Origin of the sequence: Mesorhizobium sp. B2-6-4, assembly GCF_006441495.1 — a bacterium.
Taxonomy (GTDB): Bacteria; Pseudomonadota; Alphaproteobacteria; order Rhizobiales; family Rhizobiaceae; genus Mesorhizobium.
The window spans coordinates 1-57,522 of record NZ_VFUE01000018.1 but is presented as its reverse complement, the minus strand read 5'-3'; the positions used below and the strand labels follow the sequence as shown (position 1 = coordinate 57,522).

At 64.3% G+C, this 57,522-nt stretch carries 49 protein-coding genes (1 of these 49 only partly in view); 22 read left to right on the top strand and 27 right to left on the bottom strand.

What is annotated here, in order from left to right; translation table 11 throughout:
* From FJ426_RS23165 to FJ426_RS23150, 4 genes are all read right to left on the bottom strand, one after another.
* On the bottom strand, positions 1–129 hold the 5' end (the start) of the coding sequence (locus FJ426_RS23165) for a FadR/GntR family transcriptional regulator (protein WP_140518248.1). Its footprint begins 648 nt before the window's first position; only the first 129 of its 777 coding nucleotides appear in the window; it begins with the start codon at positions 127–129; the stop codon falls past the left edge of the window.
* Positions 130–137: 8 nt separating this feature from the next.
* On the bottom strand, positions 138–1,418 hold the full coding sequence (locus FJ426_RS23160; protein WP_140560745.1) for a TRAP transporter large permease: 1,281 nt from the start codon (positions 1,416–1,418) through the stop codon (positions 138–140).
* Positions 1,419–1,970, bottom strand: coding sequence for a TRAP transporter small permease (locus tag FJ426_RS23155; RefSeq protein ID WP_140560817.1), 552 nt, complete (start codon positions 1,968–1,970; stop codon positions 1,419–1,421).
* Positions 1,971–2,049: 79 nt separating this feature from the next.
* Positions 2,050–3,027 (bottom strand): TRAP transporter substrate-binding protein, encoded by a 978-nt coding sequence (locus FJ426_RS23150; protein WP_140560744.1) that lies wholly within the window; start codon positions 3,025–3,027, stop codon positions 2,050–2,052.
* A 307-nt stretch (positions 3,028–3,334) separates the two neighbouring features.
* Between FJ426_RS23150 and FJ426_RS23145 the strand changes: the two genes are divergently transcribed.
* On the top strand, positions 3,335–4,825 hold the full coding sequence (locus tag FJ426_RS23145; protein ID WP_140560743.1) for a mannitol dehydrogenase family protein: 1,491 nt from the start codon (positions 3,335–3,337) through the stop codon (positions 4,823–4,825).
* 53 nt (positions 4,826–4,878) lie between these two features.
* Here FJ426_RS23145 and FJ426_RS23140 read toward each other — a convergent pair whose 3' ends face one another.
* The 7 genes from FJ426_RS23140 to FJ426_RS23110 form a co-directional block, all read right to left on the bottom strand.
* Positions 4,879–5,286 carry a F0F1 ATP synthase subunit epsilon gene (locus FJ426_RS23140; protein WP_140492977.1) on the bottom strand — a complete coding sequence of 136 codons (408 nt, stop codon included), beginning with the start codon at positions 5,284–5,286 and terminating at the stop codon, positions 4,879–4,881.
* Between the two features lie 114 nt (positions 5,287–5,400).
* Positions 5,401–6,987 carry a F0F1 ATP synthase subunit beta gene (atpD, locus tag FJ426_RS23135; protein ID WP_181169578.1) on the bottom strand — a complete coding sequence of 529 codons (1,587 nt, stop codon included), beginning with the start codon at positions 6,985–6,987 and terminating at the stop codon, positions 5,401–5,403.
* Between the two features lie 70 nt (positions 6,988–7,057).
* Entirely contained in the window at positions 7,058–7,942 is an 885-nt protein-coding gene (locus tag FJ426_RS23130) for a F0F1 ATP synthase subunit gamma (protein ID WP_140492974.1), read from the bottom strand.
* 46 nt (positions 7,943–7,988) lie between these two features.
* A complete protein-coding gene (gene atpA / locus FJ426_RS23125; RefSeq protein WP_140492971.1) occupies positions 7,989–9,518 on the bottom strand; it encodes a F0F1 ATP synthase subunit alpha in 1,530 nt (509 codons plus the stop codon).
* The gene (locus FJ426_RS23120; protein WP_140492968.1) at positions 9,518–10,078 is read right to left on the bottom strand and encodes a F0F1 ATP synthase subunit delta; all 561 of its coding nucleotides are present in this window, start codon (positions 10,076–10,078) and stop codon (positions 9,518–9,520) included. Before FJ426_RS23120 ends, atpA begins: the two co-directional genes overlap by 1 nt.
* 235 nt (positions 10,079–10,313) lie before the next feature.
* On the bottom strand, positions 10,314–10,709 hold the full coding sequence (locus tag FJ426_RS23115) for a DUF4345 family protein (RefSeq protein ID WP_140518245.1): 396 nt from the start codon (positions 10,707–10,709) through the stop codon (positions 10,314–10,316).
* 95 nt (positions 10,710–10,804) lie between these two features.
* The gene (locus FJ426_RS23110) at positions 10,805–11,500 is read right to left on the bottom strand and encodes an aspartate/glutamate racemase family protein (protein ID WP_140560742.1); all 696 of its coding nucleotides are present in this window, start codon (positions 11,498–11,500) and stop codon (positions 10,805–10,807) included.
* Positions 11,501–11,562: 62 nt separating this feature from the next.
* Between FJ426_RS23110 and FJ426_RS23105 the strand changes: the two genes are divergently transcribed.
* Entirely contained in the window at positions 11,563–11,769 is a 207-nt protein-coding gene (locus FJ426_RS23105) for a type II toxin-antitoxin system prevent-host-death family antitoxin (RefSeq protein ID WP_140492958.1), read from the top strand.
* Positions 11,770–11,775: 6 nt separating this feature from the next.
* Here FJ426_RS23105 and FJ426_RS23100 read toward each other — a convergent pair whose 3' ends face one another.
* Complete coding sequence (locus tag FJ426_RS23100) at positions 11,776–13,959, bottom strand: primosomal protein N' (RefSeq protein ID WP_140560741.1); 2,184 nt, start codon at positions 13,957–13,959, stop codon at positions 11,776–11,778.
* 90 nt (positions 13,960–14,049) lie between these two features.
* Between FJ426_RS23100 and fsa the strand changes: the two genes are divergently transcribed.
* On the top strand, positions 14,050–14,706 hold the full coding sequence (fsa, locus tag FJ426_RS23095) for a fructose-6-phosphate aldolase (RefSeq protein WP_140518241.1): 657 nt from the start codon (positions 14,050–14,052) through the stop codon (positions 14,704–14,706).
* A gap of 73 nt (positions 14,707–14,779) precedes the next feature.
* Here the strand turns inward: fsa and FJ426_RS23090 are convergent, their stop codons facing one another.
* From FJ426_RS23090 to leuS, 3 genes are all read right to left on the bottom strand, one after another.
* Complete coding sequence (locus tag FJ426_RS23090) at positions 14,780–17,341, bottom strand: DNA translocase FtsK (protein WP_140560740.1); 2,562 nt, start codon at positions 17,339–17,341, stop codon at positions 14,780–14,782.
* A 263-nt stretch (positions 17,342–17,604) separates the two neighbouring features.
* Positions 17,605–18,183: an LPS assembly lipoprotein LptE gene (lptE, locus tag FJ426_RS23085; protein ID WP_140518239.1), complete on the bottom strand. Its 579-nt coding sequence runs from the start codon at positions 18,181–18,183 to the stop codon at positions 17,605–17,607.
* Positions 18,170–20,794, bottom strand: coding sequence for a leucine--tRNA ligase (gene leuS / locus FJ426_RS23080; RefSeq protein ID WP_140560739.1), 2,625 nt, complete (start codon positions 20,792–20,794; stop codon positions 18,170–18,172). Before leuS ends, lptE begins: the two co-directional genes overlap by 14 nt.
* A gap of 153 nt (positions 20,795–20,947) precedes the next feature.
* On the opposite strand from leuS, the gene FJ426_RS23075 reads away from it, so the two are divergent.
* The 3 genes from FJ426_RS23075 to FJ426_RS23065 all read left to right on the top strand — a co-directional run bounded on the left by FJ426_RS23075 (position 20,948) and on the right by FJ426_RS23065 (position 23,132).
* Entirely contained in the window at positions 20,948–21,610 is a 663-nt protein-coding gene (locus tag FJ426_RS23075) for a YggS family pyridoxal phosphate-dependent enzyme (protein WP_140560738.1), read from the top strand.
* Positions 21,611–21,710: 100 nt separating this feature from the next.
* On the top strand, positions 21,711–21,965 hold the full coding sequence (locus tag FJ426_RS23070; RefSeq protein ID WP_140492937.1) for a type II toxin-antitoxin system Phd/YefM family antitoxin: 255 nt from the start codon (positions 21,711–21,713) through the stop codon (positions 21,963–21,965).
* 117 nt (positions 21,966–22,082) lie between these two features.
* The gene (locus FJ426_RS23065; RefSeq protein WP_140492934.1) at positions 22,083–23,132 is read left to right on the top strand and encodes an aldo/keto reductase; all 1,050 of its coding nucleotides are present in this window, start codon (positions 22,083–22,085) and stop codon (positions 23,130–23,132) included.
* 154 nt (positions 23,133–23,286) lie between these two features.
* On the opposite strand, the gene FJ426_RS23060 is transcribed toward FJ426_RS23065, so the two are convergent.
* Positions 23,287–24,192 (bottom strand): LysR family transcriptional regulator, encoded by a 906-nt coding sequence (locus FJ426_RS23060; RefSeq protein ID WP_140492931.1) that lies wholly within the window; start codon positions 24,190–24,192, stop codon positions 23,287–23,289.
* Between the two features lie 124 nt (positions 24,193–24,316).
* Here FJ426_RS23060 and FJ426_RS23055 point away from each other — a divergent pair, with 124 nt between their 5' ends.
* A complete protein-coding gene (locus FJ426_RS23055) occupies positions 24,317–25,498 on the top strand; it encodes an MFS transporter (RefSeq protein WP_140560737.1) in 1,182 nt (393 codons plus the stop codon).
* A gap of 58 nt (positions 25,499–25,556) precedes the next feature.
* Positions 25,557–26,591, top strand: coding sequence for an aldo/keto reductase (locus tag FJ426_RS23050; protein ID WP_140560736.1), 1,035 nt, complete (start codon positions 25,557–25,559; stop codon positions 26,589–26,591).
* Positions 26,592–26,824: 233 nt separating this feature from the next.
* On the opposite strand, the gene FJ426_RS23040 is transcribed toward FJ426_RS23050, so the two are convergent.
* The gene (locus tag FJ426_RS23040) at positions 26,825–27,097 is read right to left on the bottom strand and encodes an usg protein (protein ID WP_140492921.1); all 273 of its coding nucleotides are present in this window, start codon (positions 27,095–27,097) and stop codon (positions 26,825–26,827) included.
* Positions 27,098–27,401: 304 nt separating this feature from the next.
* Between FJ426_RS23040 and acs the strand changes: the two genes are divergently transcribed.
* Positions 27,402–29,357 (top strand): acetate--CoA ligase, encoded by a 1,956-nt coding sequence (gene acs, locus FJ426_RS23035; protein ID WP_140560735.1) that lies wholly within the window; start codon positions 27,402–27,404, stop codon positions 29,355–29,357.
* Between the two features lie 8 nt (positions 29,358–29,365).
* Positions 29,366–30,106: an MOSC domain-containing protein gene (locus tag FJ426_RS23030; RefSeq protein ID WP_140492915.1), complete on the top strand. Its 741-nt coding sequence runs from the start codon at positions 29,366–29,368 to the stop codon at positions 30,104–30,106.
* A gap of 1 nt (position 30,107) precedes the next feature.
* Here the strand turns inward: FJ426_RS23030 and FJ426_RS23025 are convergent, their stop codons facing one another.
* The 3 genes from FJ426_RS23025 to FJ426_RS23015 all read right to left on the bottom strand — a co-directional run bounded on the left by FJ426_RS23025 (position 30,108) and on the right by FJ426_RS23015 (position 34,371).
* Entirely contained in the window at positions 30,108–31,370 is a 1,263-nt protein-coding gene (locus tag FJ426_RS23025) for a cyclopropane-fatty-acyl-phospholipid synthase family protein (protein WP_140825529.1), read from the bottom strand.
* A gap of 365 nt (positions 31,371–31,735) precedes the next feature.
* A complete protein-coding gene (locus tag FJ426_RS23020; RefSeq protein WP_140560733.1) occupies positions 31,736–33,214 on the bottom strand; it encodes a TadE/TadG family type IV pilus assembly protein in 1,479 nt (492 codons plus the stop codon).
* Positions 33,215–33,501: 287 nt separating this feature from the next.
* Positions 33,502–34,371, bottom strand: coding sequence for a transglutaminase family protein (locus FJ426_RS23015; protein ID WP_140524987.1), 870 nt, complete (start codon positions 34,369–34,371; stop codon positions 33,502–33,504).
* 181 nt (positions 34,372–34,552) lie between these two features.
* Here FJ426_RS23015 and FJ426_RS23010 point away from each other — a divergent pair, with 181 nt between their 5' ends.
* Positions 34,553–35,227, top strand: a complete 675-nt coding sequence (locus FJ426_RS23010) for an HAD-IA family hydrolase (protein WP_140492904.1) — start codon at positions 34,553–34,555, stop codon at positions 35,225–35,227.
* Between the two features lie 60 nt (positions 35,228–35,287).
* On the opposite strand, the gene FJ426_RS23005 is transcribed toward FJ426_RS23010, so the two are convergent.
* A complete protein-coding gene (locus tag FJ426_RS23005; RefSeq protein WP_140518225.1) occupies positions 35,288–35,506 on the bottom strand; it encodes a DUF1674 domain-containing protein in 219 nt (72 codons plus the stop codon).
* Positions 35,507–35,624: 118 nt separating this feature from the next.
* On the opposite strand from FJ426_RS23005, the gene htpX reads away from it, so the two are divergent.
* The 4 genes from htpX to purH all read left to right on the top strand — a co-directional run bounded on the left by htpX (position 35,625) and on the right by purH (position 41,698).
* Positions 35,625–36,638, top strand: coding sequence for a zinc metalloprotease HtpX (gene htpX, locus FJ426_RS23000; RefSeq protein WP_140560732.1), 1,014 nt, complete (start codon positions 35,625–35,627; stop codon positions 36,636–36,638).
* Positions 36,635–38,017, top strand: a complete 1,383-nt coding sequence (locus FJ426_RS22995; protein ID WP_246672620.1) for an RsmB/NOP family class I SAM-dependent RNA methyltransferase — start codon at positions 36,635–36,637, stop codon at positions 38,015–38,017. The genes htpX and FJ426_RS22995 overlap by 4 nt, the downstream gene beginning before the upstream one ends.
* A gap of 249 nt (positions 38,018–38,266) precedes the next feature.
* The gene (locus tag FJ426_RS22990; RefSeq protein WP_140518222.1) at positions 38,267–39,991 is read left to right on the top strand and encodes a heparinase II/III family protein; all 1,725 of its coding nucleotides are present in this window, start codon (positions 38,267–38,269) and stop codon (positions 39,989–39,991) included.
* A gap of 90 nt (positions 39,992–40,081) precedes the next feature.
* Complete coding sequence (gene purH / locus FJ426_RS22985) at positions 40,082–41,698, top strand: bifunctional phosphoribosylaminoimidazolecarboxamide formyltransferase/IMP cyclohydrolase (RefSeq protein WP_140560730.1); 1,617 nt, start codon at positions 40,082–40,084, stop codon at positions 41,696–41,698.
* Positions 41,699–41,738: 40 nt separating this feature from the next.
* On the opposite strand, the gene FJ426_RS22980 is transcribed toward purH, so the two are convergent.
* Positions 41,739–43,115, bottom strand: a complete 1,377-nt coding sequence (locus FJ426_RS22980; RefSeq protein ID WP_140560729.1) for an MFS transporter — start codon at positions 43,113–43,115, stop codon at positions 41,739–41,741.
* 279 nt (positions 43,116–43,394) lie between these two features.
* Positions 43,395–48,227 (bottom strand): NAD-glutamate dehydrogenase, encoded by a 4,833-nt coding sequence (locus FJ426_RS22975; protein ID WP_140560728.1) that lies wholly within the window; start codon positions 48,225–48,227, stop codon positions 43,395–43,397.
* Positions 48,228–48,362: 135 nt separating this feature from the next.
* Between FJ426_RS22975 and FJ426_RS22970 the strand changes: the two genes are divergently transcribed.
* Positions 48,363–48,926, top strand: a complete 564-nt coding sequence (locus FJ426_RS22970; RefSeq protein ID WP_140560727.1) for a peroxidase-related enzyme — start codon at positions 48,363–48,365, stop codon at positions 48,924–48,926.
* Positions 48,927–49,055: 129 nt separating this feature from the next.
* Complete coding sequence (locus FJ426_RS22965; protein ID WP_140518064.1) at positions 49,056–49,379, top strand: YciI family protein; 324 nt, start codon at positions 49,056–49,058, stop codon at positions 49,377–49,379.
* 3 nt (positions 49,380–49,382) lie between these two features.
* Here the strand turns inward: FJ426_RS22965 and FJ426_RS22960 are convergent, their stop codons facing one another.
* Positions 49,383–49,997, bottom strand: coding sequence for a LysE family translocator (locus FJ426_RS22960; RefSeq protein WP_140560816.1), 615 nt, complete (start codon positions 49,995–49,997; stop codon positions 49,383–49,385).
* A gap of 397 nt (positions 49,998–50,394) precedes the next feature.
* Here FJ426_RS22960 and FJ426_RS22955 point away from each other — a divergent pair, with 397 nt between their 5' ends.
* Positions 50,395–51,021, top strand: coding sequence for a DUF1062 domain-containing protein (locus FJ426_RS22955; protein ID WP_140560726.1), 627 nt, complete (start codon positions 50,395–50,397; stop codon positions 51,019–51,021).
* Between the two features lie 61 nt (positions 51,022–51,082).
* Here FJ426_RS22955 and typA read toward each other — a convergent pair whose 3' ends face one another.
* Positions 51,083–52,912 (bottom strand): translational GTPase TypA, encoded by a 1,830-nt coding sequence (typA, locus tag FJ426_RS22950; RefSeq protein WP_140492867.1) that lies wholly within the window; start codon positions 52,910–52,912, stop codon positions 51,083–51,085.
* Positions 52,913–53,111: 199 nt separating this feature from the next.
* Here typA and FJ426_RS22945 point away from each other — a divergent pair, with 199 nt between their 5' ends.
* The gene (locus tag FJ426_RS22945) at positions 53,112–53,393 is read left to right on the top strand and encodes a hypothetical protein (RefSeq protein WP_140554862.1); all 282 of its coding nucleotides are present in this window, start codon (positions 53,112–53,114) and stop codon (positions 53,391–53,393) included.
* 83 nt (positions 53,394–53,476) lie between these two features.
* On the opposite strand, the gene FJ426_RS22940 is transcribed toward FJ426_RS22945, so the two are convergent.
* Positions 53,477–54,760 (bottom strand): MFS transporter, encoded by a 1,284-nt coding sequence (locus FJ426_RS22940; RefSeq protein WP_140880322.1) that lies wholly within the window; start codon positions 54,758–54,760, stop codon positions 53,477–53,479.
* A 74-nt stretch (positions 54,761–54,834) separates the two neighbouring features.
* Here FJ426_RS22940 and FJ426_RS22935 point away from each other — a divergent pair, with 74 nt between their 5' ends.
* The gene (locus FJ426_RS22935; RefSeq protein ID WP_140524978.1) at positions 54,835–55,452 is read left to right on the top strand and encodes a TetR/AcrR family transcriptional regulator; all 618 of its coding nucleotides are present in this window, start codon (positions 54,835–54,837) and stop codon (positions 55,450–55,452) included.
* Between the two features lie 44 nt (positions 55,453–55,496).
* Positions 55,497–56,090, top strand: coding sequence for a hypothetical protein (locus FJ426_RS22930; protein ID WP_140492855.1), 594 nt, complete (start codon positions 55,497–55,499; stop codon positions 56,088–56,090).
* Positions 56,091–56,205: 115 nt separating this feature from the next.
* Here the strand turns inward: FJ426_RS22930 and FJ426_RS22925 are convergent, their stop codons facing one another.
* On the bottom strand, positions 56,206–56,373 hold the full coding sequence (locus FJ426_RS22925; protein ID WP_140492852.1) for a hypothetical protein: 168 nt from the start codon (positions 56,371–56,373) through the stop codon (positions 56,206–56,208).
* 308 nt (positions 56,374–56,681) lie between these two features.
* On the opposite strand from FJ426_RS22925, the gene FJ426_RS22920 reads away from it, so the two are divergent.
* Positions 56,682–57,522, top strand: an 841-nt coding sequence (locus tag FJ426_RS22920; protein ID WP_140825528.1) for an SMP-30/gluconolactonase/LRE family protein, incomplete at its 3' end; no start/stop codon positions are given.

The following is a 57,522-nucleotide window of genomic DNA, read 5'->3' as shown; positions in this document are numbered from 1 at the left end:
CTCGGTCGGCAGTTTGTGGCCGGGCAGGATCTCGCCTGCCTGAAGCTGCCTGCGAATTGCCGCGACGACGGTCTCCGACAGTTTGGGTTTTCTCTCGACCCTGAGGTCGGTTGCGCTATCCAATGCCATGTCGTCCTCTATTTGAACACGCTCGGCAACCAGAGCGAGATGGCCGGAATATACGTCACCAGCCCGAGAACCACGATACCGGCGCCATAGAACGGCCAGATCGAGCGCATCGCTTCCCAGACCGTGATCTTGCCGACGGCGCAGGCGACGAACTGCACCGTGCCGACCGGCGGCGTGTTCAGCCCGATGCCGAGATTGAGAATGGTGATGACGCCGAAATGCACAGGATCCACGCCATAATGCGTGACAAGCGGCAGGAAGATCGGCGTGCAGATGATGATCATCGGCCCCATGTCCATGAAGGTGCCGAGCACCAGCATCAGGACATTGAGCAGCAGCAGCACGACCAGCGGGTCGGTGGAGATCGCATTCATGCCGGCGATCAGCAGCACCGGTACTTTGAGATAGGCCATCAGCCAGCTGAAAGAAGCCGCCGTACCGATGATCAACAGCACCATGGAAGTGGTGCGCACGGCGCCCTTGGTGGCGTGGACGAAATCGCTCCAGCCCATCGAACGATAAACGAGGACGGTAACAAGCAAGGCGTAGAGAATGGCGATGCACGAACTCTCCGTCGCTGTGAAGATTCCGGAGCGGACGCCGCCGAAGATGATGCCGATCAGGAGCAGTCCGGGAATAGCGATGAGCGCCAGCTGCCCGACGCGCGAAAAACCGGGGAAGGCCTCGACCGGATAGCCGCGGCTGCGGGCGACGAAATAGGCGGTGACCATCAGCGAGGCGGCGAACAAAAGGCCCGGTAGTATGCCGGCGGTGAACAGGTCGGCGATCGAAATCTTGCCGCCCCCGGCGATCGAATAGATGATCATGTTCTGCGATGGCGGCAAAAGCAGCGCGATCAGCGCCGCCATCGAGGTGACGTTGACGGCATAGTCGGCGCCATAGCCGCGTGCCTTCATCTGCGGGATCATCAGCCCGCCGACGGCCGCGGCCTCGGCCACGGCCGAGCCGGAAATGCCGCCGAACAGCGTGCCGGCGATGATGTTGACCTGGCCGAGACCGCCTCGGACATGGCCGACCAGGGAGCCGGCAAAGGAAACGATGCGCTGCGCGATGCCGCCGCGCACCATCAGATCGCCGGCATAGATGAAGAACGGGATCGCCATCAGGGAGAACGCGCTCATGCCCGACTTCATTTGCTGGAACACGACCAGGGGCGGCAGGCCGAGATAGAGCACGGTGGCGAAGGAGGCCGCACCGAGGCAGAACGCGATCGGCGTGCCGCCGAACATCAGCAGCGTGAAGACGCCGAACAGGATCCAGAGCTCCATCTAGGCCTCCTGCACCGCCGGCATCTCCGGCACGTCCTCGAGATTGATGTCCTTGTCGATATCGACGCCCGACCAGCGCAGCGCGATGCGCTCGGCCGAGAACAGGCAGATCAGCACGCCGCCGGCGACCAGCGGCAGATAGTCGAAGCCGCCCGGCAGCTCGAGCGCCGGGATGATGGTGTGCCAGGTCAGGCCGACAAGCTTGCAGCCGTACCAGACCATGCCGAATCCGAAGCCGAGCGCGATCAGGTCCGACAGCGTGCGCAACGCTCCCTTGCTGCCTTTCGGCAGGACATAAAGCAGCACGTCGAACCCCATATGGTAGTTCTCCCGCACGCCGACGGCGGCGCCGAGGAAGATGAACCAGTTCATCAGCATGATGGCGCTGGTTTCGGTCCAGCTCGGCGACGAATTGAGCACGAAGCGGAAGAAGACCTGATAGGCGACGAGCGCGGTCATGGCGACCAAGCCGATGCCGGCCAGGTAGAGTGCCCCGTCGCAGATCCTCGAAAGCACGACGCTGAACCGTGGCGGCGCCGCGCTGCTTGTCATTGTCGCCATCTGATCCTCCCGATCGCCGGCCGGTCACGAAGGCGCGGGACGGCGTGCATTGCCCGCCCCGCGGCCGACTTCACTTGGTTGCCTGGACGCGGGCGGCGAGGTCCTTCAGCGCCGGCGTCGACAGGTATTTGTCGTAGACCGGCTTCATCGCGTCGATCAGCGGCTGCTTGTCGATCTCGCTGACCTTGACGCCTGCCTTTTCGACGATGTCGCGGGATTTCTTCTCCTGCGCGTCCCACAGTTCGCGCATCTTGACGACGCTGTCCTTGGCCGCCTGGCGCACGATCGTCTGGTCTTCCGGCGAGAGCTTGTCCCAGCTCGCCTTCGCCATCACCAGCACTTCCGGAACGATCTGGTGCTGGTCGAGCGTGTAGTGCTTGGCGACCTCATAGTGCTTGGCGGATTCGAAGCTCGGCCAGTTGTTTTCCGCGCCGTCGATGACGCCGGTCTCAAGTGCCGAATAGACTTCGCCATAAGCCATTGGCGTGGCGTTGGCGCCCAGTGCGTTGACCATGTCGACGAACACGTCCGACTGGATGACGCGGAATTTCATGCCCTTCAGGTCGGCGATCGAGGCGATGTCCTTCTTGGTGTTGTAGAAGGAGCGCGCGCCGGAATCGTAGAATGCCAGACCGACCAGGTCATGTGCCTCGAAGGCTTTCAGTATGTCGTCGCCGATCGGCCCGTCCATGACATGACGCATATGTTCGACCGAGCGGAATATGTAGGGCAGCGACGGCACCGCGGTTTCCGGCACGATGCCGTTGAACGGCCCCATCGAGACACGGTTGAGGTCGATGACGCCGGTCTGGGTCTGCTCGATCGTGTCCTTCTCCTCGCCGAGCTGCGCCGAATGATAGACCTCGACCGAATAGCGGCCATCGGTGCGCTGCTTGATCAGCTCGCCCATGTATTTTACCGCCTCGACCGTCGGATAGCCGTCGGGGTGCGTGTCGGCCGACCGCAGCACGGTTTGCGCGTTGGCGATGCCGATCAGCAGCGAGCCGAACGCGAATGTAGCCGCCGTCAATTTCGAAAAATGCAACATGACTTCCTCCCTTTTCAAAAATCAAGGCGCCGACTCAGAGCCGGTGCGGGCGAGCGAGCGTGGACGCACGTCGGCGCGAAACAGCAAATCCGCATCGGTCAGTGCCACGGTGATCCTCCCAAGAGGCGCTATCGGTAGGGTCGCAAGGAAATAATGTCAACATACAAAAAATGGATTGTTGTATGATGACTTTGGATCGGCAACCGGCCATTGTGTGGGACGGCAGTGGATGTTACGCCGCTGCCGTTTCTCCTTCGCCGACCTTACGGGGCGGCTCCCAAAGGCCAATCGGGGACTTCGCACAGCAATGAACAGGCGTCTTTCGAAGGATACGATCACGACGTTGCCGGCGAGGATCGCCGTGCCGCGTTTTGATCGCGCATCGGTCACGCAAGGCATCGTGCATCTGGGGGTCGGCGCCTTTCATCGCGCCCACCAGGCAGCCTATGTCGACGATTGCCTGGCTGCCGGAGAAACGGATTGGGGCATCGTCGGCGTGTCGCTGCGCAGTGCCGAGACGCGCGATGCGCTGGCGCCGCAGGACGGGCTCTACACGCTGGCGATCCGCAGCGGGGGCGAGGAAAGTCTTCATGTCATCGGCTCCATCGGCGCGATGCTGGTGGCGCCGGAAGATCCCGCCGCCGTGCTGGCCGCGCTGACCGATCCGCGCACCCGCATCGTGACGCTGACCATCACCGAGAAAGCCTATCTGCGGGCCGCCGGCGGCGGGCTCGACGCAGCCCACCCTGATATCGCCCACGATCTGGCGAACCCGCATCTGCCGAAGACCGCGCACGGTTTTCTGGCCGAGGCGCTTGCACGCCGTCGCGCGACCGGCTTTCAGCCCTTCACCGTGCTCTGCTGCGACAACCTGCCTGCCAACGGGGCGACCTTGCACAGGCTGCTGGTGGAATTCGCCACGCTGCGCGATGCCAGCCTCGGTGAGAAGGGCGCTACCAGGCTTGCCGGCCATATCGCCGACGAGGTCGCGTTTCCCTCGAGCATGGTCGATCGCATCGTGCCGGCCACGACCGATGCCGACCGGGCGCGGATCGCTCTCGAGCTCGGCGTCGACGACGCCTGGCCGGTCATGACCGAGCCGTTCCGCCAGTGGGTGGTCGAGGACAATTTTCCGGCAGGCCGCCCGGCCTGGGAAAAGTTCGGCGTCACCATGGTCGGGGATGTCAGGCCCTTCGAGGACATGAAGCTGAGACTGCTCAATGGAGCGCATTCGGCCATTGCCTATCTCGGCCTGCTCAGCGGACACGCCACCGTCGACCGCGCCTTCGCCGATCCGGCGATCAGGCGCTTTGTCGATACGCTGTGGGCCGAGGCAATCCCGACGCTGCCCACCGATGCCGGGCTGGATACCGCGAGCTATACGGCAGAGCTTGCCCAGCGTTTCTCCAACACAGCACTTGCCCACCGCACCGCGCAGATCGCCAATGACGGCAGCCAGAAACTGCCGCAGCGCATCATGGCCTCCGCGATCGAGCGCCTCCATTCAGGCGCCGCGCCCGGACATCTCATGCTGGCGGTTGCCGCCTGGATCGCCGCCTGCGAAGCGCGCGGCAAATCCTTGCCCGACGGCCATTTTACCGATCCGCTTGACATGCCGATGACGGCGATCATTGACCGGAATCTGCCCGCTGCCGAAACCGTCGCGGCAGTGTTCGATCTCGCCGGCTTCGCGACCGGGGCGCCTGAGCGGCCAGGATTGATGGACCTTGCGGCCGTCCATCTCGAGCAGTTGCGCTGTGGCGGACCGGCTCAGGCCTTCGCGGCATTGGGCATTTAAAAACAAAAAAGCGAGGCAAGGCCCCGCTTTTCAGTCGACTACTGGTGCCAGCCTCAAGCCGGCAGGATGGCGCCTTCCAGCGTGGTGAGCTGGCTGAGGAATTGTTCGGCCTTCGTGCGCGACCGGTCGTCCTTGGCGTCGGCGGCGTCTTCCCTGGCTTCCTGGATGCGGCGCGCGAGATCGGCGCGGTCGACATCCTTCACCGCGACAGCCGATTCCGCCAGCAGCGTGCAGCCGGCCGGAACGATGTCGGCGAAACCGCCGAAGACGACGTAACGCTCTTCACCGCCCGATGCAGCCTTCACCGTGACGACGCCCGGCTTGATGGTTGTCATGACCGGTGCGTGATGCGCCATCACGGTCATCTCGCCTTCCGCACCCGGAATGACGACTGCCTCGACCTCTGCGGAAACCAGCAGGCGCTCCGGCGAGACCAGTTCGAACTTGAAAGCTTCTGCCATGTCGATTTAGCGAGTAGGGAATAGTGAGTAGGGAAGTAGGGAGAAAGGGCAATTGCCCCCGGTCACCTGCCTGCCATTCACTACTGACTACTGACTACTCCCTATTTCCCTTGATTAAGCCGCTTCAGCCGCGAGGCGCTGTGCCTTCTCGACCGCTTCCTCGATGCCGCCGACCATGTAGAAGGCGGCTTCCGGCAGGTGGTCGTAGTCACCGTTGCAGAGGCCCTTGAAGCCCTTGATGGTGTCGGCGAGGTCGACCAGCTTGCCCGGCGCGCCGGTGAACACTTCGGCGACGAAGAAGGGTTGCGACAGGAAGCGCTCGATCTTGCGGGCGCGAGCCACCGTCTGCTTGTCCTCTTCCGACAACTCGTCCATGCCCAGGATGGCGATGATGTCCTGCAGCGACTTGTAGCGCTGGAGGATCGACTGCACCTGGCGCGCGACCCCATAATGCTCTTCACCGACCACCAGCGGGTCGAGCATGCGCGAGGTCGAGTCCAGCGGATCGACGGCCGGATAGATGCCCTTTTCGGCGATCGAGCGGTTGAGCGTCGTCGTCGCGTCGAGGTGGGCGAACGAGGTCGCCGGCGCCGGGTCGGTCAAGTCGTCGGCCGGCACGTAGATAGCCTGCACCGAGGTGATCGAGCCCTTGGTGGTGGTGGTGATGCGTTCCTGCAGGGCACCCATGTCCGTGGCGAGCGTGGGCTGGTAGCCCACGGCCGACGGGATACGGCCGAGCAGCGCCGACACTTCCGAACCAGCCTGCGTGAAGCGGAAGATGTTGTCGACGAAGAACAGCACGTCCTGGCCCTGGTCGCGGAAATATTCGGCGACCGTCAGGCCGGTCAGGCCGACGCGGGCACGCGCGCCCGGCGGCTCGTTCATCTGGCCATAGACCAACGCCGCCTTGGAGCCTTCGCCGCCGCCCTTCTTGTTGACGCCAGATTCGATGAACTCGTGATAGAGGTCATTGCCCTCGCGGGTGCGCTCGCCGACGCCGGCGAACACCGAATAGCCGCCATGCGCCTTGGCGATGTTGTTGATCAGTTCCTGGATCAGCACCGTCTTGCCGACGCCGGCGCCGCCGAACAGGCCGATCTTGCCGCCCTTGGCGTAGGGCGCGAGCAGGTCGAGCACCTTGATGCCGGTGATCAGGATCTGTGCTTCCGTCGACTGTTCGATATAGGCCGGGGCCGGCTGGTGGATCGAGCGCAACTCGACCGCGTCGACCGGGCCTGCTTCGTCGACCGGCTCGCCGATGACGTTGATGATGCGGCCGAGCATGCCCGGACCGACCGGCACGGCGATCGGGCCGCCGGTGTCGCGCACTTCCTGGCCGCGCACCAGGCCTTCGGTGGAATCCATGGCGATGCAGCGCACGGTGTTTTCACCCAGATGCTGGGCAACTTCGAGAACCAGGCGGTTGCCGACATTGGTGGTCTCGAGCGCATTCAGGATCGGCGGCAGGTGATCGCCGAACTGCACGTCGACCACGGCGCCGATGACCTGCCGGACCTTGCCGACGATGCCGGTGGCTTTGCTGGCCACGGCCGGGGTTTTTACCGCGGCGGCCCTGGTCGGCGCTGCCGCTTTCTTGGCCGGAGCCGCCTTAGCTGCTGCGGCCGGAGCCTTTGCCGGTGCCGCCTTGGCCGGGGCTGCTGCCTTGGGAGCCGCCGTCTTGGGGGTCGCTGCTTTCGCCATCGTCTTTACCCTTTTCGTCCTTTGTTTCTCGCGCGGTCGGATCGAGGTCGTTGACCCCGGGAAACCGTGCCTAGAGCGCCTCGGCGCCCGAAATGATTTCGATCAGTTCCTTGGTGATCTGCGCCTGGCGCTGGCGGTTGTAGGTGATCGACAGCTTGTTGATCATCTCGCCGGCGTTGCGCGTGGCGTTGTCCATCGCACTCATCTTGGCGCCCATTTCGCCAGCCGCGTTTTCGAGCAGCGCGCGGAAAATCTGCACCGCGATGTTGCGCGGAATGAGCTCGGACAGGATTTCACCCGGCTCGGGTTCGTATTCGTAGACGGCGCTGGCGCCGTCAGCAGCCTCGGCCGGAGCGGACGAAGCAGCGGCCGGAATGATCTGCTGCGCGGTCGGAACCTGGCTGATCACCGACTTGAACTGCGAATAGAACAGCGTGCAGATGTCGAAGCCGCCCTCATTGAACAGGTGGATGACCTTGCGGGCGATCGTGTCGGCATTGACGAAGCCGAGCGTCTTGACCTCGCGCAGGTCGATCCGGTCGAGGATCATCGACGCATAGTCGCGGCGCAGGATATCGAAACCCTTCTTGCCGACGCAGATGATCTTGACCTGCTTGCCGTCGGCCAGGAGCCTGCGGATGTGGTCGCGGGCAAGACGGGCGATCTGAGAATTGAAGCCGCCGCACAGGCCGCGCTCGGCCGTGCAGACAACGAGCAGGTGCACGTCGTCCTTTCCGGTGCCGGTCATCAGCGCCGGGGCATCGCCACCGCCGCCGATCGCCTGGGTGATGTTGGCCAGCACGGAACCCATGCGCTCCGAATAGGGGCGCGCCGCTTCCGCGGCCTCCTGTGCACGGCGCAGCTTCGCCGCGGCGACCATCTGCATCGCCTTGGTGATCTTCTGCGTCGCCTTGACCGAGGCGATACGGTTACGAAGGTCTTTTAATGAAGGCATGCTTCAAACCTGATCCCGTCTTGTCTCATCCGGACTGGCGCTTCGCTCAGGCGAAGGTCTTGGCGAAAGCGTCGATCTCGGCCTTCAGCTTGCCGCGCAGATCGTCCGACAGCGCCTTTTCCTTGCGGATGGCGTCGAGGACGTCCTTGCCGGCCGAACGCATGTGGCTGAGCAGACCATGCTCGAACTTGCCGACCTGGTTGACCGGCAGCTTGTCGAGATAGCCGTTGACGCCGGCGAAGATCACCGCGACCTGCTCTTCCGTCTTCAGCGGCGAGAACTGCGGCTGCTTCAGGAGCTCGGTCAGGCGCGAACCGCGGTTGAGCAGGCGCTGCGTGGCGGCATCGAGATCCGAGCCGAACTGCGCGAAGGCCGCCATTTCGCGGTACTGCGCGAGCTCGCCCTTGATCGAGCCGGCGACCTGCTTCATCGCCTTGATCTGCGCCGAGGAGCCGACGCGCGACACCGACAGGCCGACATTGACGGCTGGACGGATGCCCTGGAAGAACAGGTTGGTTTCGAGGAAGATCTGGCCGTCGGTGATCGAGATCACGTTGGTCGGGATATAGGCCGACACGTCGTTGGCCTGGGTTTCGATGACCGGCAGCGCCGTCAGCGAACCGTTGCCCATGTCGTCATTGAGCTTGGCGGCGCGCTCGAGCAGGCGCGAGTGCAGGTAGAAGACGTCGCCCGGATAGGCTTCGCGGCCCGGCGGGCGGCGCAAGAGCAGCGACATCTGGCGATAGGCGACGGCCTGCTTCGACAGATCGTCGTAGCTGATCAGCGCATGCATGCCGTTGTCGCGGAAATACTCGCCCATGGTGCAGCCGGCGAACGGCGCCAGGAACTGCATCGGCGCCGGATCGGAAGCGGTGGCGGCGACGATGATCGAATATTCGAGCGCGCCGCGCTCTTCCAGCACCTTGACGAACTGCGCCACGGTCGAGCGCTTCTGGCCGACGGCGACGTAGACGCAGTAGAGCTTTTCCTTCTCGGGGCCGTTGTCGTGCACCGACTTCTGGTTGAGCATCGTGTCGAGGATGATGGCGGTCTTGCCGGTCTGGCGATCGCCGATGACCAGCTCGCGCTGGCCGCGGCCGACCGGGATCAGCGCGTCGATGGCCTTGAGGCCCGTCGACATCGGCTCATGCACCGACTTGCGCGGAATGATGCCGGGCGCCTTGACGTCGACGCGCTTGCGTTCGGTCGCCTTGATCGGGCCCTTGCCGTCGATCGGGTTGCCGAGCGCGTCGACGACGCGGCCGAGCAGGCCGGGACCGACCGGAACGTCGACGATCGCGCCGGTGCGCTTGACGGTGTCGCCTTCCTTGATGTCGCGGTCGGCGCCGAAAATGACGACGCCGACATTGTCGGCTTCGAGATTGAGCGCCATGCCGCGGATGCCGCCGGGGAATTCGACCATCTCGCCGGCCTGGACATTGTCGAGGCCGTAGACGCGGGCGATACCGTCACCGACGGACAGCACCTGTCCAACTTCGGAGACCTCGGCCTCCTTGCCGAAATTCTTGATCTGGTCTTTCAGAATTGCGGAAATTTCCGCGGCGCGGATGTCCATCAGCCGACCTCTTTCAGTGCAAGCTTGAGCGAATTGAGTTTGGTTTTGAGCGACGTATCGATCTGGCGCGAGCCCATCCTGACCACCAGACCGCCGAGCAGCGACGGATCGACGGTGACGGAGATGGAAACGTCCTTGCCGGCAACGCTCTTCAGCGCCGCCTTGAGTTCAGTCTGCTGGGCAGCGCTCAATTGGTGAGCCGACGTTACCTCGGCGGTCGTCTCGCCACGATGTTCGGCGGCGATCTGGCGGAATGCCCTGATCATGCCGGGCACGGCGAACAGCCGGCGGTTCTTGGCGACGACGCGCAGGAAATTGCCGGTCAGGCCGGTGATCCCGGCCTTGTCGGCGATCGCCGCGATGGCCTTGGCCTGGTCCTCGCTGGAGAACACCGGGCTGTTGATCAGCCGGGTCAAGTCGGCGCTGCCCGCGAGCATCGCCTCGAAACTGTTGAGGTCGGCTTCGACCTTGGCGACGGAATTCGCCTGCGATGCCAGTTCGAACAGCGAACCCGCATAGCGTTCTGCGACACCTGAGATTGGCGATGACGATTGGGCCACGGACCGTCTTTTCTCTTGTCTGACAGGCCGCAGATTGTTGGCGCGAGCGAAAACTCTGGCTAAATCTTTGACCTTACTGCATTTTTTCAAGCACGGAGGCGCGGCTTCCGCTATCCCCGGCCGAAAGTCGATTGCCGTCTAGCACAGGCCTTTTAAGACCGCAATGCGTCGTTCCGCATGGTTTTCAGGCACTATTGTCGCATCCGGGGACGAAGTCCCTGGATTGTCTGTGGATTCAGGGCAGGAAGCCGAAGGCAAAGGCAAGCGGCAACGCCGCCAGCGCCAGTTCCACGACGATGGAAACCCAGTTGAAGGGCGTGTTGGCGCCATCCGACATCATCGACAGCAACCGGCCGAAGGCGGTGAACAGCCAGGAGAAGCCGAGCGCCATGTAGATCAGCGGCTGCGCCAGCAGGATGCAGCACAGGCCGACGCCGAGATAGAAGCCCGACATGCGGCCGCGCCCTTCGGCGATCGCCGCCGCCTTCTCCGGCTTGACCTGCAAGCGCAGAATGCGGAAGGCAAGCCCCGGCGCCAGGAAAAGCACCAGGCCGAGCAGCACCGTGACGACGGCGCTCGACCAGGCCAGCCATTCGCCCTGGCTCACCGGCCATGGAAACGCAAAATCCATAATGTCCCCTCGTAAATGCCGCTCTGAAATCGCGGGCATTCTAGCGGAGGAAAAGCCGCGCGCCAGATGGCGGCCGGCACTTTAGGCCAAACGCATCAGGAGAGCGCGAAGGCGACCGCCGCTTCAGCATGGATGCGCGTCGTGTCGAAGACCGGAATGTCGAAATCCTGCTGGCCGATCAACATCGTGATTTCGGTGCAGCCCATGATCACGCTGTCGACATTTTCATCGCGCCGCAGGCGGTTGATCTCAGCGATATAGGCGGTTTTCGATGGCTCGGTGACGATGCCCTGGCAGAGCTCGTCATAGATGATGCGATGGACCATGTCGCGTCCTGCCTGGTCCGGCACGATCGGCTGCAATCCATATGTGTCGGCAAGTCGGCGCTTGTAGAAATCCTGCTCCATGGTGAACCGCGTTGCCAGCAGCGCCGGGCGCCGCATGCCGGCCGCCTTGACCGCGGCTGCGGTTGCGTCGGCGATGTGGGTCAGCGGGATCGACACCGAGGCCTGCACCTGGTCGGCGAGCTTGTGCATGGTGTTGGTGCACAAAAGCAGGCCTTCCGCGCCGGCTGACTCGAGCTTGCGCGCGGCATCGACCAGAAGCGCGCCGGCGCCTTCCCAGTCCCCGTGATGCTGCAGCTCGGCGATCTCGGCGAAGTCGAAGGACCACAGCAGCAATTTCGCCGAATGCAGCCCGCCGAGACGCTGCCTCACCAGATCGTTGAGCAGGCGATAATAGATCGCCGTCGATTCCCAGCTCATGCCGCCCAGAAGGCCAAGGGTTTTCAAAACGGTTTCCTTTCCTTGCAGCGACTTATGATACAGTCCAAGGCGATGTTGAGGGCTACTCGATGAAAACAAAATCCAGCAGCAAAGCACGCAGCGAACTGTGCGCCGTGGTCGCTGAAGCCAGCAAAGGCAGCCCGACAACAATCACCAAGCGGGGACGCCCCGTGGCCATAGTGATATCGATCGAGGACGCCCGTCGACTCTATCCTGAAGAGTTTAGGCAACGTCCCGAACTGAAGGACACGACCAGCAATCCGCGCGAACGCTGAGCGACCTTACAAAAAGCTCTGCGGATCGATGTCGACCTGCACCCGGACCGAGCCGCGCTGCTTCGGCCCGTTGGCGAGCATGGTCCGGATAAACCTTTGCATGTCGGCGCGGCGCTCGCCCTGGATCAGCAGGCGGAAACGGTGACGGCCGCCGAGCAGCGACAGCGGCGCTTCGGCCGGCCCGAGCACGAACAGGTCGGATGCCTCGGGCGCGGCACGGCGCAGGCCGCGTGCATGGCCCTCGGCTTCCGCCCGCGTCACCGCGCTGACGATGACGCCGGCGAGCCGGCCGAAGGGCGGCAGAGCCGCCCGCTCGCGCTCGGAAATCTCGCGCTCGTAGAACGCATCGGCATCGCCGGAGACGATCGCCCGCATCACCGGATGGTCGGGCTGGAAGGTCTGCAGCAGGCCGAGGCTCTTCTTGCCGGTGCGCCCGGCGCGGCCGGTCACCTGGCTGAGCAGTTGGAAGGTGCGCTCGGCGGCGCGCGGATCGCCATTGGCAAGGCCGAGATCGGCATCGACGACACCAACCAAGGTCATGTTCGGGAAATTGTGGCCCTTGGCGACGAGTTGCGTGCCGATGACGATATCGGCCTCGCCATTGGCGATGGCTTCCAGCTCCAGCCGCAGCCGCCGCACGCCGCCCATCAGATCCGACGACAAAACGATGGTGCGCGCATCCGGGAAATGTGTGACGACCTCCTCGGCGATGCGCTCGACGCCCGGCCCGCAGGCGACCAGATGATCGAGCGTGCCGCATTCCGGACAGGCTTCCGGACGGCGCTCATTGTGCCCGCAATGGTGGCAGACCAGTTGGCCGCGAAAGCGGTGCTCGACCAGCCAGGCCGAGCAGACCGGGCAACCGAAGCGGTGGCCGCAGACCCGGCACAGCGTCAGCGGCGCATAGCCGCGCCGGTTGAGGAACAAAAGCGATTGTTCCTTCCTCTCCAGCGTCCGTCGCATATGGTCGAGCAGCACCGGCGACAGGAAGCCGCCGCGCGCCGGCGGCGCGCGCCGCATGTCGATCGCTTTCAGGTCGGGAAGTGCCGCCTCGGCGAAGCGGGCGGACAGCACCGCCCTGGCGTAGCGGCCCTGGCTGGCATTGACGCGGCTCTCGACCGATGGCGTCGCCGATGCCAGCACCACGGGGAAGCCGCCTATATGGCCGCGCACGACAGCCATGTCGCGGGCATTGTAGAAGACGCGGTCTTCCTGCTTGTAGGCGGGGTCGTGCTCCTCGTCGACGACGATCATGCCAAGCTCCTTGAACGGCAGGAACAGCGCCGAGCGCGCGCCGGCCACGACCCGCACGCCGCCTTCCGCCACCTGCCGCCAGACGCGTTCGCGCATCCTCGGCGGCAGGTCGGAGTGCCATTCGGCGGGCTTGGCGCCAAAGCGCTGCTGGAAGCGTTCGAGGAAAGCATGCGTCAACGCGATTTCGGGCAGCAGGATCAGCACCTGCTTGCCCCGGTCGAGTGCCGCCGCCACCGCCTCGAAATAAACCTCCGTCTTGCCCGAACCGGTGACGCCGTCGAGCAGTGCGACGTTGAAGCCACCGCCCGCGACATTGGCTCGCAGCAGCCGTGCGGCTTCGTTCTGGTCGGGCATCAATTCCGGCGCGGCGTAGGCTGGGTCAGGCTCCGCCACCACGGGCCGCGGCGGGATCATCACCGTTTCGAACACACCTTGCGCCTTCAGCCCCTCGATTACCGTCGACGACACGCCGGCCGCATGGGCAAGGCCGGATCGCGTCCAGGCCAGTCCGCCTTCGGCCGTCTCCAGCACGCGGGCCCGCGCATCCGTCATCCGGTCCGGAACGGCCGCGGTTCGCTGCAATCCCTCGATCCACGGTTCCGGATCGAAGGCCTCCGGCGCCCTCAGCAGCATGCGCGCCACCATGCCCGGCGCCGACAGCGTATACTGCGCCACCCAGTCGACGAAACGGCGCATCGCCCGATCGATCGGCGGACAGTCGAAGACCTGTTCGATCGGGCGCAGCTTTTTCGCGTCGACCGTCTCGACCGCGCCGTCCCACACGATGCCGGCGACCTGGCGGGGGCCGAGCGGCACGCGCACGATCGAGCCCGGCACCACCCGCATGCCGGCGGGCACGGCATAGGTGTAGGGGCGTTCGGCCGGCATCGGCACCAGCACCGGTGCGGCTGCGACAAAGGGCGAATCTTCGATCATGAGGCGTGACCTTGCCCCGACTTTGCTCTAGATCAAAGGGCAACGCTGAACGTGCCTTCCCAAGCACGAGGAAATCGTCAGGAGACCGCCATGAAATTTTTTGCCGACACCGCCGACATCAAGGAAATCCGCGAACTGATTGATCTGGGGCTGCTCGACGGCGTCACCACCAACCCGTCGCTGATTCTCAAATCGGGCGGCAAGATCTCCGAGGTCACCAAGCAAATCTGCGACATCGTCGAAGGTCCGGTTTCGGCCGAGGTCGTAGCCACCGAATACAAGCAGATGATGGCGGAGGCCGAGGTGCTGGCCAAGATCGCGCCGAATGTCGCCATCAAGGTGCCGTTGACGCTGGATGGATTGAAGGCCTGCAAGACGATCCGCACCCAGATGAACCGCATGGTCAATGTCACGCTCTGCTTCTCGGCCAACCAGGCGCTGCTCGCCGCCAAGGCAGGCGCCTCCTTCATCTCGCCCTTCGTCGGCCGCATCGACGATACCGGCTCGGACGGCATGGAAGTGATCCAGGAGATCCGTCAGATCTACGACAATTACGATTTCCAGACCGAGATCCTGACGGCTTCCGTGCGCACCGTGAACCACGTCAAGCAGGCGGCGCTCATCGGCGCCGATATCGTCACCGCGCCGCCCGCGACACTGAAGGCGCTGGTCAACCACCCGCTGACCGACAAGGGTCTTGCCGCCTTCCTCGCCGACTGGGCCAAGACCGGCCAGAAAATCGGCTGAGCGAGCTTATATCCGACACAAAAAAAGGCCGGGCAACCGGCCTTTTTTCGTGCGCTGCGGATCAAGAGGCCGGTCAGTCCGTGCCGTCATCCTCAGCTGCGGTTACCGGCGGGCGCCGGCCCATGATGATCTCGCGCTTGCCGACATGGTTTGGTGCACCGACCAGACCCTCCTTCTCCATGCGCTCGACCAGGGACGCGGCGCGGTTATAGCCGATGCCGAGGCGGCGCTGAATGTAGGACGTCGAGCACTTCTTGTCGCGCAACACCACCTTGACCGCCTCGTCATAGCTGGTATCGCCGTCCTCCGCCGCAACGGCGCCCTTGTCGAAGACCGCGCCCTCATCGCCTTCGTCTTCCTCTTCATCCTCGTCGGCCGTCACGGTTTCCAGGTATTCGGGGCGACCCTGCGCCTTCAGATGCGCCACGACATGCTCGACCTCCACGTCGGAGACAAACGGGCCGTGCACGCGGGCGATGCGCCCGCCGCCCATCATATGCAGCATGTCGCCCTGACCCAGCAGCTGCTCGGCGCCCTGCTCGCCAAGGATGGTGCGGCTGTCGATCTTGGAAGTGACCTGGAAGGAAATCCGGGTCGGGAAATTGGCCTTGATCGTGCCCGTGATGACATCGACCGAGGGGCGCTGCGTCGCCATGATCAGGTGGATGCCGGCCGCGCGCGCCATCTGCGCCAGGCGCTGGATGGCGCCTTCGATCTCCTTGCCGGCGACCATCATCAGGTCGGCCATCTCGTCGACGATGACGACGATGTAAGGCATTGGCGCGAGGTCGATTTCCTGCTGCTCGAAGAGCGGCTCGCCGGTGCCTTTTTCGAAGCCCGCCTGCACGGTCATGACGACCGTCTCGCCGTTTTCGCGGGCAGCGGCGGCGCGCTGATTGTAGCCGTCGATATTGCGCACGCCGAGCCGCGCCATCTTGCGATAGCGGTCCTCCATCTCGCGCACCGCCCATTTGAGCGCGGTAACGGCCTTTTTTGGATCGGTGACGACCGGGGTCAGAAGATGCGGGATGCCGTCATAGACGGAGAGTTCGAGCATCTTGGGATCGACCATGATCAGCCGGCATTCCTCCGGCTTCAGCCGGTAGAGCAGCGACAGGATCATCGTGTTGATGGCAACCGACTTGCCGGAACCGGTGGTGCCGGCAACGAGCAAGTGGGGCATCTTTGCCAGTTCGGCGATGACAGGCTCACCGCCGATCGTCTTGCCGAGGCAGAGCGCCAGCTTGCAGCCGGTCTTGCGGAAGCCCTCCGATTCGATCAGCTCGCGGAAATAGACGGTTTCGCGCGCCTCGTTCGGAAGCTCGATGCCGATGACGTTGCGGCCCGGCACGACGGCGACGCGCGCCGAGATCGCCGACATGGAGCGGGCGATGTCGTCGGCAAGACCGATGACGCGGGAGGATTTGACGCCCGGAGCCGGCTCGAATTCATAGAGGGTGACGACCGGGCCGGGTCGAACATGGATGATCTCGCCGCGCACGCCAAAGTCCTCGAGCACGCTTTCCAGAAGGTCGGCATTCTGCTCGAGCCGCTCCTGCGACATGTAGAAGCCTTGTCCCTCCGGCGGCTGCTGCAACAATTCTTCCGAGGGAAGTTCGTACGTCTCGCCCGTCGCGGTCGGCACGATCCTGCGGACCAGTGGTGCTCGCGACGATGCGCGCGCGGCCGGAGCCGGTACGGCTTGCTCCAAACTTTGCGTGACCAGTGCCGGAACGGCATTGCTTGCGACGGCGGGAATTGCGGCCGGAGTCCGGGCTTGCTGCGGCACGCGGTTCGCCGCCGGCTGAACCGCGGCCTGGTTGGAGTTGGCCGGACGGACATCCGGCGCGGCGGACGGAGCTGGCGACCCCGGAAGGCATTCGATGACACGGAACAACGCGGTCGGATCGGCCGTTGGCGCGTGGCGGTTGTCGATCCGCTCGGTGACCACAGGCGCGGTCGTGCGTGCAACCGGAACGGCCCGCGGCGCGGGTGACGGGCCTTCGACCAAATAGGGCGCCATGACCTCGAAAAAGACGTGATCCGACAGATAGGGCCAGCGCACATTTTCGCGGCTCGGCGTCTTGACCGGGGCTGTCGCTGCTTGGGCGGACGCTGCCGGTGCGGATGCCCGCGCCGCCGCAGTCATCCTGTGGCCCGCAGGCGTAGCGGCGGCCCGCGCCTTTTCGCCGGCATGCCCTGACGGAACCGGCGCCGGGGCCGGTTGCACCACGGCTCTGTTGCCGACGGGCGGCCTGGCGGCGCCCGAAGAAAGGTTTCGGCTTGGTATTGGCGCCGATGAAGACGTCCCAGCCGCGGTGGATTGGCCAGGTGCCTGCGGTGCTGGTGATTCGCTTTGCTCGACGGCAATCGCCTGGTCCCGCGGACGGCGCGTGCTGGCTTCATAGTCCGGCGTGCGCGTAAACCGCACATTGGGCGCCAGGAAGAAATAGTCTTGCCAGGCAGGGCTTTCGTTGCCGCCGAGATCGACAGGGGATGGGGAAGGGCCGGCTCCTGCTGCTCTTGCCCGCTGGCTGTCCGCCTTGTTGTCCACACCCGTGAAACGCTTCACCCCGGGGTCATCGGGCGACGCTGCCTTCAATGAACTGACCCGAGGAAAACGCTTGGATTCCATGCTCAAGACTCACGCTGAAATGTCTGCTGAGCAATAGAGAGCGAGTGGTTAACAGTTGCTTCCCGTCGGCCCCCCAAGAGCGGCGAAGCGTGACTTTCACAGCGGTGTCGGACGATCGGACCCGTGCGGCCGATCGTCATCCCACGATCGTCAACACACCCGCGTGCTTCGGCTAAAGGCGAACGGAGAACCGGCTCCGGAGCCGTGGCAAAGGCGGCCTTCAGGCACCAGATTGTTATGCCACCATGAAACGGAGAGCGGCGCTAACCGGCCGTCTTGCCGTGCCGTGCGAGATCCTGGGCGATGGACAGTTGCAGCGCGTTGGCAAGCTCGCGCGCGGCGCGGTTCTCGGCATCGATCTGTGCCCGGTACGCGGCGAATTCCTGGCGCGGCCTGTCGAAGGACGAAGTGATCGCCCGCTTGCCGGTCGCGATCACCGCCCCGGTTTTGGCATCGGTCAGCCTGTAGCCGGCGGTCAGCGTCACCGAACCGGCGGTCGGCTCGTCCTGGTCGGTTCCGACCTGCACGAGCGCCGAGGATTCAACGGCTTCGGTCACGCCGAGGTCGAGCGAGTAGGCCGGCGATGCCGGTTCGCCGGCGCCGCGCCCAAATCCGAAGATCAAATTGTTGCGCACCTGCTGGCCGTAACGCGTCCTGACCGGTTTGATGGCGATCGACGCCAGTTCGGCATTGGCGCTCGAGCCGGTCGACAGCGGCGCGCTCGAGTAGAGCGGCCGCACCTGGCAGGCCGAAACGAGCGCAAGCGAGCCGACAAGGCCGGCAAGCGCGGCACGGCGCAGCAAACGGCTCAGCTCTGTCTTTTCCCGATCAGGCAACGACATTGACGATCCTCTGCGGCACGATGATCACCTTGCGCGGAGCCTTGCCTTCGAGCGCCTTCTGCACGAAGTCGAGAGCGAGCACGGCTTTTTCGACCGCACCTTGGTCCGCGTCGCGGGCAATTGTCAAATCCCCGCGCTTCTTGCCGTTGACCTGGACCGGATAGGTGACCTCATTGTCGACGACCAGCGCCGGGTCGAAGATCGGCCACGGCCGTTCGGCGACCAGATCGGCACCGCCGAGCGCCTCCCAGCATTCCTCGGCCAGATGCGGCATGATCGGCGCGATCAGGTGCACGAGCACCTCCACGGCCTCCCGGCAGGCGCCTTTGAGCGCGGCATCGGCCTTGCCTTCGGCCACCTCATTGAGCGGCGTGGTCAGCACGTTGGCGAGTTCGTAGATGCGGGCGATGGCGCGGTTGAATGCGAGTTTCTCGATGTCTTCGCCGACCGCTTTCAGGATCTTGTGCGTGGCCTTGGAAACCGCCCCGGCTTCACCGCCACCGCCCGCTATGGGTGCGATGCCGGCCAGCGATTCGGCCGCGGTCGAGACCAGGCGCCAGATGCGCTGCATGAAGCGATGCGCGCCGGCGGCGCCGTCGTCGGTCCATTCGACGTCGCGTTCGGGCGGCGAATCCGACAGCATGAACCAGCGCGCGGTGTCGGCGCCGTAGCCGTCGGTGATGTCTTCCGGGCTGACCGTGTTCTTCTTCGACTTCGACATCTTTTCCAGGGAGCCGATCTCCGCCGTCTCGCCCGTGGCGATCTCGACGGCGCGGCGCTTGCCGTCGACGTCCTCCAGCCGCACCTCGGTCGGCGCCAGCCAGCGCCCGTTCGATGCCGATCCCACGCGATAGGTCTCGTGCACCACCATGCCTTGCGTGAACAGGCCCTTGAACGGCTCGGCCAGGTCGAGATGGCCGGTCTCGCGCATGGCCCGGGTGAAGAAGCGCGAATAGAGCAGATGCAGGATCGCGTGCTCGATGCCGCCGATATACTGGTCGACGGCCAGCCACTCGTTCGCCGCCTTCGGGTCGGTCGGCTCGTTCGCCCAGGGCGCGGTGAAGCGGGCGAAATACCAGGACGAATCGACGAACGTGTCCATCGTGTCGGTTTCGCGCCGCGCATCCTTGCCGCATTGCGGGCATTTGACATGCCGCCAGGTCGGGTGGCGGTCCAGCGGGTTGCCTGGGCGGTCGAACTCGACATCGTCGGGCAGCTTCACCGGCAGGTCTGCCTTCGGCACCGGCACCACGCCGCAATCCTCGCAATGGATCATCGGGATCGGGCAGCCCCAGTAGCGCTGGCGCGAAATGCCCCAGTCGCGCAGGCGGAAGTTGACCTTGCGCTCGGCCATCGGCCGGTTGCCGATCGTCTTCTGCTCCAGCAGCTTCGCCACCTCGTCGAACGCCCGCTCCGGCTTCATGCCATCGAGGAAGCGCGAATTGATCATCACGCCGTCGTCGACATAGGCTTCCTTGATGACCTGGAAGGTCTTGGGATCAGCCCCTTCCGGCATCACCACCGGGATCACCGGCAGGCCGTATTTGTTGGCGAAGTCGAGGTCGCGCTGGTCGCCGGACGGGCAGCCGAAGATGGCGCCGGTGCCGTAGTCCATCAGCACGAAATTGGCGACGTAGACCGGCAGCGTCCAGTTCTCGTCGAACGGATGCACGACACGGATGCCGGTGTCGAAGCCCTTCTTCTCGGCCGTCTCCAGCGCCGCCACCGAAGTGCCCATATGGCGGACTTCGTCGATGAAGCTCGCCAGCGCCGGATTGGTCTCGGCGGCCTTCCTGGCCAGCGGATGGTCGGCGGCGACCGCCATGAAGGAGGCGCCGAAGATGGTGTCGGGCCTGGTCGTATAGACTTCCAGCTCCTGCTCGCCGGCGACGGGAGCCGCCAGCGGCCAGCGGATCAGCAGACCTTCCGAACGGCCGATCCAATTGTGCTGCATCAGCTTGACCTTCTCGGGCCATTCGTCGAGGCGATCGAGCGAATCCAGGAGATCCTGCGCAAAATCGGTTATCCTGAAGAACCATTGCGTCAGCTCGCGTTGTTCGACCAGCGCGCCCGAGCGCCAGCCGCGCCCGTCGATGACCTGCTCGTTGGCGAGCACCGTCATGTCCTCCGGATCCCAATTGACCTTCGAGGATTTGCGCGTCACCAGGCCTTTCTCGACAAAGTCGAGGAACAGCATCTGCTGGCGGTGGTAGTAGTCGACATCGCAAGTCGCGAATTCGCGCGCCCAGTCCAGCGACAGGCCCATGACCTTGAGCTGTTCGCGCATGGTGGCGATGTTCTGGTAGGTCCATTCCTTGGGATGGACCTTGTTCTGCATCGCCGCGTTCTCGGCCGGCATGCCGAAGGCGTCCCAGCCCATCGGATGCAGCACGTTGAAACCCTTGGCCCGCTTGTAGCGCGCCACCACATCGCCCATCGTATAGTTGCGCGTATGCCCGATATGGATGCGTCCCGATGGATAGGGGAACATCTCCAGCACGTAGTATTTCGGGCGCGGATCATCGTTGTGCGCCTCAAACAGCTTCCTGTCGGCCCAGGCCTTCTGCCATTTGGGCTCTGACGCGCGCGGATTGTATCGTTCGGTTGCCATGGGACGTTTTTCACTTAAAAAGCATGCGGACTGCGGGCGACAGCTCGGCAGTCCATTGGATGTGGTCCGGGTGTTCACCATGGTTTGGCAAACCCGTCAACCATATGGGTATCGCGTCTGGAAAAAACGCGGTCAAAACAGCGGGATTTGGACATGGGCGACGCCGTTCAGCAGGTTTTAGCGGTCAAGGCGAAGATCGCCGCCGCCGAGCGCGAAGCCCGGCGCGACGCTGGCGCAGTGACGCTGGTCGCGGTTTCCAAAACCTTTGACGCCGCCGACATCAGGCCCGTCATCGAGGCAGGTCAGCGCGTCTTCGGCGAGAACCGGGTGCAGGAAGCGCAGGGCAAGTGGCCGGCGCTGAAAGAGGCTTTCCCCGATGTCGAACTGCATCTGATCGGACCGCTGCAATCGAACAAGGCCAGGGAAGCCGTGGCGCTGTTCGACGTCATCGAGACGGTCGATCGCGAGAAGATCGCCGCCGAACTCGCCAAGGAGATCGCCCGGCAAGGCCGGGCGCCAAAGCTCTACGTCCAGGTCAACACCGGCTCCGAGCCGCAGAAGGCCGGCATCGAGCCGCGCGACGCCGTGACCTTCGTCGCCCGCTGCCGCGATGTCCACGGCCTCGCCATCGAAGGCCTGATGTGCATTCCGCCGGCGGACGAGAACCCCGGCCCGCATTTCGCCCTGCTGGAAAAATTGGCGCGGGAGGCAGGCGTCGCCAAACTGTCGATGGGCATGTCCGGCGATTACGAGACGGCCATCGCCTTCGGCGCCACCAGTGTCAGGGTCGGTTCGGCGATCTTCGGCAGTCGATAAAACCGTCCGCCCTGGGTTGGCCCTGTCGTCTGTGAGTTCTAAGCCTGTGATACACAGACGGACTGAACACATCTTGCGAGTCAAGCGAGGAGTAGTCTTCTTGAGCTGGCAGCTGCGGGACGCAAGAAACAACCTCTCGAAGCTGGTAAGACAGTCGCGCGAAAAAGGGCCGCAAACCATTACGGTGCGAGGGCAGCCATCTGCCGTGGTGCTAGCGGTTGAGGACTACGAACGGTGGGTTGGCGCAAAGCCCTCCCTTGCGCAATATCTTCTCTCCGTCCTCGTCTGGGATGACGAATTTGTCGAGGAGGTCAATCGCCGCCCGAACACAATGATCCGAGCGGTCCATCTCTGACAAGTTTCTGTCACCGGCAAGATGGTCCAGTTCTACCGGCTGATTACGCCAGCGCTGGAAACGAAACGTACCGTTCCTATTTGATCTGTGTCATCACAAATCTCTGGAGCTTTCGCCATGCATTACAACCAGCTTGGAAATACGGGGATGTTCGTCTCCGAACTCTGCCTCGGCACCATGACCTTCGGTGCAGCCGGCCAGAATGCCCAATGGGGCCTGATCGCCAGTCTCGACCAGAAAGGCGTCAACGAGATCGTCGGCCGCTCGCTCGCCGCCGGGGTCAATTTCTTCGACACGGCCGATGTCTATTCCTTCGGCGAATCCGAGCGCCTGCTCGGCCAGTCGCTCAGGGATCTCGGCGTTGACAGGTCGAGCGTGGTCGTCGCCACCAAGGTTCACGGCGCCATGGGCGAAGGCCCGAACCAGCGCGGCTCCTCGCGCGGCCACATCATGGACTCGGTCGATGCCAGCCTGGAACGGCTGCAGCTCGATCATATCGATCTCTATCAGTTGCACGGAACCGACGCGGTGACGCCGATCGATGAGACGCTCAGGGCACTGGACGATCTCGTCGCCAGCGGCAAGGTCCGCTATGTCGGCGTATCCAACTGGCAGGCCTGGCGCATCGCCAAGGCGCTTGGCATAGCCGACCGCAAGGGCTTTGCCCGCTTCGAGACCATCCAGTCCTATTACTCGATCGCCGGTCGTGATCTCGAGCGCGAGATCGTGCCGCTGATCAACGAGGAGAAGCTCGGTCTTATGGTCTGGTCGCCGATGGCCGGCGGACTGCTGTCCGGCAAATACGGCCCTGGTGCGCCCGGCAATGGCGAGGGCCGCCGCGCCTCCTTCAACTTCCCACCGGTCAACGAGGACCGCGCCTGGGCGGCGGTCGCGGTCATGCGCGAGATCGCCAAAAAGCATGACGTCAGCGTCGCTACCGTGGCACTAGGCTATGTCCTGGCCAAGCCCTTCGTGATGAGCGTGATCATCGGCGCCAGCCGCATGGATCAGCTCGAACAGAACCTTGCCGCCACGAACCTCAAACTTGATACCGATGATCTCGCCAGACTGGACGAGGTGAGCGCGCTGCCGGCCGAATATCCCGGCTGGATGCTGGAGCGGCAGGCGGCCGGCCGGCGGCCGGCGCCGTTCGTGCCGAAGGCCTGATCGCTTTTCGAGCTTGCTTCGAAGCCGCGTGCCTTAGGTACGCGGCTTCTCAGTTAGAGCAATTCCAAGAAAAGTGTGTGCGGTTTTCTGTCCAGAATTGCGTCAAAACAAAGAGTTAGAGCGGTTCGCCGTTTCCACGAAACGGTGAACTGCTCTAGAGGCGAACGGCCTCCGAGAGAAAATCGAGAAAAGCCCGCACCCGCGCAGGCAGATGCTTGCCCTGGCCGACATAGACGGCATGGGTGGCCTCCTCGTCGCCTGGGTTGAATTCCTCCAGCAACGGGACGAATGCCCCGGCGTCGATGTCCGGCTGGACATGCCAGCGCGCCAGCCTAGCGATTCCGCCTCCCGCCAGCGCGATCCGCCGCATCGCCTCGCCGTCGGTCAGCGTTGCGTTTCCGACAACCGGGACGATGACCGGCGCACCTGCCGCATCGACAAAAGGCCAGCCGTCTATATGCCGCGCAAAGCCGAAGGCCAGCATATTGTGACGCCCGAGATCGGCCAGCGTGCGCGGCGTCCCACGCGCTTCGACATAGGAGGGTGCCGCGACCAGCACCATCCGGCTCTGCCCCAGTTTGCGCGCTACCAGCCGTGACTCGCGCAAGGGCCCGGCGCGTATCGCCACATCGGCGCGCTCCTCCAGAAGGTCGATCACGCTGTCTGTCAGCACGGCGTCGACGGAAATCTCGGGATAACGCTCCAGAAACCGAGGCAGCAGCGACATCAGCCGGTGGTGGCCGAACGGCACGTAGCTGTTGACCCTCAACCGGCCGCGCGGCGCCGCCCCGGCGGCCGCCTCGCGCTCGGCCGCGTCCATGTCGGCGAGGATGCGCATGCCGCTGTCGTAGAAAGCAGTGCCTTCCGGCGTCAGTTGCAGCTTGCGCGTCGAGCGGGTGACCAGCCGCGCGCCGAGCCTAGCCTCCAGCCGCGCGATCAATTTGCTCACCGCGGACGGGGTCATGCGCAAGGCACGTGCCGCCGCCGAAAAGCTGCCCGCCTCGACGACGCGCACAAACACTTCGATCTCGCCGGAACGATTGATGTCGGATCTCGCCATCTGTGAATCTATTTCACAGAAAGTATGCCTGGAGCAAGTCTGGTTCACATCGCATGGCCACACGATCTTCCCGGTCGGGGCGCGGCCTGGACAGGGCGCCCGTCACCGCCGAAGTGGAAACATCATGCCTCTCGCTCTCTATGCTCTCGCCGCCGGCGCCTTCGGCATCGGCGTCACCGAATTCGTCATCATGGGCCTGCTCATCGACGTCAGCAAAGATCTCGGCGTCTCGATCTCGGCCGCCGGCCAACTGATTTCCGGCTATGCGCTGGGCGTCGTCATCGGAGCACCTCTGCTGACGATCGCCACCGGCAACTGGCCGCGCAAGACGGTGCTTCTGGCGCTGATGGCGATCTTCACCATTGGCAACCTGGCCTGTGCGCTGGCGCCTGATTATTGGACATTGATGGGCGCGCGCGTCATCACCGCCTTTGCCCATGGCACCTTCTTCGGCGTCGGCTCGGTGGTCGCCACCGGATTGGTCGCGCCCAACAAGAAGGCGTCGGCGATCGCGCTCATGTTCACCGGCCTGACCATCGCCAACATTCTCGGCGTTCCCTTCGGCACCTGGCTCGGCCAGGCTTTCGGCTGGCGCGCCACCTTCTGGGCGGTGACCGCGGTCGGTCTCGCGGCCTTTGCCGTCATCCTGGCACTGGTGCCGCGCAATCGGACAGCTCCCGAGAAGAGCGACCTGCGCGCCGATCTCGCCGTGCTGCGCCGTACGCCCGTCCTGCTCGGCTTCGCCACCACCGTTCTCGGCTATGCCGGCGTCTTCGCCGTCTTCACCTATATCGCCCCGTTGCTGACCGAGATCAGCGGCTTCAAGGAAGCGGCCGTTTCGCTGATCCTGCTCGTCTTCGGCGGCGGCCTCATCGCCGGCAATATCGCCGGCGGCAAGATCGCCGACCGCTGGCTGGTGCCGGCGGTGCTCGGCAGTCTTGTGGTGCTCGCCCTGGTTCTGGCGACCATGAGCTTTGCTATCCACAGCCAGGTGTTGGCCGTGATCTATGTCGGCCTGCTGGGCGCCGCCGCCTTCGCCACCGTGGCGCCTTTGCAGATGTGGGTGCTGGAAAAGGCCCAAGGTGCTGGCCAGAGCCTCGCCTCGTCCTTCAACATCGCCGCCTTCAACCTCGGCAACGCGGCCGGCGCTTGGCTCGGCGGCGCGGTCATTGCCCAAGGTCTTGGCCTGGGTTCGCTCACCTGGGTCGCCGCGCTGCTGCCGGTCGCGGCACTCGCCGTGGCGGGACTGGCCCTGCGTCTCGACCGCGGCACCGCGCTCGGCGCGCCCGTCTGCGTTCGGTCGTGAAGCTCGCCGGCAAAGCCGGATCGATTCGACTTCTTTCAAAATCACAAGGAGTAAGAAAATGGACTATCGAAATCTTGGCGCATCGGGCCTGAAGGTGCCGGTGCTCTCGTTCGGAGCGGGAACCTTCGGCGGTTCCGGCCCGCTGTTCGGCGCATGGGGCAACAGCGACGCCAGGGAAGCGCGGCGGCTGGTCGACATTTGCCTCGAGGCCGGCGTCAATCTGTTCGACACCGCCGATGTCTATTCGAACGGCGCCTCGGAAGAGGTGCTCGGCGAGGCGATCAAGGGCCGGCGCGATGCCGTGCTGATCTCGACCAAGACCTCGCTGCCGATGGGCGACGGGCCGGCCGACTATGGTTCCTCGCGTTCGCGGCTGATCAAGGCCGTCGACGCCGCGCTGAAGCGGCTCGGCACCGATTACATCGACCTGTTGCAACTGCACGCCTTCGATGCCGGCACGCCGATCGAGGAAGTGCTATCGACGCTGGACGGCCTCGTGCGCGCCGGCAAATTGCGCTATGTCGGGGTCTCCAATTTCTCCGGCTGGCAGGTGATGAAATCGCTCGGGCTGGCCGACAGGCACGGCTATCCGCGCTATGTCGCGCATCAGGTCTACTATTCGCTGGTCGGCCGCGACTATGAATGGGAGCTGATGCCGCTTGGCCTCGACCAGGGCGTCGGCGCGCTGGTCTGGAGCCCGCTCGGCTGGGGCCGCCTGACCGGCAAGATCCGTCGCGGCCAGCCTCTGCCGGAGAAAAGCCGGCTGCACGACACCGCGAGCTTCGGACCGCCGGTCGAGGACGAGCATCTCTACCGGGTCATGGAGGCCCTCGATGCAGTGGCGCAGGAGACAGGCAGGACCGTGCCGCAGATCGCCATCAACTGGCTGTTGCAGCGCCCCACCGTGTCGTCCGTCATCATCGGCGCCCGCAACGAGGAGCAGTTGCGCCAGAACCTCGGCGCCGTCGGCTGGGCGCTAACGCCGGAGCAGATCGGGAAGCTCGATGCGGCAAGCGAAGTCACCGCGCCCTACCCTTATTTTCCCTATCGCCGCCAGGAGGCCTTCGCCCGGCTGAGCCCGCCGGCGGTTTGAGCGTGTCCGATTGCTAGAGCCGAAGATTAGCGGGGCGGCGCCCCCCTCTGTCCTGCCGGACATCTCCCCCACGGGGGGAGATTGGATGTCACCTCGGCTTTCGCCAATTTCCAACGTGAAGGGATGGCGCTGTTAGCAAAGCTGCCGATCTCCCCCCCCGGTGGGGGAGATGTCCGGCAGGACAGAGGGGGGCGCCGTAGAGTGCCGACCTTACGGCCTCGGAGCAGCGGCCCCTAATGCAGCACGAATTCGCCGTCCACCTTGCGCCACTCGTTGGGCGCGATGAGCTTCTGGTGCGTGTAGCTGACCGAATGCAGCGGCCCCTCGAGCTTGGTCTTCCAGAACTCGATGAAGCGGATCAGCACCGGAAACTTCGGCGCGATGTCGTAGTCCTGCCATATGAAGCTCTGCAACAGATGCGGATGGTCTGGGAAATGATAAAGGATATTGGCCGTAGTCAGGCCATAGCCCCGCAGCATCAGGTCCATTTCAAGCTGGTCGCGCATTTTTGCTCCCCGGGTTGATTCTCCTTCCTCCCAACAATGGATTGTGCGCGCGGTTGCTTAACCGTCTATTGATTTTTTCTTGATCGAAACCGGCTTTAGCACGCGAAAACATGAAGTTAGCAGCGGTCCGGTGCAAGTGCTGACAGCAGCCGCGGACCCATGTGCGGCATCCCGCCGCGCAAACCCAACGTCTAATGTTGCCGTCATCGCGGAACTGTTAATAATGCGCGCGAATTCGCGGCCGCGTCGCCGCGATCCCGCTGGCGGTTCAAGCCGGCGTTAGTTTCGGGAGGAAAAGCAGGAAATGTCCGAGGTTCATGTCCACCGCGTTCAGCCGGCCTGGAAGAAGAATGCGCTGATCGACAACGACACCTATCTCAAATGGTACGCCGACAGCGTGAAGAATCCGGACAGGTTCTGGAGCAAGCACGGCAAGCGCATCGACTGGTTCAAACCCTTCTCCAAGGTCAGGAACGCCTCCTTCGACGGCAAGGTCTCCATCAAATGGTTCGAGGACGGCCAGACCAATGTTTCCTACAACTGCATCGACCGCCACCTGAAGAAGCGCGGCGACCAGACCGCCATCATCTGGGAAGGCGACAACCCCTACGACGACCGCAAGATCACCTACAATGAGCTCTATGCGCATGTCTGCCGCTTCGCCAACGTGCTGAAGAAGCACGGCGTCAAGAAGGGCGACCGCGTCACCCTCTATATGCCCATGATCCCGGAAGCGGCCTATGCGATGCTCGCCTGCACGCGTATCGGCGCCATCCACTCGGTCGTCTTCGGCGGCTTTTCGCCCGACGCGCTCGCCGGCCGCATCGACGATTGCAAGTCGACCATCGTCATCACCGCTGACGAGGGCCTGCGCGGCGGCAAGCCGATCCCGTTGAAGGAGAACACCGACAAGGCGATCGAGATCGCGGCAAAAGCCGGTACCAGGGTCGAAAAGGTAGTGGTGGTCCGCCGCACCGGCGGCAAGATCGGCTGGGCGCCGGGCCGCGACGTCTGGTACCACGAAGAGGCCGCGACCGTTAAGGCTGAGTGCAAGCCGGAGAAGATGAAGGCGGAGGATCCGCTGTTCATCCTCTATACGTCGGGTTCGACCGGCAAGCCGAAAGGCGTGCTGCACACCACGGCGGGTTATCTCGTCTACGTCTCGATGACGCACCAATATGTCTTCGACTATCATGAAGGCGACATCTACTGGTGCACCGCGGATGTCGGCTGGGTCACCGGCCACAGCTACATCGTCTACGGGCCGCTCGCCAACGGCGCCACCACGCTGATGTTCGAGGGCGTGCCCAACTACCCCTCGCAGTCGCGCTTCTGGGAAGTCATCGACAAGCACCAGGTCAACATCTTCTACACCGCGCCGACGGCGCTGCGCGCCCTGATGGGCGCCGGCGACAACCATGTGAAAAAGGCCTCGCGCAAATCGCTGCGCGTGCTGGGGTCGGTCGGCGAACCGATCAATCCGGAGGCCTGGGAGTGGTATTTCAACGTCGTCGGCAACGCCAAGGTGCCGATCGTCGACACCTGGTGGCAGACCGAGACCGGCGGCATCATGATCACGCCGCTGCCGGGCGCCACCGACCTCAAGGCTGGCTCGGCCACGCGGCCCTTCTTCGGTGTCAAGCCGCAACTGGTCGACGGCGAGGGCAAGGTGCTTGAAGGAGCCGCCGACGGCAATCTATGCATCACCGAGTCCTGGCCCGGCCAGATGCGCACCGTCTATGGCGATCACGACCGCTTCGTGCAGACCTATTTTTCGACCTACAAGGGCAAGTACTTCACCGGCGACGGCTGCCGCCGCGATGCCGACGGCTATTACTGGATCACCGGCCGGGTCGATGACGTCATCAACGTCTCCGGCCACCGCATGGGCACGGCCGAGGTCGAATCCGCATTGGTCAGCCATGACAAGGTTTCGGAAGCCGCCGTCGTCGGTTATCCCCACGACATCAAGGGCCAGGGCATCTACTGCTACGTCACGCTGATGGCCGGCGAGACGCCGAGCGAGGACTTGCGCAAGGAACTCCTCGCCCATGTCCGCAAGGAGATCGGCGCCATTGCCACGCCCGACAAGATCCAGTTCGCACCCGGCCTGCCCAAGACCCGCTCGGGCAAGATCATGCGGCGCATCCTGCGCAAGATTGCCGAGGACGATTTCGGCGCCCTTGGCGATACCTCGACGCTCGCCGATCCGGCCGTCGTCGACGACCTCGTCGCCAACCGCCAGAACAAGAAAGGCTGACACCGGCCATGGCCGCGATAGGCAGCGTTGCCGAACTCTGGCGCTATCCGGCGAGTTCGCTCGCCGGCGAACGCCTGGAGACGATCGCGGTCGGCACCGAGAGCATCGAGGGCGACCGCATGTTCGGCCTAGTCGATGCCTCCGACAATGAGATCGCCCGTCCCGATCGCGAGCCGAAGTGGCACAAGGTGCCGCGCATCCGCACCCGGCTGACTGGCGACCGCAGGCTCGAGATCGCGATTCCCGGCGCAGATTGGCTGGCGGCGCCCGGCGCCGAAAGCGACCGTGCCGTTTCCGACTATCTAGGCTTTCCGGCCTCGATCCGTCCGTTCGGCCTGGAGAACGCTCCGCCGGCCTATTCCGGCCCGTTGACCGAGGCGCGCTACCGCAAGGCGCCGATCCATCTGTTGACCACCGCCTCCCTGGCGCGCCTGAAGGCGCTGCATCCGCAAGGCACTCCCGATCCGCGCCGCTTTCGTCCCAACATCGTCATCGACATGGCGGCGGTCGAAGGCACTTTCCCCGAAACCGAATGGATCGGCAGGAAACTCGCCGTCGGCGACCTGCTGTTGACCATTTCCGAGCCGTGCCGCCGCTGCGGCTTCACCATCATCGCCCAGGACGGTTTCGACGACGATCCGGCGATCCTGCGCAATCTGGTGCGTCATAACGCGCACAATCTCGGCGTCTACTGCACCGTCGACCGCGCGGCCAGCGTCAAGGTCGGCGACGGGATGCGATTCGCCTGAATTACCGGTAAAGGTCCGCCCGCGTCGGCGGCAAGCCGCTCGGGCCCCGCGTCCGCTTGGTGGCGACCGTCTGGAAAATCTGCGCCGAGGCACGATCGAAGGCGAACGAACAGCCGGCCAGGTAAAGCAGCCACAGCCGCGCCTTGGCTTCTCCCACTTCGGCGATGGCCTCGTCGAAGCGCGCATGCAGGCGCTCTGCCCACAGCCGGCAGGTGCGGGCGTAGTGCTCGCGCAGATTCTCGACGTCGTGGACGAGGAAGCCGTGTGCTTCCAGATTGCCGCACGTCATGCCGATCGTGTCGATCTCGCCACCCGGGAAGATGTATTTGATCAGCGCCTTGTATTCCGAGCCCTTGCGCAAGGTCTTCTTCATGCTGCCCTTGCTGCGCCTGGTGATGGCATGATGCAGATAGATGCCGCCCGGCTTGAGCAGGCGATGGACGGTCGAGAAGTAGGCGGCGTGGTTGGTCAGCCCCAGATGCTCGAACATGCCTATCGAGGATATCTTGTCGAAGCTTCCAGTGAGCTCGGCATAGGATTTTATCTCGATTGTGATCCGGTCCTCCAGCCCCTCGGCCCGAATGCGTTCGCGGGCGAGTCCGGTCTGGGCCTCCGACAACGAGACGCCATGGCCGACGACGCCATGATGCTTCGCCGCATGGATCAGCATCGCGCCCCAGCCGCAGCCGATATCGAGCAGGCGGTCGCCAGGCTTCAGCCGGAGCTTGCGGCAGATATGCTCGAGCTTGTCGGCCTGGGCCTGGTCGATGTCATTGGCGAAATCCTTGAAATACCCGCAGCTGTAGACCATGCGCTCGTCGAGGAAGAGCCGGTAGAAGGCGTTCGATATGTCGTAGTGATGCTGGATCGCCTGCTTGTTGGAGCCGCTGACAAAGGGATTTTGCCCGGCGAGATCGGCGCGTTGCGTCATCTGCCTTCGCGAGAACAGCACGGCCGGCAGGTCGCGCATGATCGCGAGCTTCGGCAGCGCCTTGAACCGCAGCTTGCCTCGTGAAGGCAGCGCGTAGAGGTCAAACAGCGACCCCTCCTCCACGTCGACCGCCTTGGAAATCCACATCTCGACCAGCGTCGAGAAATTTGGCCGGCGGGCCAGTTGCCAGACGATGTCCTGGTCGTTGATGGCAAGCACCGGGCCGCCGGCCGGACCGATGCGCTCGCCGGTCCAAAGCCTGACGGCAAAGCCCGGCTTCAACGCCTCGACGACCGTGCGAACGATGCGTGCTGCTCTTCCGGTAGCGTCCATGCCGTCCCCCCTGCATTCGGTAGGCCGATCTTGTCCGCTTGAACCCCTGGCCGCAACCCGCTTGCACGAAAGGACGCGGCCAAGCCGGAAAAACGTCTTTTTCCATCCGGCGTCTTGTCTTTTGCTGCAACGCACCCCATCATCAGTGCGTGTTCAACAAACTGAAAGGAGGTGATCCGATGTCGAGTGATTTCGTTTTCCAGAACGTGGCCTCAGCGGATTGCACTTTCGGGAAGCAGTCTTCCCGTTAAGGCGCGAGATGCGCGGCGGGCGACCCCTCGGGTTGCCGCCAGGAGCCGCGCCATGGACGGAAACACGGAAGGCCGCCGGCTTCGAAAGAAGCGGGGGCCTTTTCCTTGTGCGGCCTACTGCGTCAGCGCGACCTTTTCGGTGTTGCGGATGATTTCCTGAAAGGCGGCGTCCAATTCCACCCCGGTCGACACCTCGAAATAGTGTTTTTGAGCGGTGGAGGCATCTTTCGACGAACAGTCCTTCAGCACCGCCTTTGCCTGATCCCGCTCGGTTGCCGACATGTCCTTGTTGTTCAGGTCGAAGCCGATGGTGAAAATTTCGATGCCGTCATTTTTCATGTTGCCGCACAGCGTTTCGGCGTTGCCGCGCGCAAGATTGCCCTGGCTGTTGTAGCGGCCCCCGGCACCGGCGAAGGCGGTATTGAACTGGCCATCGGTCATCAGGATCGCGACCTTGGCGATCTTCTTCGCGTTGACGTCCGAGGCGCCGTTGCCGAGGCCGGCATTCTTGATCGCAGCGCGCCATTGCGGCGACAGCATATAGTAGGTCCACTGAATGGCGATCGCGCCGGCGGTATAACCCTCAGCCTGGAAGTCGTCGATCGAACCAAGCAATGCGCCGGAATCGGCGGTCAGCGGGATCACTTCCGCATCGGGGCACTTGTTCATTCCGCCGCCATCGAGATGATCATCCCGGTTGACCAGGGCGTAGTACTTCTTGCCGTTCTTGTCCGTGCGAACAGCATCTGGGCCGTCGGCGCTCAAATCCGCGTCGCCATTTTTGTCCTTGCGCTCCGTGGCGCAATTATCGGGGCGTGGCATCGCCGCTCCGACAATGGAGATGTAGTCGCTGAAGGACGGCAGCAAATTTTTGCCCGTCTTGGCGACGAGAAGCGAACTGCCGGCGACGGGTGGCAGCTCAGAGCTCCCTGGCTTCTCGGCATAGACGTTTTCGGCCAGCTTGCCGGCGTTCACGCCGGATGCGTAAGGCACAATCGCGACGCGGATGCGGGGGTTCTTCGGATCCTGGTTCCGGAGCATCGTCCGAACGGCGTTTTTCGCTGCTGCTTTCAGATCGCCGATCTTGTCGACCTTGCCCCGCTTCGCCATCGAGCCTGTTATGTCGAGCATCATGGCCACCTCGATCTGCTTGTCCGAATAGAGCGCTGTCGTCGAGGCGGGAACGCGCTGCATGTCGCGCGTGCCGAACAGCGGGAAATAGAAGGCGACGTCGGCATGGGCCTCCGCCTGCACCGTCCTGGCGGTCCTGTCGACCGTCAGCCTGTCGAGCACGATCTGGTTGGCCTGCAGGATGCCGGCCGTGCTGTTGGCGTCGAGGAAGGCCTGCACCGATTTGTTGGCATCGGCCTCCTTGATGACGCCGGTCGTCAGGTCCCGCGCCGTCGACGTCACCGCGGCGTCGACCACGCTCTGCAGGCTCGATTTGGCGTTGTAGAGCTGGGTGATGTTGACGGCGAAGCCGACGCCCAGCGCCAAGACCGAGGCGGCGAATCCGAACAGGATGGCGAAATTCCCGCCGCGATGCCTGGCAAAGTCGCCGGCCGCGTCCACAAGACCCCCGAAAATCCGCATCGTTCTCTCTCCGCTCGCCCCGGCCTCGTCGCCGGGCGGATCGATGCAGGATTCCGGCCGGGCGCGGCCAGCGGCCGCGCACCAGGGACTAGACTCTTGTTTTTACTTCGCTTTCAAGGATGGAAAGGTGAATGACCAGTAAACGCCAATGCTGCGTTCGCGCGGCATTTACGAAGCGCTTACCAAGATCCTGCATGTCGCGGCACAGGGCGCGCGGCCGTGTCCCGCCGCGGCACAGCGGCACCTGTGCCAGAGCGAGGCAGTATGGGGATGCATGGAAACCCGGATCAGGCCAGCATCTGCGCGGTGACCGTCCTGTCGATGGCGTGGTAGGGCGGGTTGAACAGATTGTTCTCCTGTTCGTAGGTCCATACCTTGAACAGGCTGAGCCGGTGCGGGCCGAAACTGTGCAGCAACGGAACGTCGGTGGCATCGCGTCCGCGCGCGATGACGATGCGGCCGATCCTCGGAACATTGTGGCGGGGGTCGAACGTGTACCACTTGCCGTCGAGAAACACTTCCATCCATGCCGAGAAATCCATCGGCGCCGGATCGGCCGGCACGCCGATGTCGCCGAGATAGCCATTCACATAGCGTGCCGGAATGTTCATGCAGCGGCAGAGCGTGATCGCCAGATGGGCGAAGTCTCGGCAGACGCCGACCTGCTCCTCATGCGCCTGCGCCGCGGTGCGGGTCGAGCGGGCATAGCCATAGCCGAAGGACAGCCGGTTGTGGACGTAATCGACGATCGCCTGCACCCTCGCCCAGCCGGACGGCAAACGGCCGAAAAGCTCCCAGGCGAGCTGGCTCAGGTGATCGGTCTCGCAATAGCGGCTGCCCAGCAGATAAAACAGCACCTCGTCGGGCAGCTCTGCCACCGGCACCTCGCGTGCCAGCGTGTTGACCTCGTCCGTCTCGCCGCTGTCCTCGACCACGGCATCGTAGAGGATGCGAAAAGTGCCGGCGGGTGCGGTAAAGCGGCGGCACGAATTGCCATGCAAATCGCTGTAGAGCCTGGTCGGAACCGCGGGCGACGTCAGCATGCGCGTCTGCCGCTTGATGTCGGCCTGCCTGTCCCTGTGGATCTCGAGCATTGAAATCACCGGCGTGGCTCCAGCGCATTCAATGGCCATTTCGTAGCCGAGCCGAATCAGCATCGCGTCCCCCTTCGATGGTCGTGGAAAAGCAGCGAAGTTGAAACGCCGGAGGCGGATCGCGGTTCCCTGACTTGCGGAAAAGGGGACTGGCCGAAAAGGTGGCCGCGCGGCTTCCAATGCCGGCGCCGGGACGTTACCATCGGCGCTCCCTCGAAAGACCTCCCCGAAATCAAGGAAAATCATGTACGCAGGCAGAAAATTCGCCGCCTTCCTCTTCGACATGGACGGCACGCTCATCAATTCCATTGCCTCGGCCGAACGGGTGTGGAGCGACTGGGCGCGGCGGCAAGGGCTCGACGTCGCCGCCTTCCTGCCGACGATCCATGGCGTGCGGGCGATCGAGACGATCGCCGGTCTGGCGCTCCCGGGCGTCGATCCGGCGCATGAGGCCGACCTCTTGCTCAAGGCCGAAGCCGCCGATCTGGAGGGCATTGTTCAGATCGCCAGCGCCGCCGCGTTTCTCAACGCGCTCCCGCCGGGGCGCTGGGCGATCGTAACCTCGGCACCGCGCGAACTGGCGCTCTTGCGCATGAAGGCCGCCGGCATCCCCGTCCCTGCCGTGCTGATCGCGGCGGAAGATGTTTCACGCGGCAAGCCGGCGCCCGACTGCTTTCAGCTCGGCGCGACGCGGCTCGGTGTCGATGCGCGCGATTGCCTCGTGTTCGAGGATGCCCCGGCGGGCATCACGGCGGCCGAGGCGGCGGGCGCAGCGGTCATGGTCATAAACGCCACGCACCGGCATCCCCTGGCGACGCGGCATGCCGCGATCGCTGGCTACGACGCCATCGGCGTCACCGTCGACGAGCGGGGCTGGATCGCGCTCGAGCCGCAGCGGGCGGCGGCGGCGGCCTTCTAGGCTGTGGCGACACTCAAACACCCGATTGCCGGCAAATGAGCTGTTTGCTGGGCCGGCATATTAGAAATCGCTGGTCAGGCCCTTGATCTCCCAGTCGCCGTAGCGGCCGGGCTCCTTGCCGCCGCGGCCGCCGACTTCCTTCGGCACCGCGGCTTCCTTGCGGCGGTAGTCCTCGCGCCGCGCCGCGGCCTCTTCAAGCGCGCGGCGGGCGGCGGGCGTCAGCGTCTTCAGCCGCGCTTCGTCATCAGTGGCAGGTGTTTTACTGGTCTCGTCGTTCATGCGATATTCCGGCGGATTGAAACAGGCCGATTGAAACGGGTACCGGCGTTTCCCATCATATAGCGATGAGCCCACGAGGATCGACCCCCTTACATCACGACCAGGACGGGAGCAGACGATGAACACACTTCGCACCGCCATGCTTCTTGCCGCGATGACCGCGCTGTTCATGGGCGTCGGCTTCCTGATCGGCGGCACGGGCGGCATGATGATCGCCTTCCTGATCGCCGCCGCCACCAATCTGTTCAGCTACTGGAACGCCGACAAGATGGTGCTGTCGATGAACCGCGCCGTCGAGGTCGACGAGAAGAACGCGCCCGAATATTACGCCATCGTGCAGGCACTGGCCAAGCAGGCAGGCCTGCCGATGCCCAGGACCTACCTGATCGACAATCCGCAGCCCAACGCCTTCGCCACCGGCCGCAACCCGCAGAACGCGGCGGTCGCCGCTTCCACCGGCCTTTTGCAACGGCTGACGCATGAGGAAGTGGCCGCGGTGATGGCGCACGAGCTCGCCCACGTCCAGCACCGCGACACCTTGACCATGACGATCGTCGCGACCTTCGCCGGCGCCATCTCGATGCTTGGCAATTTCGCCTTCTTCCTCGGCGGCAACCGCGACAACAACAGCCCGTTCGGTTTTGTCGGCGTGCTGGCGGCGATGATCGTGGCGCCCTTTGCGGCGATGATCGTGCAGATGGCGGTCAGCCGCACCCGCGAATACGAGGCCGACCGGCGTGGCGCTGAAATCTGTGGACACCCGCTGTGGCTGGCCTCGGCGCTTGACAAGATCGCCCGGGGCGCCGAACGCATACCCAATCCGGATGCCGAGCGTAACCCGGCGATGGCTCATCTCTTCATCATCAACCCGCTGCACGGCGAGCGCATGGACAGTCTGTTCTCCACCCACCCGAGCACCGAGAACCGCATCGCCGCGCTGCAAGCGATGGCGCAGCGCATGGACGGTGGTGTATCGCGGTCCCCGCAGCGCCAGGCGCCAGTGCCGCCGCAGGCCGACGAGCCGCAATCGGCAGGACCGTGGGGCAAGCCGGCCGCGCCGGAACCGCCGGCAGAGCCCAAATCCAATCCATGGGGTCGCAATCCGACCGGGCCCAAGGGCCCGTGGTCGTGAGCGTGGCGGGCAGAGCACCTCGACGCACAGGTGGTCAGGAAGACAAAAAGGACGGCGAGTTCGTTGCCGGCCTTGCCGCCCGCAAAGCGGCGGCGCGCCTGCTGGCCGCTGTCATCGATGCGAGGACGCCGCTCGACGGCCTGACCGACCATGAAAACGGCCATCCGCAATACAAGGCGCTAGACCTGCGCGATCGCGGTCTTGTGCGCGCCATTCTGGTCACCGCGCTGCGCTATCGCATGACCATTGCCGGGCTGCTGGCGCGGCGTCTGGAAAAACCGCTGCCGGCCAATGCCACCGCGCTGTCGCATATTTTGCATGTGGCGGCCGCGCAGATCCTGTTCCTCGACATTCCAGACAGCGCCGCGGTCGACCTCGCCGTCACCCATGCCAAGTCCGATCCCCGCACATTGCGCTTTGCCGGCCTGGTCAACGGTGTGCTGCGCACGCTCGCGCGGATCAAGGAGGCTGAACTTCCAGAGGCCCTTGCTACCACCGACGAAGCGCCGAAATGGTTTTCCGACCGTTTGAAGGCCGCCTATGGCGTGGACGAGGCCGGACGGATACTCGCCGCCCACCGCCAGGAGGCCCCGGTCGATTTCTCGGTCAAGGCCGATCCGGAGCACTGGGCCGAAAGGCTCGGCGGCATTGCCCTGCCGACCGGCACGATTCGGGTGGAGAAGCTTGCCGGCCCGGTCACCGAACTGCCTGGCTTCGCCGAAGGCGCCTGGTGGGTCCAGGATGCCGCAGCCGGCCTGCCTGCCCGGTTGCTCGGTGATGTCGGCGGGCTTCGCGTCGCCGATCTTTGCGCCGCGCCCGGCGGCAAGACCGCCCAATTGATCGTGGCCGGCGCACGCGTCACCGCGATCGACACCTCGAAGAACCGGCTGGCGCGGCTGGCGCAGAATCTCGAACGCCTCCGCCTGTCGGCGGATATCGTGCAGGCCGATCTCCTCCAGTACGAGCCGGACGAGCTGTTCGACGCCGTCCTCCTCGACGCGCCCTGCTCCTCGACCGGCACGGTGCGGCGGCATCCCGACGTGCCATGGACCAAGACTGTGGCTGATGTCGAGAAGCTCGCCGATCTCCAGCGCCGGCTGCTCGCGCGCGCCGTCACCCTGGTTAAGCCGGGCGGAAGGATCGTCTTTTCGAACTGTTCGCTCGACCCACTCGAAGGCGAGGAGCTTTATCGTGGCTTCCTCGCCGCGACGCCTGGCGTCGTTGCCGACCCGCTTCGCGCCGGCGAGATCATCGGCATCGATCCCTTCCTGACGCAGGAAGGCACGCTGCGCACCACACCTGCCGACCTCGATCTCGGCTCGCCGCAACGTTCCGGTCTCGACGGCTTTTTCGCCGCGCGCATGCGTCGCGCCGGCTAGGGCAAGTCCACGAAAGCTGCGTGACGATTCTCCGTCCGGAATTGCGTGGAACAAGGATCTGGAGCGGAGTATGGATGCCCATCGGGCGCTGAACCGCTCAGGGGTTTAAGCATGGGAAGTTGCTGACTTTTTTGGGGAGCATCCGCGGCCAAGCCAGGCGCAGCGTCACCGCTCGCGGGAATTCGCCTTCGCATGAATCGTTGAATCAGATAAGCTTGCCCTTGGGATAGAGGACGATCAGGAGGGGTTTTGGCACTTGCTGCCGGCAACACGACGCGTCTGTGGGCGCTTGTCGCGAAGGAGTTTTGGCGCAAAACGCGCCGGCGCCTGCGTGCCGGACCGGTTTATCGCTGGCGCTATTCCGGCCGCACGCCCGAGCGGGTGCTGATCGCGCCGCCGGACCTGCGGCTGGCCGACCCGCAGATCGCGCTTGAGATCTACTATGGCCGCTATCCCTTGTCGGGACATATGGTCGAGACCGGCGGCAAGTCGCCCTTCCAGATCAGCGTTCCCAATTACGGCTGGCAGAAGACGCTGCATGGCTTTCGCTGGCTGCGTCACATGCGCGCCGCCGGCACCGAGCTTGCCGCCGCCAATGCGCGTGCGCTGGTGTCCGACTGGATCGCCACGCATGGAAACAACATTTCCGGCATTGCCTGGGAGCCCGGCACGGCCGCCAAGCGCATTATCGCCTGGCTGCAGCATTCCTCGATCGTGCTGCAAGGCGCTGAATTCCCGTTCTACCGCGCCTTCCTGAAATCGCTGGCCGTCCAGATCCGCTACCTCAGGTCGATGGCACGCGAAATGCCTGACGGCAAGGACAGGCTGCGCGCCCGCATCGCCCTCGCCTTCGCCGCCCTGTCGCTGCCGGCGCCCGCATCGGCGCTGCGCGGCGCCACCCGCAATCTCGCCGAGGAACTGGACCGCCAGATCCTTCCTGATGGCGGCCACATCTCGCGCAACCCAATGGCGGTGCTGGAAATCCTCGCCGACCTTTTGCCGCTGCGGCAGACCTACGCCAACCAGGCGGAAGCGCCGCCACAGGCTCTGATCGGCGCCATCGACAGGATGCTGCCGGCGCTGCGCTTCTTTCGCCACCAGGACGGCAGCCTCGCCCGCTTCAACGGCATGGGCGCCACCATCCATGACCGCATCGCCAGCATCCTGCGCCACGACGACACCGCCGGCTCGCCGCTGCTGCATGCACCGCATTCGGGCTATGAGCGGCTGTCCATGGGTGGCGTCACCGTCATCGCCGACACCGGCCTGCCGCCGCCCGTCCACGTCTCCAATGCCGCCCATGCCAGCTGCCTTGCGTTCGAGCTGTCGTCGGGCCGCCAGCATTACATCGTCAATGCCGGCATCGACACCTATGGCGCCGCCGAATTCCGGCCCCTGGCCCGCGCCACCGCCGCGCATTCGACCGCCACCATCAACGACACCTCGTCGGCGCGGTTCAGCCATTCGCTGCGCATCAACGATCTTCTGGGGTCGCCTTTGATCGGCGGCCCGCAGCATGTGCAGTGCAAGCGTATCGACCAGAAGGGCGTTCAAGGCTTCATCGCCCGCCATGACGGCTATATCCAGCGCTTCGGTTTCCTGCACGAGCGCGAGCTGAAACTGTCCTCGAACGGCAATGTGCTGACCGGCAGGGACCGCTTCCAGCGTCCTGGAGGTGCGGCGATCCGCAACAATGGCCGCGATTTCGTCACCGTGCGCTTCCACGTCCATCCCGACATCAACCTTTTGCAGGACGAGCATGACCGCCTGGTGCTGACCGCCGAGCAGGCCGACAGCTGGGTGTTCACCTGCACCGAGATGGTGCCGGAGGTCGAGGAATCGATCTACTTCGCCGGTCTCGGCGGCCCGCGCCGCAGCCGGCAGATCGTGCTTGCCTTCAAGCCGTCCGACATCGCCGAAGTCCACTGGCAGCTCACCCGCACCTCTATCGCCGGCTATCCCGAAAACAACTGACCGCGCCGGCGCTGACCGAGCTTGCGCCTTGATTTCCTGATCTCATATGATACGGCGCGGGCCTGCCCCTCCAGCCGTGAAAGCACGCCCATGGCCGTCGCCGCCAAGAACATTCCCGCTCCCGACCTCGTTCCCGTGCGTCGTGCGCTGCTCTCCGTCTTCGACAAGGCCGGCCTCATCGATCTCGCCAGGGCGCTCGCCGCTTCCGGCGTCGAGCTGGTGTCGACCGGCGGCACGGCAAAAGCGATCGCCGATGCCGGCCTGGCGGTTCGCGACGTCTCCGAGCTCACCGGCTTTCCCGAGATCATGGATGGACGCGTCAAGACCCTGCACCCGTCGGTGCATGGCGCCCTGCTCGGCGTGCGCGATGATCCCGATCACGCCGCGGCGATGCACAAATATGGCATCGAGCCGATCGACCTGGTCGTCTCCAATCTCTATCCGTTCGAGGAAGTCCGCCGCTCCGGCGCCGACTACGCGGCGATCGTCGAGAACATTGACATTGGCGGCCCGGCGATGATCCGCGCCTCCGCCAAGAACCACGCCTATGTCGCCATCGTCACCGATCCCGGCGACTATGCCTCCGTTCTCAATGCGCTGGAGATGAATATCGGCTCGCTTTCGCTGGATTTCCGCAAGAAGCTCGCGGCCAAGGCTTTTGCCCGCACCGCCAGCTACGACGCGGCAATCTCGGGCTGGTTCGCCGAGGCGCTGGAGATCGAGCACCCGACCTGGCGCGCCTTCGGCGGCAGGCTGGAAACCGTGATGCGCTATGGCGAGAACCCGCACCAGGGCGCCGGCTTCTATGTCAATGGCGACAAGCGGCCGGGCGTGGCCACCGCGCGCCAGCTCCAGGGCAAGCAGCTTTCCTACAACAACATCAACGATACCGACGCCGCCTTCGAGCTGGCCGGCGAGTTCGACCCGGCGCGCTCGGCCGCCGTCGCCATCATCAAGCATGCCAACCCGTGCGGCGTCGCCGAGGGTTCGACGCTGAAGGCGGCCTACGCCAGGGCGCTGGCCTGCGACCCGGTCTCGGCCTATGGCGGCATTGTCGCTGTCAATCGCATCCTTGACGCGGAGGCGGCCGAAGAGATCGTGAAGACCTTCACCGAGGTCATTATCGCGCCCGGCGCCACCGACGAGGCGGCAGCGATCGTGGCCGCGAAGAAGAACCTGCGCCTGCTGGTCGCGGGCGGCCTGCCGGATCCGCGCGCGATCGGCACAACCGTCAAATCCGTCGCCGGCGGCCTGCTGGTGCAGGGCAGGGACAACGCCGTCGTCGACGACCTCGAACTGAAGGTGGTGACGAAACGGGCGCCGACGCCGGCCGAACTGGCCGACCTGAAATTCGCCTTCCGCGTCGCCAAGCACGTCAAATCGAACGCCATCGTCTACGCAAGGGACAGCGCCACGGTAGGCATCGGCGCCGGACAGATGAGCCGCGTCGATTCCTCGCGCATCGCTGCCCGCAAGGCACTCGACGCCGCGGAAGCGGCAAGCTGGGCCGAGCCGCTGACCAAGGGCTCTGTCGTTGCCTCCGACGCCTTCTTCCCCTTCGCCGACGGCCTGCTGTCGGCCATCGAGGCCGGCGCCACCGCCGTCATCCAGCCCGGCGGCTCGATGCGCGACGACGATGTGGTTGCCGCTGCGGATGAACACGGTATTGCGATGGTGTTCACCGGCGTGAGACACTTCAGGCATTGAGCACTTCTTCCCTTCTCCCCTTGCGGGAGAAGGAAGAGTGCTACTCCGCCGCCCGGTCCGCCGGATACGGCGTCCTGATCAGGATCGCCATGCCTATGGCCAGGAACAGGATGATAACCGCCATGCCGAGCCGCGCCGAATCGCTCACCGCCGTGATGGTCGCCACCAGGAACGGCGCCAGGAAACTGGTCGCGCGCCCGGCCAGCGCATAGATGCCGAAATAGCGGCCGGATTCCGACGCCGTGACGCTGCGCGCCATATAGGACCGCGATGACGCCTGCACCGGCCCGAAGGCGAGCCCGATCAGCAATCCATAGAGGATGTAGGCCTTTTCCGCGGCGGTGCCGAACAGGCCCCCGGAATCGGTGGTCGAGAGCTGGATAAGCCCGAGCAGCGTGAAGCCGGGGCCGGTCGAGACGACGCCGATGGTAGCGATCGAAAGCATGACCAGCGCGATCATCACCACCGCCTTGGAGCCGAGCGCGGTGTCGAGCCGCGCGGCGATCCAGCAGCCGAAGATGGCGACGACGTTGAGGATGATGCCGAACATGCCGATTTCGGTGATCGACCAGTGGAACATGCCGGCAGCGAACGTGCCGCCGAGCGCCAGCAGCGCGTTGACGCCGTCCTGATAGATCATGCGGGCGACGAGGAAGCGGAAGATGCCGCCGCGCCTGCGCACCTCGGCCAGGGTCGACTTCAGCTCCGACAGGCCTTCGCGCACCGCAGGCTTGATCGGGATGCCTTTGATGGCATCGGGAGTGAAGAGGAACATCGGCAGGATGAACAGGAAATACCAGCCGGCCGACAGCGGCCCGGTGGCGCGGGCATCCTCGCCGAGCTTCGGGTCCAGCCCGAACAGCGGGTCGAGGCCGATGATGGTCTTGCCGGTCTCCTGCGATCCGGCCAGGAACAGCACGACGAAGATCAGCGCGATCATACCGCCGAGATAGCCAAGCCCCCAGGCCATGTTGGAGATGCGGCCGATCTCGCTCTTCGGCACCAGGCGCGGCATCATGGAATCGTTGAAGACGGTGGAGAATTCAGCCGCCACCGAGGCCAGCGAGAACAATGCCACGATCAGGAACAGGTTCGAGCCGGGCGCGGCGAGCCACAGCAGCGCCAGGCTGGCGATCTTGATCGCCGCGAAGAAGGCGATCCACGGCTTGCGCGGCCCGGTCTGGTCGGCGATCGAACCGAGGATCGGCGACAGCACGGCGATGACCAGTCCGGCCGCGGCGATGCCGTAGCCCCAGACGGCCTGGCCGGTGGTCGGATCGCTGGCCATGCGCGAAACGAAATAGGGGCCGAAGATGAAGGTGGTGACGACCGTGAAGAAGGGCTGCGCCGCCCAGTCGAACAACATCCACCCCCAGATGCCGCGCCCGGACGCCCGCTGCACTGCTACTTCGGCCATGTCCCCTCCGGTCGCCTTCGTTTCGTTGGGCGGTTCACCCCATGTCTGCATGTTTTCCGCTGGTCATGCAAACGAACAAGCGCCGCGCCGCCCCTCATCGCCGTGCCGGGCATTTCTCCCCGTATAGAACGGGGAGAAAGACGCTCATTCGCGACTTTCGCCACCGGCCAACTCCGTAGAAGGGTGCCGGCGATACGGCAAGCTCCCTTCTCCCCGTCCTTACGGGGAGAAGGTGCCGGCAGGCGGATGAGGGGCGCCGCCGACCTACCAAGCTATGGCTCACATCCCCGTCAGATCGCTCATCAGGCCCGATGCCACCGACAGCCGCGACACGGTGATGTCGCCGCCCTCGGTCAGCGCCTGCAGCCGTTCGCGGGTGCGGCCGATCCTCTCCCCGCCGGCCTCCAGCCACGCCGCCACCGGGTCGGCTGCCCCGGCGTGGTTCACGAGTGCCGCCACCGCGATGCCGCGCCGCGCGATCCCGATCGTGTCGGTGGCGCGCGACAGGGCGAGCTGGTCGTAATAGTCCGCCGGTGTGATGGAGCGGGCCGCCTCCTCGACGCGCGGGATACGGAAGGCGTCGCTGACCGCGAAGAAGGCCTTCGCCGCGGCGACGATGTCGGCGCCTGCCGCTCGCGCCGCCAGCGCGATGTCGGGGATCAGCTCCGCCACATCGGCCAGCGCCAGTTGCGCTGCCAGCCTGTCCGGCGCCCCGGCCTTGAACAGTCCATGCCGCTTCTCGTCGATCCGTTCGCGCGAATAATCGGGGAGCAGCGAAACGAGTTTCGGCTCCAGCGCCTTGCGCGCTTCCTGCAATTCGGCGATGCGCTGGGCAAGCGGCGCCGTGCCGGCATCGTTCTTCAAGTACCAGCCGCTGGTCACGTAGATCAGCCGGCTGACCGCCTGGTAGAGATCGAGCTGCATCTGGCCGTCGATCTGATTGTCGAGCGCGTCGATCTCGCGGTAAAGCGCCGGCAAGGCAAAGCCGTCGCGCACCACGGCGAAGGTGCGCACCACGTCGGCGGCGGTGCGCCCCGTCGCTTCCCGCAACCGGTTGACGAAGGATGGACCGCCCCGGTTGACCAGCTCATTGGCGACGACGCGGGCGATGATCTCGCGGCGCAGGCGATGGCCGTGGATCTCGGCGGCATATTGCTTCGCCATCCGGTCGGGGAAATAACCCATCAGGTCGCGGTCGAAATGCGGCTCGTCAGGCACGTCGCTTGCGACGATGTCGGAAAACAGCACGATCTTGGCATAGGCGAGTAGCACGCCGAGTTCGGCCCTGGTCAGCGGCTCGCCGCGCGCCTCGCGCTCGGCAAGGGCCGCCGGCGAAGGCAACGTCTCGACCGTGCGGTCGAGCAGGCCGCGCGCTTCTAGCGCCGACATGAAGCGGGCCTGGTGGGCGATGTCGGCGAGGCCGCGCTTGCGGGCGATGGAGAGCGCCAGCGTCTGCTGATAGTTGTTGGACAGGACCAGCTCGCCGACCTCACCGGTCATCTCGGCGAGAAGCTTGTCGCGCGCAGGCCGGGTCAACGACCCTTTGCGCATGGCGGACGCCAGCGCGATCTTGATATTGACCTCGACGTCGGAACAGTTGACCCCGCCCGAATTGTCGATGGCGTCGGAATTGCAACGCCCGCCATTCATGCCGAATTCGATGCGCGCGCGCTGCGTCACCCCGAGATTGGCGCCCTCGCCGATCACCTTGGCGCGCACGTCGAGCGCGGTGATGCGGACGGCGTCGTTGGCGCGATCACCGACCTCGGCGTTGGTCTCGGTCGAGGCCCGCAAATACGTGCCGATGCCGCCGAACCACAAGAGGTCGACGGGCGCCTTGAGGATGGCGCTCATGATCTCGACCGGCGTGGCGGTCGTCTTGTTGAGGCCGATCGCAGCAGCAGCAGCGGCCGGCAAGGTGATCGATTTCTGGCCGCGCGAGACGATGACGCCGCCCTCGGAGAGCTTGCTCTTGTCGTAGTCCTGCCAGCTCGAACGGGGAAGAGCGAACATGCGCTGGCGCTCGGCCATCGATGCCGCCATGTCGGGATCGGGATCGATGAAGATGTCGCGGTGGTCGAAGGCTGCGATCAGCCTTGTCTTCGGTGACAACAGCATGCCGTTGCCGAACACGTCGCCCGACATGTCACCCACCCCGACGACGGAGAAGGGCGTGGTCTGGATGTCGCGGTTCATCTCGCGGAAATGCCGCTTGACCGCCTCCCACGCGCCCTTGGCGGTGATGCCCATCTTCTTGTGGTCGTACCCGGCCGAACCGCCGCTGGCGAAGGCATCGTCAAGCCAGAAGCCATGGCTTTCGCTGATGGCGTTGGCGGTGTCGGAGAAAGTTGCCGTGCCCTTGTCGGCGGCAACGACGAAATAGGGGTCGTCCTGGTCGCGCCTGACAACGCCGGCCGGCGGGATGACGCCGTCGAGGCCGATATTGTCGGTGATCGACAAAAGGCTGGAAACGAAGTTCTTGTAGGCCGATGTGCCGGCTTCGAAGATGGCGTCGCGGCCGGCGCTCATCGGCAGCTTCTTCGGATAGAACCCGCCCTTGGCGCCGACCGGCACGATGACCGCGTTCTTGACCTGCTGTGCCTTGACCAGGCCGAGCACCTCGGTGCGGTAATCCTGGGCGCGGTCCGACCAGCGCAGGCCGCCGCGCGCCACCGGACCGAAGCGCAGATGCACGCCCTCGACCTCAGAGCCGTAGACGAAGATTTCCCGCCACGGTCGCGGCTCGGGCAATCCGTCGACCGAACGCGAATCGAGTTTGATCGCCAGCGACTGGCCCTTGGCTTTCGTATCGGCAACGAAATGATTGGTGCGCAGCGAGGCTTCGATGAGATTGAGGTAGCGGCGGATGATGGCGTCGTCGTCGATGTTGGGAACGTCTTCCAGCGCGTCCCTGATCTTGGCCTTGAGATGCTTTGCCGCCACCACGCCTTCCGTCTCGGCTGTCGGGCCGAGCCGGGCGATGAACAGCGCGTGCAGGCCGCGTGCGATCTCGGGATAGCGGTTGAGGGCCGCGGCGATGAAATCCTGGCTCTGCGGAATTCCGGCCTGCTGCAAATACCGCCCATAGGCGCGCAGGATGGTGATTTCGCCCGACCACAGGCCGGCGGTCTGGGCAAGGCCGTTGTAGCCGTCATTGTCGACGTCGCCGCGCCACACCGACAGGAACGCGTCCTCGAACAGCGCGCCGCCATTGCTGAGGTCGATCGGCTTTCCGTAGCTGTTCTCCAGCTCCATGTCGTGGATGAAGACGGTGCCGGGCTGATCACTATTGATCATGCCGGGCTGATCCCTATTGCCGGCCTTGTCGTCGCTGACCTCGAAGGTGCGCTCGCTGATGACGCGGAAGCCGATATTTTCCAGCACCGGCACGCGCCGCGACAGCGCCACCGGGCTGCCATGGTGATAGATTTTCAGCGCCGCCTGGTGCGGCTTCTGCTCGGCATGGCGATAGTAATCGATGGCGATCGGATTGCTGGCGCTGATCCTGGCGATACGCCCGGCATCGACCAGCGCCACACCGGCGCTGAAGGAGTCCCGGTAGCTTTCCGGAAATCGTGCCGCGATCCTCTTCAGCGCCGGGTCGCTGCCGCTGGTTTCCGCCGCCTCGGAAAGGGCGTCCTCCCAGGTGCGCACGATGTCGCGGATCGCCGCCTCGATCGTTGCCTGTTCGACCTTCGGCGTCTTGCCGCCGGAGCGGCCGATGATGAAATGCACGCGCGCCAGCCCGCCTTCCGGGAAGGCCGGGTAGTAGGCCGACAGCCGGCCTTCGAACACCGTCTTAAGGTAGGTGCCGACCTTCTCGCGCACGACGCTGTCGTAACGGTCGCGCGGCACGAAGACGAGGATGGAGACGAAGCGGTCGAACTGGTCGGCGCGCACCAGTGCCCGCACGCGCGGCCTCTCGACGAGGCCCAGAATGGCCGCGGCATGCTTCCTCAGGATCGGCACCGGTACCTGGAACAGCTCGTCGCGCGGATAGCTCTCCAGCACGTTGATCAGCGCCTTGCCGGAGTGGTCGTGCCGGTCGAAACCGGATTTGGCGATGACGGTTTCGGCCTTCGACCTGAGATAGGGGATCTTCATCACCGAGCGCGTGTAGGCGGTCGATGTGAACAGGCCGACAATGCGCAGTTCGCCCGCCAGAGCGCCCTTGGCGGTGTAGGTCTTGATGCCGATATAATCGAGATAGATGCGCCGGTGCACGGAAGATTTGGCATTGGCCTTGGTGACGATCAGCGGCTCCGGCCCATGCAGGAAGGCTCGAATCTCCGGCGTTGTCGTCACCGCTTCGGTGCCGCGCCGCAGCACCAGCACGTCCAGGTCGGACAATATGCCCAGGCCAGGCTTGTCGGCACGCTCCAGCGTGCCGCTTTCCTCGCCGCCGACATATGTGAATTCGCGCATGCCGAGGAAAGTGAAATTGTCGTCGCGCAGCCACTCCAGGAAGGCGATCGCCTCGGCCACGCTCTTCTTGTCCAGGGGTACCGCCGAATAGCGGAATTCCGAGATCGCCTGGTCGAGGCGGGCCAGCATCGGCTTCCAGTCGCTGACGGCTGAATGGACCTGGCCGAGTATCTTGCGCAGCCGCTCGGCCAAGCCGTTCGCCTGCTCCGGGGTCAGCCGGGGAATATGGACGTGAATGACGCTCAGCCGGTCGTGGCTGCCGTCGTCCCTGGCGAAATTGCCGTCGCCGAGAATTTCCTCGACGCCGTCCTTGCCATGGCGGACGGTGATGACGGGATGGGTGACCAGGGTCGGCTCGCCGGCACTCTCGGTGATCTCGCCGAGTATGGAATCGAACAGGAAAGGCATATTGTCGTTGACGACGGTGACGATCGTGACGGGTCGGCCCTCGCGAACGACGCCGGAATCGGTGTCGACGGCGACGGCGCACGCGCCCTTCTTGTGACCGGCGACCGCGCGGCCGGCGAGATCCGCGGCACGTTCGAGGTCGGCCACCTCATAGGCGGCAATGTCTTCCGCCGGCGCGCGGGCGAGCAGGTAGTCGGCAAGCCTGGCCGGCCTTTCCTGCGTCTTCGGCATCGCCGTGGCTTTCTTCTTCGACCTACTCGCCGATTTCACGCTGGCCATGACGCTTCTTTCCTCCCGTCGTATGCTTTTGCGGACTATGTAGCAGATGACCGCTATTTGGCGACAAAGGTTTGACGGCGTGCCAAGAATTATCGCAATTCGGCGGCAGCCGGCGACAAACGAGGAGGAATGCCCATGACCGACAAGATCACCGCGCTCGATCTCGCCGCTGCTGAGCTGAGCGATGCGACCAGGACCTATTTCGCCAAATGCGAGGAGAAGCTCGGCCTGATCCCCAACGTGTTGCGCGCCTATGCCTTCGACGACAAGAAGCTGCGTGCCTTCACCGACATGTACAACGATCTGATGCTGGGCGATTCAGGCCTGTCGAAGCTGGAGCGCGAGATGATCGCGGTCGCTGTCTCCTCTATCAACCATTGCTACTACTGCCTGACGGCGCATGGCGCCGCCGTGCGGCAGCTGTCGGGCGACCCTTCGCTCGGCGAGATGATGGTGATGAATTTCCGCGCCGCCGATCTTTCATCGAAGCAGGTCGCGATGCTGGAATTCGCGGTCAAGCTGACAGAGGAGCCGGCCAAGATCGTCGAAGCCGACCGCGCGGCCCTGCGTATGGCCGGCTTCACCGATCGCGACATCTGGGACATCGCCTCCACGGCCGCCTTCTTCAACATGTCGAACCGGGTGGCGGCGGCAATCGATATGCGCCCGAACTCCGAGTACCACGCCATGGCAAGGTGACGAGCAGGGCCTGACTCGGCAGTATATTAGCTATCGCTCATTCTCATTGCTTGTATGTCGGTTTGGTCCGATGATCGCCGGGCGGCATGACCGCATGCCGGTTCGATGCCGCCGACAAGGGAGGAGAACATGGCGAAATTTCTCTATGTCTATCACGGCTCCGGCAAGATGCCGACCGAGGAGGCCGAACGCAAAGCCGCGATGGATGCCTGGAACGGCTGGTACGGCAAGCTCGGCTCGGCCGTGGTCGACGGCGGCAATCCGGTCGGCATGTCGAAGACGGTGCTGCCCGACGGCAAGGTCGAGAACAATGGCGGCAGCAACCCGACCGCCGGCTACACGATCGTGGAAGCCAGGGACATCGACGATGCCGTCGCCAAGGCCAGGGATTGCCCGATCCTGATGAACCCGGCCTTCAGCGTCGAGATCGCGCCGATCATCGAAATGATGTGACGGTCACGAGCGCGCCGCGATCGCCGCGGCTGCACCGGCCATGGTGGTGGCGCTGACCCGGTTGGCGATTCTCATGGCGCGCTTGCTCTTCAGGAGCTTGCGCGCCTGGGCGGCGGCCAGCACCCAGGCAAGGTCGATGATAACAAGCACCACCGCCATGGTCGCCGTCAGCTCGATCCAGCCAACCACCGTCACCGAAGCAAGGTCGATGATGGTCGGCAGCAAGGCCAGGTAGAACATCATGATCTTGGGGTTGCCGAGCGTCACGGCCATGCCGGCGAAGAACAGTTTGCCGGGCGAGTCCTCGCGCGGCATCTCGCCTTCATTCGCTTCGACAGGCGCGGTCCACATCTTCCAGGCGAGGTAAGCGAGATAGGCGACGCCGACCCATTTGACGATGACGAAAGCGAAATGGAAAGTCTGCGCCACCACCGCCAGCCCGAACACCGCCAGCGACAGCCAGATGCCCTCGCCGATCCACATGGCGAGCAGGAACGGGAACACGTCGCGAAATCCCTTGGCGATGACGCGGGCGACGAGTGCCGCGATCGAAGGACCCGGCGAACCGGCGGCCACGAAGAGCGCGGCGGCGAAGATCAGGAGCGAGGTGAGGTGCATGGCGAGGATCTCGGCTTGAAAACCTTCAATGCCAGACATTAGCAATGCCAGACATTAGCGCAAGCGATCGAGCTTCGGTAGCATCAACATGCTTGCCGGCCCGGCATCTCGCGGCTAGATAGATCGCCGCGAAACAATTTCGAGCTTCAGTTTGCCTACGTAACCGCCGGTCTCGTCAACTCCCCCGACACAATGCATGGCGCCGCCACAACGGTGCCTTTCCATTTCATGTGTTCCTCTGGGCGGCGGTTCGAGACCGGTTTGGCACTGCTGAACCGCTGTCGCATGCGCCGCGACGCCTGATCCCAAGAACCGCAGCCTACCGCCACGCCGCGCCCGCCTGGGCATCTCGACATTGCCGACCTGATGAACTTCCCGACGGGAAGGGCATATCGGCATGTCTTCTATTCTGCGCATCCGCTGGACGGTCGCGCCTCAAACCGCACCACGTCCCCTGATCACCTGCAATCGCTGCGGCGGCATCAAAGCCTATCGCAGCAACGGAAAGTTCCGCGTCAACGCCTACGGCAAGCGCATTGACGTCTGGCTGATCTATCGTTGTATCAACTGCGACAATTCCTGGAATTTCGGCATTTTTGAGCGCCGCAACCGCCGCGACATCGAGCCGGCGCTGCTGCGGGCGCTGGAGAGCAACGATGCAGCACTTGCCCGGCGCCATGCATTCGATGTGACCGCACTGCGCGGCCAGGTGGGGCGTGTCGAGGAGTTTCCCGACGTCGACGTGCACAAGACGGCGCTTGGCGGGACAAGCGAAGCTGCAAGCGTGCTGGAGCTCCGGCTCGGGCTCGAAATGCCGATATCGCTGCGGCTCGATCGTTTGCTCGCCAACGAACTCGGCATCTCACGGTCGCGACTTCAAGCCCTGGAGGAGAAAGGCCTGTTGGTTGTCGATTGCGACGGGGCCAAGGCTTTGCGCAAGCCGGCACGCGACGGGACGACGGTCCGCGTCGATCTGGCCGGCGAACCCGACCGGCAGGCCATCATATCTGCCGCCAGGGGATGAACGGCAGAGGGGCGAAGCACCTGGTGCTCCGCCCCTCCCGGATACGATCAGAAAGCAGAAATTACGCGGCGCCGACGGCCTTGGACGATTTCTCGAAGCGCTTGCGCTCGTTGGGATCCAGATAAAGCTTGCGCAGGCGGATGGTCTTCGGTGTCACCTCGACCAGCTCGTCGTCCTGGATCCAGGCCAGCGCGCGCTCCAACGTCATGCGGATCGGCGGTGTCAGCTTGACCGCCTCGTCCTTGCCGGCGGCGCGGATGTTGGTCAGCTTCTTGCCCTTCAGCACGTTCACTTCCAGGTCGTTGTCGCGGGAGTGGATGCCGATGATCATGCCCTGATAGACCTTGACGCCCGGATCGATGACCATCGGGCCACGATCCTCCAGGTTCCACATGGCGTAGGCGACGGACTCGCCCTGCTCGTTGGAGATCAGCACGCCGTTGGTGCGACCGGGCAGTTCGCCCTTGTAGGGCTCATAGGCATGGAACAGCCGGTTCATCACGGCGGTGCCGCGCGTGTCGGTCAAGAGTTCCGACTGGTAGCCGATCAGGCCGCGCGTCGGCGCGTGGAAGACGAGGCGCTGGCGGTTGCCGCCGGAGGGGCGCAATTCGACCATCTCGGCCTTGCGCTCGGACATTTTCTGCACGACGACGCCGGCATGCTCCTCGTCGACGTCGATGACGACTTCCTCGACCGGCTCCAGCAATTCGCCGTTCTCGCCCTTCTGCATGACCACGCGCGGCCGCGACACGGCGATTTCAAAGCCCTCGCGGCGCATGGTCTCGATCAGCACGGCAAGCTGCAATTCGCCACGGCCCGACACGAAGAAGGAATCCTTGTCAGGCGATTCCTCGATCTTGAGCGCGACATTGCCCTCGGCTTCGCGCAGCAGGCGGTCGCGGATGACGCGGCTGGTCACCTTGTCGCCTTCCGTGCCGGCCAGCGGCGAATCGTTGACGAGGAAAGACATGGTCACGGTCGGCGGATCGATGGGCTGCGCGTGCAGCGGCTCGCTCACGCTTAGGTCGCAGAACGTGTCGGCGACGGTGCCTTTGGACAGGCCGGCAATGGCCACGATGTCGCCCGCCTGCGCTTCTTCGATCGGCTGGCGCTCGAGGCCGCGGAAGGCCAGTATCTTGGAAATGCGGCCGGTTTCGATCTGGGTGCCGTCATGATGCAGCACCTTGACCGCCTGGTTGGCCTTCAGCGTGCCGCTCTCGATGCGGCCGGTGATGATACGGCCGAGGAACGGATTGGCTTCCAGGATGGTGCCGATCATGCGGAACGGGCCGGGATGCACGGTCGGCGCGGGCACATGCTTGAGGACGAGGTCGAACAGCGGCGACAGGCCCTGGTCCTTGGGACCTTCCGGATTTTCCGAGACCCAGCCGTCGCGCCCCGAACCATAAAGGATCGGGAAGTCGAGCTGCTCGTCGGTGGCGTCGAGCGCGGCAAACAGGTCGAACACCTCGTTGACCACCTCGACATGGCGGGCGTCCGGCCGGTCGATCTTGTTGATGACGACGATGGGCTTCAAGCCGACCTTGAGCGCCTTGCCGACGACGAACTTGGTCTGCGGCATCGGGCCTTCGGCGGCGTCGACCAGCACGATCGCCGAATCCACCATCGACAGGATGCGCTCGACCTCACCGCCGAAATCGGCGTGGCCGGGGGTGTCGACGATGTTGACGCGGGTGCCCTTCCAGTCGACCGAGGTCGCCTTGGCCAGGATGGTGATGCCGCGTTCCTTTTCGAGGTCGTTGGAATCCATGGCGCGTTCGGCGACGCGCTGATTGTCGCGGAAGGCGCCGGATTGTTTCAGAAGCTGGTCGACAAGGGTGGTCTTTCCATGGTCGACGTGCGCGATGATCGCGATATTGCGGAGGTTCATGATCTGGTCTCGGGAGCGTTGCAGGCAGCAGGCCAAAAGGCGCCGCCTCTTTCGTGTTGCGCGGCTCATACAGGGTTTTTCGCATTTGCGAAAGAGGAAGCGCGACACCAAATAATCATCAAATCTTAAGCATCGCCATGTGAAATGGTTTTGTTAACCAAGGCGGGAACCTTTTGCGGGCCCGGGCAGTTCGAACACCATGACCAACGCAGTCGTCAAATTTCGGCCGATTCTTGCAACTGCGGCTCTCGCCGTGCTGCTGGCTGCCGGCGCCGCTCAATCCGCGGCGACGCTCAAGGAAGCGCGGCCCGCTCTGCCGAGCGATGTCCCGAGCGCCGAACAGGTCTTTGCGGATGCGCCCGATGGCGTCGATCCGGTGGTGACGGGGCCCGTCAGCGCGGCCTTCAAGCAAAGGCAGGAAAGCGCCAATTGCGATAGTGCGGTTTGGCCCAACGTCCCGTTGGTCTGCTACCCCGACTGATCGGCTGCGCGCCGTCGAACTGCCGATCTCCCCTTTATTGAAAGATCGCCAATCTGACCGACGGCCCCTCGTCCGAAGGCGCACTACGCCGCCTGCGGCTCCGGGTCGAACGCCGGCCGGCTGGTGTTGATCAGGAGCGAGATACAGGCGGCGGCAATCGCGGTCATGCCGGCGATCAGGAAGGCCAGTTCGTAATTGCCTTGCAGTTCGCGCATGGTGCCGCCGAAGAAGGCGGCGGTTGCCGCGCCCACCTGATGGCCCGCGACGATCCAGCCGAACACGATCGGGCCGCTGCGGTCGCCGAAGGCTTCATTGGCGAGCCGCAGCGTCGGCGGCACGGTGGCGATCCAGTCGAGACCGTAAAGCACGGCGAAGATGATCAGACTAGTCGCCGAAAAGCCGGAATAGGGCAGATAGATCAGCGAAAGGCCGCGGATTGCATAATAGACGCCGAGCAGCTTGCGCGGATCGAAACGGTCGGTGAGCCAGCCCGACAGCGTGGTGCCGATCAGGTCGAAAATGCCCATCATCGACAACAGGCCAGCCGCCTGCACCTCGTTGATGCCCATATCGCCGCAAAATGCGATGAGATGCGTGCCGACCAGCCCGTTGGTGGTGAAACCGCAGACGAAGAAGGTGGCGAACAGGTACCAGAAGACGCGCGTGCCGGCGGCGCGGCGCAGCGTGGTCAGCGTGTGGGTCAGGAAATTGCCTTGTGCCGCCGGCGGTACCGGCGGCACGTCATCGGCTTCCGCGCCATAGCGCACCATGCCGATCGATGCCGGGCGTTCCGGCACCAGCAGCAGCACCAGCGGCACGAGACAGGCCGTTGCGACGGAGATGGCGGTGACGACGGGCTTCCAGCCGCCCGACTGCGCCAGCGAGGCCAGCAGCGGCAGGAAGACCAGCAGACCGGTGGCGCTGGAGGCCGACATCAAGCCCATGACGAGGCCGCGGTTGGTCTTGAACCAGCGGTTGACGATGGTGGCGCCGAGCACGGTGGCGACCGCGCCGGAGCCGACGCCGGAAAACACGCCCCAGGTAATCAGCAGATGCCATGGCTTGGTCATCAGCAGGCTGAGCGCGGTGGAGGCCGACATCACGACAAGCGCGGCAAGCAGCGTGCGCCGCAGCCCGATCCGCTCCATCAGCGCGGCGGCAAACGGCCCGGTCAGGCCGTAGAGGAAGATGCCGACCGCGGCAGCCAGCGACACCACGTCGCGCCGCCAGCCGAAACTTTCCTCCAGCGGCAGCATCATGACGGCTGGCGCGGAGCGCAAGCCGGCCGCGATCAGCAGGCAGAGAAAGATGACGGCGACCACGACGAAAGCGTAGCGCTGGCCAAACGGACGGGATTGAGCTAGCATGTTACTGACCGGTACGTTGCAGGGTGGAAACATGTATACGTACCGATCGGTAACAGTGTCAACCGAGACCGCGAATGCCACCAGACAATAAAATTGAACCGTCCATCAGCAGCGCTCACGCGTCGGCTCCGCCAAAGGCGGCGGAAAAGATACTCGGCGTGGCGCGCGATCTGTTTTACCGGCAAGGCATCAGGGCAATTGGCGTCGATGAGATCGTCAGGCGCGCAGGGGTCACCAAGCCCAGCCTCTATCGCAGCTTTCCCTCCAAGGACGAATTGGCCGCCTCTTATCTGCGCCGATACGACCTCGAATTCTGGGAACGCTTCGACGAGGCGGTGAACGCCCATCCCGGCGATCCGCGCGCGCAAATCCGAGCCTTCCTGACCCGCGTCGGCAAGCGCACGCAGAAGCCTGACTATCGCGGCTGCGGCATGACCAATGCGGCCGTAGAATATCCCGAGCGCGGCCATCCGGCGCGCGTGGTGAGCGAGGACAACAAGCAGGAACTGCGCCGCCGCCTGCGCGCCATGGCCGCCGCGATGAATGCCGCCGACGCCGACACGCTGGGCGACGGTCTGCTGCTTCTGATCGAAGGCGCCTATATCAGCGGCCAGTTGTTCGGCGCCGGTGGCCCGGCGGCGTCGGTGGCGATCAACGCCGATCTGCTGATCGAGGCGAGCTTGAAGAAATAGTGTTTGGCGATAGGCTGCTGCGACCTTCAACGGAGATGTCCGCGATGCGCAGCCTGGTTCTTCCGCTCGTTCTCGCCAGCGTCTGCCGGGCAGCCCATGCCGGCGAGATATCGAGCGCCTACACCGATCTCGACTGGAAGAACGACTGCGTCACCTATGCGCAGGCCGGGGACGGTGATGGCGACTGGGCCGACCTCGCCTGTTCGGGCTATCGTGGCTATCCGGTGCTGATCGCCTATGACGATGCGCGCGAATCGCTGTTTTATGGTTTCCCGCCCGGCGGCGACATGACATCGGTCTGGGAAAGTTTCTCCGGCTTCAATTCCTCAGGCGCCAGGATCGAGTGGCGCATCGAGACCGACGGCGACAAGGCGGTGCCGTTCGCGGTCATTCACCGCCGCTCGATCAGCAATCCGGAAGACGAGAAGAAACCCACCGACGTGCTGCTCGTCTCCAAGGTCGCGCAAATGGATGCGCGCGACGGCTGCACGGTCGCACTGGTGCTGGCTACAGGAAATCCTGCCGCCAACGATCAGGCGCGCAAGCTTGCCGACGAGAAAGCACGGTCCTTCGCCTGCGGCAAGGACCGGCGCACCGTCATCGGCGAGGTGCCGGCTTTCGGGCGCGTCGACAATTGAAGGACAAGCGTTCGCCGCTCGCCGACGTGTCAAATGCTTCTGTTTTCACGCGCCCTCGTCATCACCGTTGAGGAACAGCAATGTCCCGGAGCGCGCGAATCTGCTTGTTGTGGGCTCAGCCGTAGATCTGCTTGTGGACCTGATAAAGCATTTCCGAGCGGTCGGCGCGCATGTCGGCCAGATCGCGGCTGGAGAAGCTGTCGATTTCAGCGACGAGGCGGTTGTAGTTCTTGCGCTTGGCGATGCTGCTGCGGGCGCGGGTCAAGAGGCTGTCGAGGATCATAGCGAGTTTCCTTCTGGGCCGCATTTGGCGGCCGGTTTCTTCCTCCCTTGATCGATACGGAGCATGACATAGGAATAGTGCATCGCAAAAAGAAGATGTTGCAATGCACCATTGCGCTATGTGCATAGCCGGTTAATGGCGCCTGAACGCCACCCCCGGCGCCGGCGCATTGCCCTTCCGTGATGGGAATGCCGGTTCCTGTCGTTTTGTCTTACAAATTGCGGAAATGTCATCGCCGCCGACCTTGCCATATCGATCTCCTGCTGGCTTGATCGCCGCCGGATTGCCAACGTTACCGGGAGGAAAGAATGGCCGCCGCCGACTACGAAATTCTCGATCCGCGTTTTGCGCGGCTGTTCAACGGCAATGCGCAAGTGGATAAGCTCTTCACCGGCTGCCGATGGGCGGAAGGGCCGGCCTGGTTCGCCGCCGGCCGCTATGTCGTCTGGTCCGACATCCCGAACAACCGCATGATGCGTTACGACGAGACCGACGGCAGCGTCAGCGTGTTTCGGCAGCCATGCGGCAATTCCAACGGCAACACCGTCGACCGGCAGGGCCGGCTGGTGACCTGCGAGCATTCGGGGCGCCGCGTGAGCCGCACCGAGTTCGACGGTTCGGTCACCACCATCGCCGCCAAATGGAAGGGCAAGCGGCTGAATTCGCCCAATGACGTGGTGGTCAAGTCGGACGGCTCGATCTGGTTCACCGATCCAACCTACGGCATCGACACCGATTACGAGGGCGACAGGGCCGAGAGCGAGATCGGCGCCTGCCATGTCTACCGGGTCGATCCCGGTACCGGCGATGTCGAGGCTGTCATCACCGACATGGTCAGGCCGAACGGGCTGGCTTTCTCGCTCGACGAGAGCAAGCTCTATGTCGTCGACACCGGCCGCACGCATGGCGCGCAGAACCCGGCGCATATGCGGGTATTCAATGTCGGCGAGGGCGGCAAGAAGGTCTCGGGTGAAAAAGTCTTCGCCGACTGCACCGCAGGCCTGTTCGACGGCTTCAGGCTCGATGATGCCGGGCGCATCTGGACCAGCGCCGCCGATGGCATCCATTGCTACGATCCGGACGGAACGCTGATCGGCAAGGTCAAGGTGCCCGAGGTGACGGCCAATTGCGTGTTCGGCGGCGCCAAGC

Bases quoted from the DNA above. Each gene is read 5' to 3' on its own strand.
- FJ426_RS23075 (WP_140560738.1), top strand. From the start codon at position 20,948: ATGGGCGACGCCGTTCAGCAGGTTTTAGCGGTCAAGGCGAAGATCGCC.
- htpX (WP_140560732.1), top strand. From the start codon at position 35,625: ATGAACACACTTCGCACCGCCATGCTTCTTGCCGCGATGACCGCGCTG.
- FJ426_RS23130 (WP_140492974.1), bottom strand. From the start codon at position 7,942: ATGCCTTCATTAAAAGACCTTCGTAACCGTATCGCCTCGGTCAAGGCG.
- FJ426_RS23005 (WP_140518225.1), bottom strand. From the start codon at position 35,506: ATGAACGACGAGACCAGTAAAACACCTGCCACTGATGACGAAGCGCGG.
- acs (WP_140560735.1), top strand. From the start codon at position 27,402: ATGTCCGAGGTTCATGTCCACCGCGTTCAGCCGGCCTGGAAGAAGAAT.
- FJ426_RS23025 (WP_140825529.1), bottom strand. From the start codon at position 31,370: ATGGACGCTACCGGAAGAGCAGCACGCATCGTTCGCACGGTCGTCGAG.
- FJ426_RS23040 (WP_140492921.1), bottom strand. From the start codon at position 27,097: ATGCGCGACCAGCTTGAAATGGACCTGATGCTGCGGGGCTATGGCCTG.
- fsa (WP_140518241.1), top strand. From the start codon at position 14,050: ATGAAATTTTTTGCCGACACCGCCGACATCAAGGAAATCCGCGAACTG.
- FJ426_RS22970 (WP_140560727.1), top strand. From the start codon at position 48,363: ATGACCGACAAGATCACCGCGCTCGATCTCGCCGCTGCTGAGCTGAGC.
- FJ426_RS22955 (WP_140560726.1), top strand. From the start codon at position 50,395: ATGTCTTCTATTCTGCGCATCCGCTGGACGGTCGCGCCTCAAACCGCA.
- FJ426_RS22960 (WP_140560816.1), bottom strand. From the start codon at position 49,997: ATGCACCTCACCTCGCTCCTGATCTTCGCCGCCGCGCTCTTCGTGGCC.
- FJ426_RS23020 (WP_140560733.1), bottom strand. From the start codon at position 33,214: ATGCGGATTTTCGGGGGTCTTGTGGACGCGGCCGGCGACTTTGCCAGG.
- FJ426_RS23065 (WP_140492934.1), top strand. From the start codon at position 22,083: ATGCATTACAACCAGCTTGGAAATACGGGGATGTTCGTCTCCGAACTC.
- FJ426_RS23105 (WP_140492958.1), top strand. From the start codon at position 11,563: ATGAAAACAAAATCCAGCAGCAAAGCACGCAGCGAACTGTGCGCCGTG.
- FJ426_RS22945 (WP_140554862.1), top strand. From the start codon at position 53,112: ATGACCAACGCAGTCGTCAAATTTCGGCCGATTCTTGCAACTGCGGCT.
- FJ426_RS23160 (WP_140560745.1), bottom strand. From the start codon at position 1,418: ATGGAGCTCTGGATCCTGTTCGGCGTCTTCACGCTGCTGATGTTCGGC.
- atpD (WP_181169578.1), bottom strand. From the start codon at position 6,987: ATGGCGAAAGCAGCGACCCCCAAGACGGCGGCTCCCAAGGCAGCAGCC.
- FJ426_RS23015 (WP_140524987.1), bottom strand. From the start codon at position 34,371: ATGCTGATTCGGCTCGGCTACGAAATGGCCATTGAATGCGCTGGAGCC.
- FJ426_RS23030 (WP_140492915.1), top strand. From the start codon at position 29,366: ATGGCCGCGATAGGCAGCGTTGCCGAACTCTGGCGCTATCCGGCGAGT.
- FJ426_RS22975 (WP_140560728.1), bottom strand. From the start codon at position 48,227: ATGGCCAGCGTGAAATCGGCGAGTAGGTCGAAGAAGAAAGCCACGGCG.
- FJ426_RS23055 (WP_140560737.1), top strand. From the start codon at position 24,317: ATGCCTCTCGCTCTCTATGCTCTCGCCGCCGGCGCCTTCGGCATCGGC.
- FJ426_RS23060 (WP_140492931.1), bottom strand. From the start codon at position 24,192: ATGGCGAGATCCGACATCAATCGTTCCGGCGAGATCGAAGTGTTTGTG.
- FJ426_RS22935 (WP_140524978.1), top strand. From the start codon at position 54,835: ATGCCACCAGACAATAAAATTGAACCGTCCATCAGCAGCGCTCACGCG.
- purH (WP_140560730.1), top strand. From the start codon at position 40,082: ATGGCCGTCGCCGCCAAGAACATTCCCGCTCCCGACCTCGTTCCCGTG.
- FJ426_RS23145 (WP_140560743.1), top strand. From the start codon at position 3,335: ATGAACAGGCGTCTTTCGAAGGATACGATCACGACGTTGCCGGCGAGG.
- typA (WP_140492867.1), bottom strand. From the start codon at position 52,912: ATGAACCTCCGCAATATCGCGATCATCGCGCACGTCGACCATGGAAAG.
- FJ426_RS22930 (WP_140492855.1), top strand. From the start codon at position 55,497: ATGCGCAGCCTGGTTCTTCCGCTCGTTCTCGCCAGCGTCTGCCGGGCA.
- leuS (WP_140560739.1), bottom strand. From the start codon at position 20,794: ATGGCAACCGAACGATACAATCCGCGCGCGTCAGAGCCCAAATGGCAG.
- FJ426_RS23050 (WP_140560736.1), top strand. From the start codon at position 25,557: ATGGACTATCGAAATCTTGGCGCATCGGGCCTGAAGGTGCCGGTGCTC.
- FJ426_RS23090 (WP_140560740.1), bottom strand. From the start codon at position 17,341: ATGGAATCCAAGCGTTTTCCTCGGGTCAGTTCATTGAAGGCAGCGTCG.
- lptE (WP_140518239.1), bottom strand. From the start codon at position 18,183: ATGTCGTTGCCTGATCGGGAAAAGACAGAGCTGAGCCGTTTGCTGCGC.
- FJ426_RS22925 (WP_140492852.1), bottom strand. From the start codon at position 56,373: ATGATCCTCGACAGCCTCTTGACCCGCGCCCGCAGCAGCATCGCCAAG.
- FJ426_RS23150 (WP_140560744.1), bottom strand. From the start codon at position 3,027: ATGTTGCATTTTTCGAAATTGACGGCGGCTACATTCGCGTTCGGCTCG.
- atpA (WP_140492971.1), bottom strand. From the start codon at position 9,518: ATGGACATCCGCGCCGCGGAAATTTCCGCAATTCTGAAAGACCAGATC.
- FJ426_RS22940 (WP_140880322.1), bottom strand. From the start codon at position 54,760: ATGCTAGCTCAATCCCGTCCGTTTGGCCAGCGCTACGCTTTCGTCGTG.
- FJ426_RS23010 (WP_140492904.1), top strand. From the start codon at position 34,553: ATGTACGCAGGCAGAAAATTCGCCGCCTTCCTCTTCGACATGGACGGC.
- FJ426_RS23100 (WP_140560741.1), bottom strand. From the start codon at position 13,959: ATGATCGAAGATTCGCCCTTTGTCGCAGCCGCACCGGTGCTGGTGCCG.
- FJ426_RS23140 (WP_140492977.1), bottom strand. From the start codon at position 5,286: ATGGCAGAAGCTTTCAAGTTCGAACTGGTCTCGCCGGAGCGCCTGCTG.
- FJ426_RS23115 (WP_140518245.1), bottom strand. From the start codon at position 10,709: ATGGATTTTGCGTTTCCATGGCCGGTGAGCCAGGGCGAATGGCTGGCC.
- FJ426_RS22965 (WP_140518064.1), top strand. From the start codon at position 49,056: ATGGCGAAATTTCTCTATGTCTATCACGGCTCCGGCAAGATGCCGACC.
- FJ426_RS22980 (WP_140560729.1), bottom strand. From the start codon at position 43,115: ATGGCCGAAGTAGCAGTGCAGCGGGCGTCCGGGCGCGGCATCTGGGGG.
- FJ426_RS23155 (WP_140560817.1), bottom strand. From the start codon at position 1,970: ATGACAAGCAGCGCGGCGCCGCCACGGTTCAGCGTCGTGCTTTCGAGG.